At 51.5% G+C, this 54,005-nt stretch carries 71 protein-coding genes, 2 tRNA genes and 3 rRNA genes (2 of these 76 running past the window's edge); 56 read left to right on the top strand and 20 right to left on the bottom strand.

The genetic code is table 11. The annotated features are described in order from the left end of the window. The 3 genes from kefB to slyD form a co-directional block, all read left to right on the top strand. Positions 1–1,739 carry the 3' portion of a glutathione-regulated potassium-efflux system protein KefB gene (gene kefB, locus AC1UKS_RS02030; RefSeq protein WP_013204150.1) on the top strand. 67 nt of this gene lie to the left of the window's left edge, so the window shows 1,739 of its 1,806 coding nt (coding positions 68–1,806); its start codon lies beyond the left edge, outside the window; the stop codon is at positions 1,737–1,739. Between the two features lie 8 nt (positions 1,740–1,747). Next, a complete protein-coding gene (locus tag AC1UKS_RS02035) occupies positions 1,748–1,942 on the top strand; it encodes a YheV family putative zinc ribbon protein (RefSeq protein WP_013204149.1) in 195 nt (64 codons plus the stop codon). Positions 1,943–2,081: 139 nt separating this feature from the next. Then, entirely contained in the window at positions 2,082–2,633 is a 552-nt protein-coding gene (gene slyD, locus AC1UKS_RS02040) for a peptidylprolyl isomerase (protein WP_013204148.1), read from the top strand. 58 nt (positions 2,634–2,691) lie between these two features. On the opposite strand, the gene AC1UKS_RS02045 is transcribed toward slyD, so the two are convergent. Next, complete coding sequence (locus tag AC1UKS_RS02045) at positions 2,692–2,910, bottom strand: SlyX family protein (RefSeq protein WP_013204147.1); 219 nt, start codon at positions 2,908–2,910, stop codon at positions 2,692–2,694. 285 nt (positions 2,911–3,195) lie between these two features. Between AC1UKS_RS02045 and fkpA the strand changes: the two genes are divergently transcribed. The 42 genes from fkpA (at position 3,196) to AC1UKS_RS02255 (ending at position 26,650) form a co-directional block, all read left to right on the top strand. Beyond that, entirely contained in the window at positions 3,196–4,032 is an 837-nt protein-coding gene (fkpA, locus tag AC1UKS_RS02050) for an FKBP-type peptidyl-prolyl cis-trans isomerase (RefSeq protein WP_013204146.1), read from the top strand. A 198-nt stretch (positions 4,033–4,230) separates the two neighbouring features. Further along, complete coding sequence (locus AC1UKS_RS02055; RefSeq protein WP_013204145.1) at positions 4,231–4,953, top strand: helix-turn-helix transcriptional regulator; 723 nt, start codon at positions 4,231–4,233, stop codon at positions 4,951–4,953. Beyond that, on the top strand, positions 4,953–5,339 hold the full coding sequence (gene tusD / locus AC1UKS_RS02060; RefSeq protein ID WP_482435556.1) for a sulfurtransferase complex subunit TusD: 387 nt from the start codon (positions 4,953–4,955) through the stop codon (positions 5,337–5,339). Before AC1UKS_RS02055 ends, tusD begins: the two co-directional genes overlap by 1 nt. Further along, positions 5,339–5,698 (top strand): sulfurtransferase complex subunit TusC, encoded by a 360-nt coding sequence (gene tusC / locus AC1UKS_RS02065; protein WP_482435558.1) that lies wholly within the window; start codon positions 5,339–5,341, stop codon positions 5,696–5,698. Before tusD ends, tusC begins: the two co-directional genes overlap by 1 nt. Before the next feature lie 7 nt (positions 5,699–5,705). Next, on the top strand, positions 5,706–5,993 hold the full coding sequence (gene tusB / locus AC1UKS_RS02070; protein ID WP_482435560.1) for a sulfurtransferase complex subunit TusB: 288 nt from the start codon (positions 5,706–5,708) through the stop codon (positions 5,991–5,993). 125 nt (positions 5,994–6,118) lie between these two features. After that, complete coding sequence (gene rpsL, locus AC1UKS_RS02075; RefSeq protein WP_013204141.1) at positions 6,119–6,493, top strand: 30S ribosomal protein S12; 375 nt, start codon at positions 6,119–6,121, stop codon at positions 6,491–6,493. 96 nt (positions 6,494–6,589) lie between these two features. Continuing rightward, positions 6,590–7,060, top strand: coding sequence for a 30S ribosomal protein S7 (gene rpsG / locus AC1UKS_RS02080; RefSeq protein WP_008457106.1), 471 nt, complete (start codon positions 6,590–6,592; stop codon positions 7,058–7,060). 93 nt (positions 7,061–7,153) lie between these two features. Further along, positions 7,154–9,268 carry an elongation factor G gene (gene fusA / locus AC1UKS_RS02085; RefSeq protein ID WP_482435562.1) on the top strand — a complete coding sequence of 705 codons (2,115 nt, stop codon included), beginning with the start codon at positions 7,154–7,156 and terminating at the stop codon, positions 9,266–9,268. Between the two features lie 70 nt (positions 9,269–9,338). Further along, positions 9,339–10,523, top strand: a complete 1,185-nt coding sequence (gene tuf / locus AC1UKS_RS02090; RefSeq protein WP_013204139.1) for an elongation factor Tu — start codon at positions 9,339–9,341, stop codon at positions 10,521–10,523. A gap of 166 nt (positions 10,524–10,689) precedes the next feature. Beyond that, positions 10,690–10,884: a bacterioferritin-associated ferredoxin gene (gene bfd / locus AC1UKS_RS02095; RefSeq protein WP_346568034.1), complete on the top strand. Its 195-nt coding sequence runs from the start codon at positions 10,690–10,692 to the stop codon at positions 10,882–10,884. An 84-nt stretch (positions 10,885–10,968) separates the two neighbouring features. Continuing rightward, positions 10,969–11,442, top strand: coding sequence for a bacterioferritin (gene bfr / locus AC1UKS_RS02100; RefSeq protein WP_265908928.1), 474 nt, complete (start codon positions 10,969–10,971; stop codon positions 11,440–11,442). Between the two features lie 339 nt (positions 11,443–11,781). Continuing rightward, positions 11,782–12,093, top strand: a complete 312-nt coding sequence (gene rpsJ, locus AC1UKS_RS02105; protein ID WP_001181005.1) for a 30S ribosomal protein S10 — start codon at positions 11,782–11,784, stop codon at positions 12,091–12,093. A gap of 33 nt (positions 12,094–12,126) precedes the next feature. Beyond that, entirely contained in the window at positions 12,127–12,756 is a 630-nt protein-coding gene (gene rplC / locus AC1UKS_RS02110) for a 50S ribosomal protein L3 (RefSeq protein WP_013204136.1), read from the top strand. Positions 12,757–12,766: 10 nt separating this feature from the next. After that, positions 12,767–13,372 carry a 50S ribosomal protein L4 gene (gene rplD, locus AC1UKS_RS02115; protein ID WP_013204135.1) on the top strand — a complete coding sequence of 202 codons (606 nt, stop codon included), beginning with the start codon at positions 12,767–12,769 and terminating at the stop codon, positions 13,370–13,372. Next, positions 13,369–13,671, top strand: coding sequence for a 50S ribosomal protein L23 (gene rplW / locus AC1UKS_RS02120; RefSeq protein ID WP_013204134.1), 303 nt, complete (start codon positions 13,369–13,371; stop codon positions 13,669–13,671). The genes rplD and rplW overlap by 4 nt, the downstream gene beginning before the upstream one ends. Before the next feature lie 17 nt (positions 13,672–13,688). Then, positions 13,689–14,510 carry a 50S ribosomal protein L2 gene (gene rplB, locus AC1UKS_RS02125; RefSeq protein WP_013204133.1) on the top strand — a complete coding sequence of 274 codons (822 nt, stop codon included), beginning with the start codon at positions 13,689–13,691 and terminating at the stop codon, positions 14,508–14,510. A 16-nt stretch (positions 14,511–14,526) separates the two neighbouring features. Next, positions 14,527–14,805, top strand: a complete 279-nt coding sequence (rpsS, locus tag AC1UKS_RS02130) for a 30S ribosomal protein S19 (RefSeq protein ID WP_013204132.1) — start codon at positions 14,527–14,529, stop codon at positions 14,803–14,805. Between the two features lie 13 nt (positions 14,806–14,818). Beyond that, a complete protein-coding gene (rplV, locus tag AC1UKS_RS02135; protein ID WP_013204131.1) occupies positions 14,819–15,151 on the top strand; it encodes a 50S ribosomal protein L22 in 333 nt (110 codons plus the stop codon). Positions 15,152–15,168: 17 nt separating this feature from the next. Beyond that, positions 15,169–15,867, top strand: a complete 699-nt coding sequence (gene rpsC / locus AC1UKS_RS02140) for a 30S ribosomal protein S3 (RefSeq protein WP_013204130.1) — start codon at positions 15,169–15,171, stop codon at positions 15,865–15,867. A 12-nt stretch (positions 15,868–15,879) separates the two neighbouring features. Then, complete coding sequence (gene rplP, locus AC1UKS_RS02145; protein WP_002438716.1) at positions 15,880–16,290, top strand: 50S ribosomal protein L16; 411 nt, start codon at positions 15,880–15,882, stop codon at positions 16,288–16,290. Next, entirely contained in the window at positions 16,290–16,481 is a 192-nt protein-coding gene (gene rpmC / locus AC1UKS_RS02150) for a 50S ribosomal protein L29 (RefSeq protein ID WP_013204129.1), read from the top strand. The genes rplP and rpmC overlap by 1 nt, the downstream gene beginning before the upstream one ends. Further along, a complete protein-coding gene (gene rpsQ / locus AC1UKS_RS02155; RefSeq protein ID WP_013204128.1) occupies positions 16,481–16,735 on the top strand; it encodes a 30S ribosomal protein S17 in 255 nt (84 codons plus the stop codon). The genes rpmC and rpsQ overlap by 1 nt, the downstream gene beginning before the upstream one ends. Positions 16,736–16,901: 166 nt before the next feature. Beyond that, positions 16,902–17,273 (top strand): 50S ribosomal protein L14, encoded by a 372-nt coding sequence (gene rplN, locus AC1UKS_RS02160; protein WP_004160583.1) that lies wholly within the window; start codon positions 16,902–16,904, stop codon positions 17,271–17,273. A 10-nt stretch (positions 17,274–17,283) separates the two neighbouring features. Next, a complete protein-coding gene (gene rplX / locus AC1UKS_RS02165; protein WP_013204127.1) occupies positions 17,284–17,598 on the top strand; it encodes a 50S ribosomal protein L24 in 315 nt (104 codons plus the stop codon). A gap of 14 nt (positions 17,599–17,612) precedes the next feature. Then, positions 17,613–18,152, top strand: coding sequence for a 50S ribosomal protein L5 (gene rplE / locus AC1UKS_RS02170; RefSeq protein WP_013204126.1), 540 nt, complete (start codon positions 17,613–17,615; stop codon positions 18,150–18,152). 13 nt (positions 18,153–18,165) lie between these two features. After that, positions 18,166–18,471, top strand: a complete 306-nt coding sequence (gene rpsN / locus AC1UKS_RS02175; RefSeq protein ID WP_013204125.1) for a 30S ribosomal protein S14 — start codon at positions 18,166–18,168, stop codon at positions 18,469–18,471. Positions 18,472–18,501: 30 nt separating this feature from the next. Then, a complete protein-coding gene (gene rpsH, locus AC1UKS_RS02180; RefSeq protein WP_013204124.1) occupies positions 18,502–18,894 on the top strand; it encodes a 30S ribosomal protein S8 in 393 nt (130 codons plus the stop codon). A gap of 10 nt (positions 18,895–18,904) precedes the next feature. Beyond that, positions 18,905–19,438, top strand: coding sequence for a 50S ribosomal protein L6 (gene rplF, locus AC1UKS_RS02185; protein WP_265908930.1), 534 nt, complete (start codon positions 18,905–18,907; stop codon positions 19,436–19,438). Positions 19,439–19,447: 9 nt separating this feature from the next. Continuing rightward, the gene (gene rplR / locus AC1UKS_RS02190) at positions 19,448–19,801 is read left to right on the top strand and encodes a 50S ribosomal protein L18 (protein WP_013204122.1); all 354 of its coding nucleotides are present in this window, start codon (positions 19,448–19,450) and stop codon (positions 19,799–19,801) included. Between the two features lie 14 nt (positions 19,802–19,815). Next, positions 19,816–20,316 (top strand): 30S ribosomal protein S5, encoded by a 501-nt coding sequence (gene rpsE / locus AC1UKS_RS02195; protein ID WP_013204121.1) that lies wholly within the window; start codon positions 19,816–19,818, stop codon positions 20,314–20,316. Between the two features lie 5 nt (positions 20,317–20,321). Continuing rightward, entirely contained in the window at positions 20,322–20,501 is a 180-nt protein-coding gene (gene rpmD / locus AC1UKS_RS02200; protein ID WP_004160569.1) for a 50S ribosomal protein L30, read from the top strand. 3 nt (positions 20,502–20,504) lie between these two features. Further along, a complete protein-coding gene (gene rplO, locus AC1UKS_RS02205) occupies positions 20,505–20,939 on the top strand; it encodes a 50S ribosomal protein L15 (protein WP_013204120.1) in 435 nt (144 codons plus the stop codon). 7 nt (positions 20,940–20,946) lie between these two features. Then, positions 20,947–22,278, top strand: coding sequence for a preprotein translocase subunit SecY (gene secY / locus AC1UKS_RS02210; protein ID WP_013204119.1), 1,332 nt, complete (start codon positions 20,947–20,949; stop codon positions 22,276–22,278). Positions 22,279–22,310: 32 nt separating this feature from the next. After that, positions 22,311–22,427 carry a 50S ribosomal protein L36 gene (rpmJ, locus tag AC1UKS_RS02215; RefSeq protein WP_013204118.1) on the top strand — a complete coding sequence of 39 codons (117 nt, stop codon included), beginning with the start codon at positions 22,311–22,313 and terminating at the stop codon, positions 22,425–22,427. Between the two features lie 136 nt (positions 22,428–22,563). Beyond that, a complete protein-coding gene (rpsM, locus tag AC1UKS_RS02220) occupies positions 22,564–22,920 on the top strand; it encodes a 30S ribosomal protein S13 (RefSeq protein WP_013204117.1) in 357 nt (118 codons plus the stop codon). Between the two features lie 16 nt (positions 22,921–22,936). Next, positions 22,937–23,326: a 30S ribosomal protein S11 gene (gene rpsK / locus AC1UKS_RS02225; protein WP_004160563.1), complete on the top strand. Its 390-nt coding sequence runs from the start codon at positions 22,937–22,939 to the stop codon at positions 23,324–23,326. Between the two features lie 32 nt (positions 23,327–23,358). Next, positions 23,359–23,979 (top strand): 30S ribosomal protein S4, encoded by a 621-nt coding sequence (gene rpsD / locus AC1UKS_RS02230; protein ID WP_012442832.1) that lies wholly within the window; start codon positions 23,359–23,361, stop codon positions 23,977–23,979. Positions 23,980–24,004: 25 nt separating this feature from the next. Then, positions 24,005–24,994: a DNA-directed RNA polymerase subunit alpha gene (locus AC1UKS_RS02235; protein WP_013204116.1), complete on the top strand. Its 990-nt coding sequence runs from the start codon at positions 24,005–24,007 to the stop codon at positions 24,992–24,994. 40 nt (positions 24,995–25,034) lie between these two features. After that, positions 25,035–25,421, top strand: coding sequence for a 50S ribosomal protein L17 (gene rplQ, locus AC1UKS_RS02240; protein WP_004160560.1), 387 nt, complete (start codon positions 25,035–25,037; stop codon positions 25,419–25,421). Positions 25,422–25,533: 112 nt separating this feature from the next. Continuing rightward, entirely contained in the window at positions 25,534–25,911 is a 378-nt protein-coding gene (locus AC1UKS_RS02245; RefSeq protein ID WP_482435574.1) for a DnaJ family domain-containing protein, read from the top strand. Further along, positions 25,904–26,323 carry a Zn(2+)-responsive transcriptional regulator gene (gene zntR, locus AC1UKS_RS02250; RefSeq protein ID WP_013204114.1) on the top strand — a complete coding sequence of 140 codons (420 nt, stop codon included), beginning with the start codon at positions 25,904–25,906 and terminating at the stop codon, positions 26,321–26,323. Before AC1UKS_RS02245 ends, zntR begins: the two co-directional genes overlap by 8 nt. Before the next feature lie 54 nt (positions 26,324–26,377). Then, positions 26,378–26,650 (top strand): alternative ribosome-rescue factor A, encoded by a 273-nt coding sequence (locus tag AC1UKS_RS02255; RefSeq protein ID WP_482435576.1) that lies wholly within the window; start codon positions 26,378–26,380, stop codon positions 26,648–26,650. Here AC1UKS_RS02255 and mscL read toward each other — a convergent pair. The 5 genes from mscL to def form a co-directional block, all read right to left on the bottom strand. Beyond that, the gene (gene mscL / locus AC1UKS_RS02260) at positions 26,625–27,035 is read right to left on the bottom strand and encodes a large-conductance mechanosensitive channel protein MscL (protein ID WP_013204113.1); all 411 of its coding nucleotides are present in this window, start codon (positions 27,033–27,035) and stop codon (positions 26,625–26,627) included. The two genes, AC1UKS_RS02255 and mscL, sit on opposite strands and share 26 nt — an antisense overlap. 126 nt (positions 27,036–27,161) lie before the next feature. Next, positions 27,162–28,538 carry a Trk system potassium transporter TrkA gene (trkA, locus tag AC1UKS_RS02265; protein ID WP_105760321.1) on the bottom strand — a complete coding sequence of 459 codons (1,377 nt, stop codon included), beginning with the start codon at positions 28,536–28,538 and terminating at the stop codon, positions 27,162–27,164. A gap of 62 nt (positions 28,539–28,600) precedes the next feature. Further along, positions 28,601–29,890 (bottom strand): 16S rRNA (cytosine(967)-C(5))-methyltransferase RsmB, encoded by a 1,290-nt coding sequence (rsmB, locus tag AC1UKS_RS02270; RefSeq protein ID WP_482435578.1) that lies wholly within the window; start codon positions 29,888–29,890, stop codon positions 28,601–28,603. Between the two features lie 46 nt (positions 29,891–29,936). After that, complete coding sequence (gene fmt / locus AC1UKS_RS02275; protein ID WP_482435580.1) at positions 29,937–30,881, bottom strand: methionyl-tRNA formyltransferase; 945 nt, start codon at positions 30,879–30,881, stop codon at positions 29,937–29,939. Between the two features lie 9 nt (positions 30,882–30,890). Beyond that, positions 30,891–31,415, bottom strand: a complete 525-nt coding sequence (gene def / locus AC1UKS_RS02280; protein WP_013204109.1) for a peptide deformylase — start codon at positions 31,413–31,415, stop codon at positions 30,891–30,893. A 127-nt stretch (positions 31,416–31,542) separates the two neighbouring features. On the opposite strand from def, the gene dprA reads away from it, so the two are divergent. The 6 genes from dprA to AC1UKS_RS02310 are packed head-to-tail and all read left to right on the top strand — an operon-like array spanning position 31,543 to position 35,335. Continuing rightward, positions 31,543–32,667, top strand: coding sequence for a DNA-protecting protein DprA (dprA, locus tag AC1UKS_RS02285; RefSeq protein WP_265908937.1), 1,125 nt, complete (start codon positions 31,543–31,545; stop codon positions 32,665–32,667). After that, the gene (gene smg, locus AC1UKS_RS02290; protein ID WP_265908938.1) at positions 32,639–33,112 is read left to right on the top strand and encodes a DUF494 family protein Smg; all 474 of its coding nucleotides are present in this window, start codon (positions 32,639–32,641) and stop codon (positions 33,110–33,112) included. Before dprA ends, smg begins: the two co-directional genes overlap by 29 nt. A gap of 25 nt (positions 33,113–33,137) precedes the next feature. Then, positions 33,138–33,695 carry a DNA topoisomerase family protein gene (locus tag AC1UKS_RS02295; RefSeq protein WP_482435583.1) on the top strand — a complete coding sequence of 186 codons (558 nt, stop codon included), beginning with the start codon at positions 33,138–33,140 and terminating at the stop codon, positions 33,693–33,695. After that, entirely contained in the window at positions 33,685–34,257 is a 573-nt protein-coding gene (tsaC, locus tag AC1UKS_RS02300) for an L-threonylcarbamoyladenylate synthase type 1 TsaC (RefSeq protein WP_482435585.1), read from the top strand. Before AC1UKS_RS02295 ends, tsaC begins: the two co-directional genes overlap by 11 nt. A gap of 11 nt (positions 34,258–34,268) precedes the next feature. After that, positions 34,269–35,087, top strand: coding sequence for a shikimate dehydrogenase (gene aroE, locus AC1UKS_RS02305; RefSeq protein ID WP_265908941.1), 819 nt, complete (start codon positions 34,269–34,271; stop codon positions 35,085–35,087). Further along, positions 35,084–35,335: a DUF1488 family protein gene (locus tag AC1UKS_RS02310; protein WP_482435587.1), complete on the top strand. Its 252-nt coding sequence runs from the start codon at positions 35,084–35,086 to the stop codon at positions 35,333–35,335. The genes aroE and AC1UKS_RS02310 overlap by 4 nt, the downstream gene beginning before the upstream one ends. Here AC1UKS_RS02310 and AC1UKS_RS02315 read toward each other — a convergent pair. Then, positions 35,311–35,865: a gamma carbonic anhydrase family protein gene (locus AC1UKS_RS02315; protein WP_482435589.1), complete on the bottom strand. Its 555-nt coding sequence runs from the start codon at positions 35,863–35,865 to the stop codon at positions 35,311–35,313. The two genes, AC1UKS_RS02310 and AC1UKS_RS02315, sit on opposite strands and share 25 nt — an antisense overlap. Before the next feature lie 509 nt (positions 35,866–36,374). On the opposite strand from AC1UKS_RS02315, the gene AC1UKS_RS02320 reads away from it, so the two are divergent. The 5 genes from AC1UKS_RS02320 (at position 36,375) to rrf (ending at position 41,765) form a co-directional block, all read left to right on the top strand. Further along, positions 36,375–37,915: ribosomal RNA gene (locus AC1UKS_RS02320) — 16S ribosomal RNA — on the top strand. Between the two features lie 75 nt (positions 37,916–37,990). Beyond that, positions 37,991–38,067, top strand: a tRNA-Ile gene (locus tag AC1UKS_RS02325). A 171-nt stretch (positions 38,068–38,238) separates the two neighbouring features. Continuing rightward, positions 38,239–38,314, top strand: a tRNA-Ala gene (locus AC1UKS_RS02330). A 200-nt stretch (positions 38,315–38,514) separates the two neighbouring features. Further along, positions 38,515–41,422: ribosomal RNA gene (locus tag AC1UKS_RS02335) — 23S ribosomal RNA — on the top strand. 227 nt (positions 41,423–41,649) lie between these two features. Continuing rightward, positions 41,650–41,765: ribosomal RNA gene (gene rrf / locus AC1UKS_RS02340) — 5S ribosomal RNA — on the top strand. Together the 16S, 23S and 5S rRNA genes with 2 tRNA genes alongside form the textbook arrangement of a ribosomal RNA operon. A 323-nt stretch (positions 41,766–42,088) precedes the next feature. On the opposite strand, the gene AC1UKS_RS02345 is transcribed toward rrf, so the two are convergent. The 13 genes from AC1UKS_RS02345 to aroQ all read right to left on the bottom strand — a co-directional run. Next, a complete protein-coding gene (locus AC1UKS_RS02345) occupies positions 42,089–42,850 on the bottom strand; it encodes an amino acid ABC transporter ATP-binding protein (protein ID WP_041692138.1) in 762 nt (253 codons plus the stop codon). A gap of 8 nt (positions 42,851–42,858) precedes the next feature. Continuing rightward, positions 42,859–43,959, bottom strand: coding sequence for an amino acid ABC transporter permease (locus AC1UKS_RS02350; protein ID WP_265909782.1), 1,101 nt, complete (start codon positions 43,957–43,959; stop codon positions 42,859–42,861). A gap of 15 nt (positions 43,960–43,974) precedes the next feature. Beyond that, positions 43,975–45,153: an amino acid ABC transporter permease gene (locus tag AC1UKS_RS02355; RefSeq protein WP_482435591.1), complete on the bottom strand. Its 1,179-nt coding sequence runs from the start codon at positions 45,151–45,153 to the stop codon at positions 43,975–43,977. Between the two features lie 68 nt (positions 45,154–45,221). Beyond that, positions 45,222–46,247, bottom strand: coding sequence for an amino acid ABC transporter substrate-binding protein (locus tag AC1UKS_RS02360; protein WP_482435593.1), 1,026 nt, complete (start codon positions 46,245–46,247; stop codon positions 45,222–45,224). 348 nt (positions 46,248–46,595) lie between these two features. Then, positions 46,596–47,516 (bottom strand): kdo(2)-lipid IV(A) palmitoleoyltransferase, encoded by a 921-nt coding sequence (lpxP, locus tag AC1UKS_RS02365; protein ID WP_482435595.1) that lies wholly within the window; start codon positions 47,514–47,516, stop codon positions 46,596–46,598. Positions 47,517–47,717: 201 nt separating this feature from the next. Further along, positions 47,718–48,014, bottom strand: coding sequence for a DNA-binding transcriptional regulator Fis (gene fis, locus AC1UKS_RS02370; protein WP_000462905.1), 297 nt, complete (start codon positions 48,012–48,014; stop codon positions 47,718–47,720). A gap of 24 nt (positions 48,015–48,038) precedes the next feature. Further along, positions 48,039–49,004 (bottom strand): tRNA dihydrouridine synthase DusB, encoded by a 966-nt coding sequence (dusB, locus tag AC1UKS_RS02375; protein ID WP_013204096.1) that lies wholly within the window; start codon positions 49,002–49,004, stop codon positions 48,039–48,041. Positions 49,005–49,307: 303 nt separating this feature from the next. Next, on the bottom strand, positions 49,308–50,189 hold the full coding sequence (gene prmA / locus AC1UKS_RS02380; RefSeq protein ID WP_265909779.1) for a 50S ribosomal protein L11 methyltransferase: 882 nt from the start codon (positions 50,187–50,189) through the stop codon (positions 49,308–49,310). Between the two features lie 15 nt (positions 50,190–50,204). Next, the gene (gene panF / locus AC1UKS_RS02385; RefSeq protein WP_482435597.1) at positions 50,205–51,656 is read right to left on the bottom strand and encodes a sodium/pantothenate symporter; all 1,452 of its coding nucleotides are present in this window, start codon (positions 51,654–51,656) and stop codon (positions 50,205–50,207) included. Continuing rightward, on the bottom strand, positions 51,653–51,889 hold the full coding sequence (locus AC1UKS_RS02390) for a YhdT family protein (protein WP_013204093.1): 237 nt from the start codon (positions 51,887–51,889) through the stop codon (positions 51,653–51,655). The genes panF and AC1UKS_RS02390 overlap by 4 nt, the downstream gene beginning before the upstream one ends. 72 nt (positions 51,890–51,961) lie before the next feature. After that, complete coding sequence (gene accC, locus AC1UKS_RS02395) at positions 51,962–53,311, bottom strand: acetyl-CoA carboxylase biotin carboxylase subunit (RefSeq protein WP_482435599.1); 1,350 nt, start codon at positions 53,309–53,311, stop codon at positions 51,962–51,964. A gap of 11 nt (positions 53,312–53,322) precedes the next feature. Then, positions 53,323–53,793 (bottom strand): acetyl-CoA carboxylase biotin carboxyl carrier protein, encoded by a 471-nt coding sequence (gene accB / locus AC1UKS_RS02400; RefSeq protein WP_013204091.1) that lies wholly within the window; start codon positions 53,791–53,793, stop codon positions 53,323–53,325. Between the two features lie 21 nt (positions 53,794–53,814). Next, positions 53,815–54,005 carry the final stretch of a type II 3-dehydroquinate dehydratase gene (gene aroQ, locus AC1UKS_RS02405; protein ID WP_013204090.1) on the bottom strand. 262 nt of this gene lie beyond the right edge of the window, so only the last 191 of its 453 coding nucleotides appear in the window; its start codon lies off the right edge, out of view — the gene reads right to left on this strand; it ends in the stop codon at positions 53,815–53,817.

Here is a 54,005-nt window from a genome sequence, read left to right on the forward strand (position 1 = left end):
TTGCGGCCCGTTTAGGCATTGGCGCGGTTCTGGGCTATCTGCTGGCGGGGATTGCCATCGGCCCGTGGGGACTTGGTTTTATCAGCGATGTGGACGAGATCCTTCACTTCTCCGAGCTGGGCGTGGTGTTCCTGATGTTTATCATCGGCCTGGAACTGAAGCCCTCAAAACTGTGGGAGCTGCGTCGGTCTATCTTCGGCGTCGGCGCGGCGCAGGTTATCTTCAGTGCGGCCATATTGGGCGGGCTGCTGCTGCTGACGGATTTCTCCTGGCAGGCCGCGACCATCGGCGGCATTGGCCTGGCGATGTCCTCGACGGCGATGGCGCTGCAGTTAATGCGCGATAAGGGCATGAACCGCAACGAGTCCGGTCAGCTGGGCTTTTCGGTGCTGCTGTTCCAGGATTTGGCGGTGATCCCGGCGTTGGCGCTGGTGCCGTTACTGGCCGGCGGTGACAGTGGCCACACCGACTGGATGAAGGTTGGCATGAAGGTGCTGGCCTTTGCCGGCATGCTGATTGGTGGTCGCTATTTGCTGAAGCCGATCTTCCGCTTTATCGCCGCTTCCGGCGTGCGTGAAGTGTTTACCGCAGCGGCGTTGCTGCTGGTGCTCGGTTCGGCGCTGTTTATGGATGCGCTGGGGCTTTCGATGGCGCTCGGAACCTTTATTGCCGGGATCCTGCTGGCGGAAAGTGAATATCGCCATGAGCTCGAAATCGCTATCGATCCGTTTAAAGGGTTGTTGCTGGGCTTGTTCTTTATCTCTGTCGGCATGGCGCTGAATCTGGGCGTGCTTTATACCCATATCACCGAAATCCTGATTGGCGTGGTGGCACTGGTTTCCATCAAAGCCGGCGTTCTCTATCTGCTTTCCCGCATTTTTGGCCTGCGCAGTTCAGAACGCCTGCAATTTTCCGGCGTGCTGAGCCAGGGCGGTGAGTTTGCCTTCGTGCTGTTCTCCGCAGCCTCCTCGGCTAAGCTTTTCACCGGCGATCAGATGCCGCTGCTGCTGGTGACCGTCACCCTGTCGATGATGACCACACCGTTGTTAATGCAGGGCGTGGATAAGATTCTGGAAAGACGCTTTAACGAAGTGGATGAGACCGCTGAAAAACCGTTCGTTGAGGATGATAAGCCACAGGTGATCGTGGTGGGATTTGGGCGTTTTGGTCAGGTTGTCGCCCGCCTGCTGATGGCCAACGAGAAACGCATTACCGTGCTGGAGCGTGATATCAGTGCGGTTAGCCTGATGCGAAAATACGGTTACAAAGTATACTATGGGGATGCGACCGAGCTGGAGCTGCTGCGTGCCGCTGGCGCGGAAACCGCCCAGTCTATCGTGATTACCTGTAACGGCCCGGAAGATGCGATGGAGATTGTGCATCTCTGCCAGCATCACTTCCCGCACCTGCAGATCCTCGCAAGGGCGAGGGGACGTGTGGAGGCGCACGAGCTGATTCAGGCTGGCGTGACGCAATTCTCGCGTGAGACCTTCTCCAGTGCGCTGGAGTTAGGACGCAAGGCGCTGATGACGCTGGGCATGCATCCTCATCAGGCATTTCGCGCCCAGCAACATTTTCGTCGGCTAGATATGCGGATGCTGCGTGAACTGATGCCAAATCATGCGGACAGCCAGCAAATTTCCCGGGTAAAAGAGGCGCGTCGTGAGCTGGAAGATATTTTTCAGGCTGAGATGCAGCATGAAAAGCGCCAGTTTGATGGCTGGGACGAATTTGAATAGGATCGATTATGCGTAAAAGATTTATTGCAGGTGCCACCTGCCCAAAATGCAAGGCTCAGGACACGCTTGCGCTGTGGCAGGAGAATAATATCGATGTGGTTGAGTGTGTTAAGTGTGGCCACCAGATGCGTGAAGCCGACAAACAGGCGCAGGAACAGGTCAGAACCAATGAGCAAGTGATTGGAATTTTCCATCCTGAGTAGCGTTATGCCTCAGCTTTTTTTAAGCTGTAACACACAGCGGCATTGAAATTCGTTACAATCGGCGCAATTTAGAGTCTTTCGCGTTGGCAAACAGGTCAACAAACTAAGGACTCAACGTTCTCAACGGTTAGGAGTAATCATGAAAGTAGCTAAAGACCTGGTGGTCAGCCTGGCATACCAGGTACGTACAGAAGACGGCGTGTTGGTCGATGAGTCCCCGGTGAGCGCACCACTGGATTACCTGCACGGTCATGGTTCCCTGATCTCAGGTCTGGAAAAAGCCCTGGAAGAGCATCAGGCGGGTGATAAGTTCGAAGTGAACATCGCTGCCGACGACGCTTATGGTCAGTATGACGACAACCTGGTGCAGCGCGTACCGAAAGACGTGTTTATGGGCGTTGATGAACTGCAGGTTGGCATGCGCTTCCTGGCAGAAACCGATCAGGGTCCTGTTCCGGTTGAAATCACCGAAGTTGAAGACGAGCACGTCGTGGTTGACGGTAACCATATGCTGGCCGGTCAGAACCTGAACTTCAACGTTGAAGTGGTTGCGGTTCGTGAAGCGACGCCGGAAGAACTGGCCCATGGTCACGTTCACGGTGAGCACGGTCATGACCACGATCACGACCATGACCACGATCACGACCATGGTAAAGGCGGTTGTGGTACTGGCGGCTGTGGCTGCCACTAAGTGCCCGACACGAAAAAAGGAGCCCACGGGCTCCTTTTTTTATGCGCTGAACCGGCCGTTAATAGTGCGGCGGCGGGGCTTCTTCAGACTGTGACGCGATCATCGAAGGAGCCGCTGATTTTAGCTTATCGGTCAGCAGGCGCATCTGCTCACGCAAACGGGCCATCTCCAGTTCATGATGAATCACCGTTTGGTTAAGCTCTTCCAGGGTATGTTCCTGAAAGGCCAGTCGGCTCTCCAGCATCTCCATCCGCTCTTCAAACAATGATTGTTGCATACGTTTTCCTCTTGTTACTGCACTGGCCGGTATACTGGCCGAATGGCGTGATTCTAACGGGAAAGCCTGGCTTGAAATAGGGATTTTGCGGTTAATTTCGCTCCCGAGGTTGAAAAAGTTCTTTCGCGTCTGCATCTCTGTGGTGAAACTTTCGCAGGGGACTGCGGTCGGAAGTTAACTTAGTTTTCATTGCGAGATTGTGTAGCTTCCTCGCAGACAGTTATAGTGCAGGCCCTGGCCTGTAAACGATTTCCGAGGTGAGAGCCTTCGGTTTTGGAGAAATGGATGAAATCACTGTTTAAAGTCACACTGTTAGCCACCACCATGGCCGTTGCGCTGAATGCGCCACTGGCAATGGCTGCCGAAACGACTCCGGCAGCAGCACCGGCTGAACAGGCACCACAGCAGGCACCGAAGAATGCAGCCTTCAAGAATGACGACCAGCAGTCCGCTTATGCGCTGGGTGCGTCATTGGGTCGCTATATGGAGAACTCACTGAAAGAGCAAGAGAAACTGGGCATCAAACTGGATAAAGATCAGCTGATCTCCGGTGTTCAGGACGCTTTTGCGGGTAAGAGCAAACTCTCAGACCAGGAAATCGAGCAGACGCTGCAGTCGTTTGAAGGCCGCGTGAAAGGCGCCGCTCAGGCGAAGATGGAAAAAGACGCCAAAGAGAACACCGCGAAAGGTGAAGCTTATGCCACCAAGTTCGCGAAAGAAAAAGGCGTGAAGAAAACCGAGTCTGGCCTGCTTTACCAGGTTGAGAAAGAAGGTACCGGCGACGCACCGAAAGACAGCGACACTGTGGTAGTGAACTACAAAGGTACGCTGATTGACGGTACTGAATTCGATAATTCCTACACCCGCGGTGAGCCACTGTCATTCCGTCTGGATGGCGTTATCCCGGGCTGGACTGAAGGTCTGAAGCACGTGAAGAAAGGCGGTAAGATTAAGCTGGTGATCCCACCACAGCTGGCTTACGGCAAAAACGGCGTTCCGGGTATCCCGGCTAACTCCACGCTGGTGTTCGATGTTGAGCTGCTTGACATCAAACCTGCTGCCAAAGCGGATGCTAATGCTCCGAGCCCAGCAGAAGCCCCAGCCGCCACGCAGGCGAAGTAACACCTCTCACCGCCACACAGTGTGTGGCGGTGTGCTTTCCCCCGGTAAAATCCCTCTTGTTGTTGCGTTCCCCGGCATTTCATGACAAAGGTCAGGACAGGCGTTTCTGATATTTGATAGACTGTGCCTCACGCATTTTCTTCAGAATGAGTCTGCCCTTGCGCCGTGCGACAGGCTCTCTTAAAGGGTGGTGTCTAAATGTCTGGTTCAATTTTTACCGGTGATGTGGCCGATCTGGAATTACTGGAACAGCATCCCTTCGTGCAAACTGACTTTGATATCCTCAAATCCTATGAAGCGGTGGTGGATGGATTGGCAATGCTGATCGGCTCCCACTGCGAAATCGTGCTGCATTCACTGGAGGATTTGAAGTGCTCAGCGGTCAGAATCGCCAATGGCGAGCACACGGGGCGTAAAATTGGGTCGCCTATCACCGACCTGGCGCTGCGTATGCTGCATGACATGAATGGCGCAGACAGCAATGTCTCCAAAGCCTACTTCACGCGGGCAAAAAGCGGCGTACTGATGAAATCGGTGACCATTGCCATCCGCAACGGCGATCAACGCGTCATTGGCCTGCTGTGCATCAACATGAACCTGGATGTGCCTTTCTCTCAGATTATGGCGACGTTTATGCCACCGGAGACACAGGACGCGGCATCTTCCGTGAACTTCGCGTCGTCGGTTGACGATTTGGTGATGCAAACGCTGGAGTTCACCATCGAAGAGGTGAGCGGCGACCGCAATGTTTCCAACAACGCCAAAAACCGTCAGATCGTGCTGAACCTTTATGAGAAGGGGATCTTTGATATCAAGGATGCCATTAACCAGGTCGCCGACCGCCTGAATATTTCCAAGCACACGGTTTATCTCTACATCCGCCAGTTCAAGAACGGCGATTTGCAGGGGCACGATCGTTGATGCGTTATTCCCTGCTGGTCACCGGACCGGCTTACGGCACGCAGCAATCCAGCAGCGCCTATCTCTTCGCCAAGGCTTTACTGGCCGCCGGCCATCAGCTGGAGAGTGTGTTCTTCTATCGTGACGGCGTGCTGAATGCCAGCCAGTTGTCCTCACCGGCCAGCGACGAATTTCATCTCAGTCAGGCCTGGCAGCGCCTGCATCAGGAGCAGGGCGTGACGTTGAATATCTGCGTAGCCGCAGCGTTACGTCGGGGAATAACCGATCGGCAAGAAGCGACGAACCTGGGGCTGCCCGCCGCCAACCTGGCTGAGGGCTTCCAACTGTCGGGTTTAGGTGCGCTGGCGGAAGCCGCTTTGACCTGTGACCGTCTGGTGCAGTTCTGATGAATCGTGTGGCGTTCGTTTTCAGTCAGGCTCCTCATGGCACCAGTGCCGGGCGCGAAGGGCTGGATGCAGTGATGGCGATGTCTGCATTGAGTGAAGAGCTGGCGCTGTTTTTTGTCAGCGATGGCGTGTTCCAGCTTATCTCAGGCCAGCATCCCGAACAGATACTTTCGCGCAATTACATTGCGACCTTTGGCGTGCTGCCGCTTTATGACATTGAGCGTTTCTATGTCTGTGCGGACTCGTTGGCCGAACGTGGCCTGCGTGCCGAAATGACCGACGTGCTGCCGGTCGAAGTGATGACGCCTGCTGCATTGCGTGAAGCGCTTGGAAAGTACGATCGGATCATCGCGTTTTGAGGATTTTATGCTTCACACTCTGACCACTTCCCCTTTTAAGACCGATTTAGCCGCGATCGTGCGTTTATTTGCGGCAGGCGACGATGTTCTGCTCATTCAGGATGGCGTGCTGGCCGCAATTGAAGGGACGCGTAGCCTTGAAATCCTGCAGAAAGCCCCTATATCCCTGTATGTGCTGGAAGAAGACATTGTCGCGCGTGGGCTTTCTGCTCAAATTTCAACCAGCGTGGCGACAGTAAGCTATACTGATTTCGTCGCGCTGACGGTAAAAAACCCTCAACAAATGACCTGGTAACTGAAGATATCCTGGTTATTTCTTGACACCTTTTGAGCTCAGCCCTAAAATTCTGCGTCCTCGTTATACCACGAGGCGATTTATCACGTGTTTACGAAGCAAAAGCAAATCCCAGGAGCTATTTAATGGCAACAGTTAATCAGCTGGTTCGCAAACCACGCGCACGTAAAGTTGCAAAGAGCAACGTACCTGCGCTGGAAGCCTGCCCGCAGAAACGTGGTGTATGTACTCGCGTATATACTACTACCCCTAAAAAACCGAACTCCGCACTGCGTAAAGTATGTCGTGTTCGCTTGACCAACGGTTTTGAAGTTACCTCCTACATCGGCGGTGAAGGTCATAACCTGCAGGAACACTCCGTGATCCTGATCCGTGGCGGTCGTGTAAAAGACTTGCCAGGTGTGCGTTACCACACCGTTCGTGGCGCGCTGGACTGCTCAGGTGTTAAAGACCGTAAGCAGTCACGCTCCAAGTACGGCGTGAAGAAGCCAAAGGCTTAATGGTTCTCCGTTAAGTAAGGCCAAACGTTTTATATTAAATGTCATAATAAACTCGTAGAGTTTTGGACAATCCTGAATTAACAACGGAGTATTTCCATGCCACGTCGTCGCGTAATTGGCCAGCGTAAAATCCTGCCAGATCCTAAGTTCGGATCAGAGCTGCTGGCTAAATTTGTAAACATCCTGATGGTAGACGGTAAAAAATCTACAGCTGAATCAATCGTCTATACCGCGCTTGAGACCCTGGCTCAGCGTTCAGGTAAAAACGAACTGGAAGCATTTGAAGTAGCCCTGGACAACGTCCGCCCAACCGTGGAAGTTAAATCCCGTCGCGTTGGTGGTTCTACTTATCAGGTACCAGTTGAAGTCCGTCCGGTTCGTCGTAATGCTCTGGCAATGCGTTGGATCGTTGAAGCTGCTCGTAAACGCGGTGATAAATCGATGGCTCTGCGCCTGGCGAACGAACTTTCTGATGCTGCAGAGAACAAAGGTACTGCAGTTAAGAAACGTGAAGACGTTCACCGTATGGCCGAAGCCAACAAGGCGTTCGCTCACTACCGCTGGTAACAGCTTCGTAGTTGTTATTAACCCAGCGGGCGTCCCAGTGACTCACCCGCTGGGGTTTACTAACTTAGAACGTCCGAGAATCAGAGGAATCAAATGGCTCGTAAAACACCCATTGAGCGCTACCGTAACATCGGAATCAGCGCACACATCGACGCCGGTAAAACGACGACGACCGAACGTGTTCTGTTCTACACCGGTGTAAACCACAAAATCGGTGAAGTACATGACGGCGCGGCCACCATGGACTGGATGGAGCAGGAACAGGAACGTGGTATTACCATCACTTCCGCTGCAACCACCTGTTTCTGGTCTGGTATGGCTAAGCAGTTTGAGCCACACCATGTAAACATCATCGACACCCCGGGACACGTTGACTTCACCATCGAAGTAGAACGTTCCATGCGTGTGCTTGACGGCGCAGTAATGGTTTACTGTGCAGTTGGTGGTGTTCAGCCACAGTCTGAGACCGTATGGCGCCAGGCTAACAAATATAAAGTTCCACGCATCGCGTTCGTTAACAAAATGGACCGCATGGGTGCTAACTTCCTGAAAGTTGTTGATCAGATGCAAGTGCGCCTGGGTGCAAACCCAGTTCCATTGCAGCTGGCAATCGGCGCAGAAGAGAAATTCACCGGTGTTGTTGACCTGGTGAAAATGAAAGCCATCAACTGGAACGATGCCGATCAGGGCGTGACCTTCGTTTACGAAGAGATCCCAGCTGATATGCAGGAACTGGCTGATGAATGGCGCGCCAAGCTGGTCGAAGCCGCTGCTGAAGGTTCTGACGAGCTGATGGAGAAATTCTTTGGCGGCGAAGAGCTGACTGAAGAAGAGATCAAAACATCTCTGCGTAAGCGCGTTCTGAACAGCGAAATCATCCTGGTTACCTGTGGTTCTGCATTTAAGAACAAAGGTGTTCAGGCGATGCTGGATGCGGTTGTTGAATATCTGCCGGCTCCAACTGACGTTACTGCAATCAACGGTATGCTGGACGATGGTAAAGATACCCCAGCTGTTCGTCACTCTGATGATGAAGAACCGTTTGCTGCGCTGGCGTTCAAAATCGCTACCGACCCGTTTGTTGGTAACCTGACCTTCTTCCGCGTTTACTCTGGCATCGTTAACTCCGGTGACACAGTTTATAACCCGGTGAAGTCTGCTCGTGAGCGTCTGGGCCGTATCGTACAGATGCACGCCAACAAGCGTGAAGAGATCAAAGAAGTTCGTGCAGGCGACATCGCCGCGGCTATCGGTCTGAAAGACGTGACTACCGGTGACACTCTGTGTGATCCAAACAACGTGATCATTCTGGAGCGCATGGAATTCCCAGAGCCAGTAATCTCGATCGCTGTTGAACCAAAAACCAAAGCTGACCAGGAAAAAATGGGTCTGGCTCTGGGTCGTCTGGCTAAAGAAGATCCATCATTCCGCGTATGGACTGATGAAGAAACTAACCAGACCATCATCGCCGGTATGGGTGAATTGCACCTCGACATCATCGTTGACCGTATGAAGCGTGAATTCAACGTTGAAGCGAACGTCGGTAAACCTCAGGTTGCTTATCGTGAAGCGATTCGCGCCAAAGTTACCGATATCGAAGGCAAACACGCCAAGCAGTCTGGTGGTCGTGGCCAGTATGGTCATGTTGTTATCGACATGTACCCACTGGATCCAGGCTCGAACCCTAAAGGTTACGAGTTCGTCAACGACATCAAAGGCGGTACTATTCCAACGGAATATATCCCTGCGGTTGACAAAGGTATCCAGGAGCAGCTGAAATCAGGTCCTCTGGCTGGTTATCCAGTAGTCGATCTGGGTGTTCGTCTGCACTTTGGTTCTTACCATGACGTTGACTCCTCTGAGCTGGCGTTTAAACTGGCTGCTTCTATCGCGTTCAAAGACGGCTTTAGGAAAGCAACTCCAGTTCTGCTTGAGCCGATCATGAAGGTTGAAGTAGAGACTCCGGAAGAGAACACCGGTGACGTTATCGGTGACCTTAGCCGTCGTCGTGGTATGCTGAAGGGACAAGAATCTAACGCTACTGGCGTTCAGATTCACGCTGAAGTTCCGCTGTCTGAAATGTTCGGATATGCAACTCAGCTGCGTTCTCTGACTAAAGGCCGTGCTTCATACTCTATGGAGTTCCTGAAGTATGATGATGCGCCGAACAATGTCGCTCAGGCCGTTATTGAAGCTCGTAGCAAATAAGCTACAGTTTTAAAATATTGATCATATGCTCTCACCATGGAGTGAGAGCATTAAAGTAAGGAATATCGTCGTGGCTAAAGAGAAATTTGAACGTAACAAACCGCACGTCAACGTTGGTACTATCGGCCACGTTGACCACGGTAAAACTACCCTGACAGCAGCTATCACCACCGTTCTGGCTAAAACCTACGGCGGTTCTGCTCGTGCATTCGACCAGATCGATAACGCACCAGAAGAAAAAGCACGTGGTATCACCATCAACACTTCTCACGTTGAATATGACACCCCGACTCGCCACTATGCGCACGTTGACTGCCCAGGCCACGCCGACTATGTGAAAAACATGATCACCGGTGCTGCGCAGATGGACGGTGCAATTCTGGTTGTTGCTGCAACTGACGGCCCTATGCCTCAGACCCGTGAGCACATCCTGTTGGGTCGCCAGGTTGGCGTTCCTTTCATCATCGTATTCATGAACAAATGTGACATGGTTGATGATGAAGAGCTGCTGGAACTGGTTGAGATGGAAGTTCGTGAACTTCTTTCTGCCTACGACTTCCCTGGTGATGACCTGCCAATCGTTCGCGGTTCTGCACTGAAAGCACTGCAGGGCGAAGCTGAGTGGGAAGAGAAAATCATCGAGCTGGCTGGTTACCTGGATAGCTACATCCCAGAACCAGAGCGCGCAATTGACAAGCCATTCCTGCTGCCAATTGAAGACGTTTTCTCCATCTCCGGCCGTGGTACTGTTGTTACCGGTCGTGTAGAGCGCGGTATCGTTAAAGTTGGCGAAGAAGTTGAAATCGTCGGCATCAAAGACACCGTTAAATCTACCTGTACTGGTGTTGAGATGTTCCGTAAGCTGCTTGACGAAGGTCGTGCAGGCGAGAACTGTGGTGTTCTTCTGCGTGGTATCAAGCGTGAAGAAATCCAGCGTGGCCAGGTTCTGGCTAAGCCAGGTTCAATCAAGCCACACACCAAATTTGAGTCAGAAGTTTACATTCTGTCCAAAGACGAAGGCGGCCGTCATACTCCGTTCTTCAAAGGCTACCGTCCACAGTTCTACTTCCGTACAACTGACGTGACCGGTACCATCGAACTGCCAGAAGGCGTTGAGATGGTAATGCCTGGTGACAACATCCAGATGGTTGTTACCCTGATCCACCCAATCGCGATGGATGACGGTCTGCGTTTCGCAATCCGTGAAGGCGGCCGTACTGTTGGTGCGGGCGTTGTTGCTAAAGTTATCGCTTAATTGTCGATGATTTGAAACGGCAGGGTTCGCTCTGCCGGTGCAAGTAAAAAGAGCACTTCGGTGCTCTTTTTTTATGCCTGTAATTTGACGCCGGGAGGATGGTAGCGATTGAAATAAAAACGATTCGCATTTACACTATGATCAGAAACTGTACTGGAGTCGCAAAATGTACGTCTGCTTGTGTAATGCCGTTAGTGATAAAACCATCCGCGAAGTTGTCCGCCGTTATCAACCGAAATCGTTACAGCACCTTCGTCAACTGGTCCCGGTTGGCAAACAATGTGGCAAATGTATCCGTGCCGCGCGCGAAATCATGGATGAAGAACTGCAGCACGTTCCGCAGTACAAAGAGATCGCCTGATAATCTCCCTATAATTTGTCATGGTTTTTTGACTTCCCCCAATCCGCGTCTACGATTTGATTAACTGGAAGCGGAGGAAGCAAAATGAAGGGCGATGCCAAAATTATAAGTCATTTAAACAAATTGCTTGGAAATGAGCTGGTTGCTATCAATCAGTATTTCCTGCATGCGCGGATGTTCAAGAATTGGGGGCTGATGCGGCTTAACGATATTGAGTACCACGAATCCATCGATGAAATGAAGCATGCCGACAAATACATTGAACGCATTCTGTTTCTTGAAGGATTACCCAACCTGCAGGATCTGGGCAGACTTCGCATCGGAGAGGATGTTGAAGAGATGCTGAAGTCAGATTTAGCGTTGGAACTTGAAGGGGCGAGAGATTTACGGGAAGCGATAGCCTACGCTGACAAGGTGCATGACTACGTCAGTCGGGACATGATGATAGTGATTCTGGAGGATGAAGAGCATCACATCGATTTCCTGGAAACCGAACTCGATCTGATGGGCAAGGTCGGGGTACAAAATTATCTCCAGACACAAATAAAAGTCGAATAGCAGGGTAGGGCAGTTGCAATGTCGTTGTACATATTTTCGCCGCTGAAACAGTCACTTCAGCGGCGTTGTCATTTCTGAGTCCCATCAAGCGCTTTCCCCTTCCAGCTTCCCCCTACATTCCTTTGCGACAAACAGTTTGCTTTGTGTGCTCAGACACGTATAATGCGCGGGCTCGTCAGAAATGACGGCCCGGTTCAATCTGAACCGCAGGTTGGCAATTAGCTAACCTGACAATACTCCCAATAGGGGAGTTATGTGCAGACGATTACACTCTCCCATCAATCGTAATGGGTTTGAGTAGTAATCTTTTCGTTTATAAATAATTGGAGCTCTGGTCTCATGCAGAACCAAAGAATCCGTATCCGTCTTAAAGCGTTTGATCATCGTTTGATCGATCAATCAACTGCGGAAATCGTAGAGACTGCCAAGCGCACTGGTGCGCAGGTTCGTGGTCCTATTCCGCTGCCGACCCGCAAAGAGCGTTTTACTGTTCTGATCTCCCCGCACGTCAACAAAGACGCGCGCGATCAGTATGAAATTCGCACTCACAAGCGTCTGGTTGACATCGTTGAGCCAACTGAAAAAACGGTTGATGCTCTGATGCGTCTGGATCTGGCTGCAGGTGTAGACGTGCAGATCAGCCTGGGTTAATCAGGTCATTGAGCGATTGAGAGGTTGAACACAATGATTGGTTTAGTCGGTAAGAAAGTGGGCATGACTCGTATCTTCACTGAAGATGGCGTTTCTATCCCAGTAACCGTGATTGAAATTGAAGCAAACCGCGTGACTCAGGTTAAGAGCCTGGAAAACGACGGCTACACTGCTATCCAGGTAACTGCGGGCGCTAAAAAAGCAAACCGTGTTACTAAGCCTGAAGCAGGTCATTTTGCTAAAGCTGGCGTTGAAGCTGGCCGTGGCCTCTGGGAATTCCGCACCGTTGAAGGTGATGAGTTCGCTGTTGGTCAGAGCATTAACGTTGATATCTTCAGCGACGTTAAAAAAGTTGACGTGACTGGAACATCTAAAGGTAAAGGTTTTGCCGGTACTGTAAAGCGCTGGAACTTCCGTACTCAGGATGCTACTCACGGTAACTCCTTGTCCCACCGCGTACCGGGTTCTATCGGTCAGAACCAGACTCCGGGCAAAGTGTTTAAAGGCAAGAAAATGGCAGGCCAGATGGGTAACGAACGTGTCACTGTTCAGAGCCTGGACGTGGTACGCGTTGACGCTGAGCGCAACCTGCTGCTGGTTAAAGGTGCAGTACCCGGTGCTACCGGTTGCGACCTGATCGTTAAACCAGCTGTTAAGGCGTAAGGGGATAGCAATGGAATTAGTATTGAAAGACGCGCAAAGCGCGCTGACTGTTTCCGAAACTACCTTCGGTCGTGATTTCAACGAAGCGCTAGTACACCAGGTTGTTGTTGCTTATGCAGCAGGTGCCCGTCAAGGTACTCGTGCTCAGAAGACCCGCGCTGAAGTAACTGGTTCCGGTAAGAAACCGTGGCGTCAGAAAGGTACTGGCCGTGCTCGTGCTGGTACTGTGAAGAGCCCGATCTGGCGTTCAGGTGGTGTAACTTTCGCAGCGAAGCCACAGGATCACAGTCAAAAAGTTAACAAAAAGATGTACCGCGGCGCGCTGAAAAGCATTTTGTCCGAATTGGTACGTCAAGATCGTCTGATCGTTGTCGAGCAGTTCTCTCTGGAAGCGCCTAAAACTAAGCTGCTTGTTGAGAAACTGAAAGACATGGCTCTGGAAGACGTGCTGATCATCACAGGCGAACTGGAAGAGAACCTGTTCCTGGCCGCGCGCAACCTGTACAAGGTTGACGTACGTGATGCAGCTGGTATCGACCCAGTTAGCCTGATCGCCTTCGACAAAGTCGTTATGACTGCTGACGCAGTTAAGCAAGTTGAGGAGATGCTGGCATGATCCGTGAAGAACGTCTGCTGAAAGTCGTGCGCGCGCCGCACGTATCTGAAAAAGCATCTGCCGCGATGGAAAAAACAAACACCATCGTTCTCAAAGTTGCTAAAGACGCGACCAAGGCAGAAATCAAAGCCGCTGTACAGAAGCTTTTCGAAGTGGAAGTAAAAGACGTTAACACCCTGGTAGTTAAAGGGAAAGTTAAACGTTCTGGTCAGCGTATTGGTCGTCGTAACGACTGGAAAAAAGCTTACGTCACCCTGAAAGAAGGCCAGAATCTGGACTTCGTCGGCGGCGCTGAGTAAGTCGGAGGAGAAGAACAATGGCAGTTGTTAAATGTAAACCGACATCTCCGGGTCGTCGCCATGTAGTTAAAGTGGTAAACACGGAGCTGCACAAGGGCAAACCATTCGCCCCGCTGGTAGAGAAAAACAGCAAATCCGGCGGCCGTAACAACAATGGTCGCATCACTACCCGTCATATCGGTGGTGGTCACAAGCAGGCTTACCGTATTGTTGACTTCAAACGCAACAAAGATGGTATCCCAGCAACCGTTGAACGTCTTGAGTACGATCCGAACCGCTCTGCGAACATCGCACTGGTTCTGTACAAAGACGGCGAGCGCCGTTACATCCTGGCCCCTAAAGGCCTGAAAGCTGGCGACCAGATTCAGTCTGGCGTTGATGCTGCGATTAAAGCAGGTAACACCCTGCCGATGCGTAACATCCCAGTGGGTTCTACCGTGCATAACGTAGAAATGAAACCAGGCAAAGGCGGACAGATTGCTCGCTCAGCTGGTACTTACGTGCAGATCGTTGCGCGTGAAGGTTCCTACGTAACCCTGCGTCTGCGTTCAGGTGAAATGCGTAAAGTCGAAATCGACTGCCGCGCTACCCTGGGTGAAGTCGGTAATGCTGAGCATATGCTTCGCGTTCTGGGTAAAGCCGGTGCTGCTCGTTGGCGTGGTGTTCGTCCTACCGTTCGCGGTACTGCGATGAACCCAGTCGACCACCCACACGGTGGTGGTGAAGGTCGTAACTTTGGTAAGCACCCGGTAACTCCGTGGGGCGTTCAGACCAAAGGTAAGAAGACCCGCAGCAACAAGCGTACTGATAAATTTATCGTACGTCGCCGTAGCAAATAATTTTAGAGGATAAGCCATGCCACGTTCTCTCAAGAAAGGTCCTTTTATTGACCTGCACTTGCTGAAGAAGGTAGAGAAAGCGGTGGAAAGCGGAGACAAGAAGCCTTTGCGCACCTGGTCCCGTCGTTCAACGATCTTCCCTAACATGATCGGTTTGACCATCGCTGTCCATAATGGTCGTCAGCACGTTCCTGTCTTTGTTTCCGACGAAATGGTCGGTCACAAACTGGGTGAATTTGCACCGACCCGTACTTATCGCGGCCACACGGCTGATAAGAAAGCCAAGAAACGCTAAGCAGGAGGAAGAGATGGAAACTATCGCTAAACATCGCCACGCTCGTTCTTCTGCACAGAAGGTTCGCCTTGTTGCGGATCTTGTACGCGGTAAGAATGTGTCGCAGGCTCTGGACATTTTGACCTACACCAACAAGAAAGCGGCTGTACTGGTTAAGAAGGTCTTAGAATCTGCCATTGCTAACGCCGAACACAACGATGGCGCTGACATTGATGATCTGAAAGTCACGAAGATCTTCGTAGACGAAGGCCCTAGCATGAAGCGCATTATGCCTCGTGCAAAAGGTCGTGCAGATCGCATCCTGAAGCGCACCAGCCACATTACTGTGGTTGTGTCCGATCGCTGAGACTCTGGAGACTAGCAATGGGTCAGAAAGTACATCCTAATGGTATTCGCCTGGGTATAGTTAAAGCTTGGAACTCTACCTGGTTCGCCAATACCAAAGAATTCGCTGACAACCTGGACAGCGACTTTAAAGTGCGTCAGTTCTTGACTAAAGAACTGGCCAAAGCGTCTGTATCTCGTATCGTTATCGAGCGTCCAGCTAAGAGCATCCGTGTGACTATTCACACTGCTCGCCCTGGCATCGTGATCGGTAAGAAAGGCGAAGACGTAGAAAAACTGCGCAAGGTCGTAGCGGATATCGCTGGCGTTCCTGCACAGATCAATATCGCTGAAGTCCGTAAGCCGGAACTGGACGCTAAATTGGTTGCTGACAGCATCACTTCACAGCTGGAGCGTCGTGTGATGTTCCGTCGTGCTATGAAGCGTGCTGTACAGAACGCAATGCGTCTGGGCGCTAAAGGGATCAAAGTTGAAGTTAGTGGCCGTCTGGGCGGTGCTGAAATCGCGCGTACCGAATGGTACCGTGAAGGCCGCGTGCCGTTGCACACCCTGCGTGCTGACATTGACTACAACACCTCTGAAGCGCACACCACTTATGGTGTAATCGGCGTTAAGGTATGGATCTTCAAAGGTGAGATCCTGGGTGGTATGGCTGCTGTTGAACAACCGGAACCGGCTGCTCAACCTAAAAAGCAGCAGCGTAAAAGCCGTAAGTAAGGAGAGTCGCTGATGTTACAACCAAAGCGTACAAAATTCCGTAAAGTGCATAAAGGCCGCAACCGTGGTCTGGCGCAGGGCACGGATGTTAGCTTCGGTACTTTCGGTTTGAAAGCTGTTGGCCGTGGTCGTCTGACCGCCCGTCAGATCGAAGCCGCACGTCGTGCAATGACACGTGCAGTTAAGCGTCAAGGTAAAATTTGGATCCGTGTATTCCCGGACAAACCAATTACCGAGAAGCCGCTGGAAGTGCGTATGGGTAAAGGTAAAGGTAACGTGGAGTATTGGGTTGCCTTGATCCAACCGGGCAAAGTCCTGTATGAAATGGACGGCGTTCCGGAAGAGCTTGCCCGTGAAGCATTCAAGCTGGCAGCAGCAAAACTGCCTATCAAAACCACCTTTGTAACTAAGACGGTGATGTAATGAAAGCAACAGAGCTGCGTGAAAAAAGCGTTGAAGAGCTGAACACTGAGCTTCTTAACCTACTGCGTGAGCAGTTTAACCTGCGCATGCAGGCAGCATCCGGCCAGCTGCAACAGTCTCATCTGTTGAAGCAAGTGCGTCGTGATGTTGCACGCGTAAAGACTTTACTGACTGAGAAGGCGGGTGCGTAATGACCGATAAAATCCGTACTCTGCAAGGTCGTGTGACTAGTGACAAAATGGAGAAATCCATGACCGTTGCTATCGAACGTTTTGTGAAACACCCTATCTACGGTAAATTCATCAAGCGTACGACTAAACTGCACGTACATGACGAGAACAATGAATGCGGTATCGGCGACGTGGTTATCATCCGCGAATGCCGCCCGCTGTCCAAGACTAAGTCCTGGACGCTGGTTCGCGTTGTAGAGAAAGCGATTCTGTAATAGAATCAGCCCTCGTTAAAAATAAGATAAACGGCTCGTTTTGAGCCGTTTATTTTTTCTACCCATATGCGAAAAGCAGTGTTATAATGCTGCGCCCTCAATTATGGGCTATCAATCGACCTGAATCAGGTCCCGAAGTAGTAGTTGACATTAGCGGAGCACTAAAATGATCCAAGAACAGACTATGCTGAACGTCGCCGACAACTCCGGTGCACGTCGCGTAATGTGTATCAAGGTTCTGGGTGGCTCGCACCGTCGCTACGCAGGCGTAGGCGATATCATCAAAATTACCATCAAGGAAGCAATTCCTCGCGGTAAGGTTAAGAAAGGTGATGTGCTGAAAGCGGTAGTGGTGCGCACCAGGAAGGGTGTTCGTCGCCCGGACGGTTCTGTCATTCGCTTCGATGGTAATGCATGCGTTATTTTAAATAATAACAGCGAGCAGCCTATCGGAACGCGTATTTTTGGGCCGGTAACTCGTGAACTTCGTACTGAAAAGTTCATGAAAATTATCTCTCTGGCACCAGAAGTACTCTAAGGAGCGAAAAATGGCAGCTAAAATCCGTCGCGATGACGAAGTTGTCGTGCTGACCGGCAAAGATAAAGGTAAGCGCGGTAAAGTTAAGAATGTCCTGTCTTCTGGCAAGGTAATTGTTGAAGGTATCAACCTGGTTAAGAAACATCAGAAGCCGGTTCCGGCCCTGAACCAACCAGGTGGCATCGTTGAAAAGGAAGCTGCTCTGCAGGTTTCTAACGTTGCACTTTACAACACTGCCACCGGCAAGGCGGACCGTGTAGGCTTTAGATTCGAAGACGGCAAAAAAGTCCGTTTCTTCAAGTCTAACAGCGTAACTATCAAGTAATTTGGAGTAGTACGATGGCGAAACTGCATGATTACTACAAAGACGAAGTAGTTAAACAACTCATGACTGAGTTTAGCTACAATTCTGTCATGCAAGTCCCTCGGGTCGAGAAGATCACCCTGAATATGGGTGTGGGTGAAGCGATCGCTGACAAGAAACTGCTGGATAACGCAGCAGCCGACTTGGCAGCAATCTCCGGTCAAAAGCCGTTTATCACCAAAGCACGCAAATCAGTTGCAGGCTTCAAAATCCGTCAGGGCTATCCGATCGGCTGTAAAGTAACTCTGCGTGGCGAACGCATGTGGGAGTTCTTTGAGCGTCTGATTTCTATTGCTGTTCCACGTATCCGTGACTTCCGTGGCTTGTCCGCTAAGTCATTCGATGGCCGTGGAAACTACAGCATGGGCGTTCGTGAGCAGATCATCTTCCCAGAGATCGACTATGACAAAGTCGACCGCGTTCGTGGTTTGGATATCACCATTACCACTACTGCGAAATCTGATGATGAAGGCCGCGCACTTTTGGCTGCTTTTAACTTCCCATTCCGCAAGTAAGGCAGGGTTACTGATGGCTAAGCAATCGATGAAAGCACGCGAAGTCGTTCGCGTGAAACTGGCTGATAAGTACCGCGCTAAACGCGAGGAACTGAAAGCTATCATTTCAGGTGTGAACTCATCCGACGAAGATCGTTGGAATGCTGTTCTCAAGCTGCAAACTCTGCCGCGTGATTCCAGCCCGTCTCGTCAGCGTAAACGCTGCCGCCAAACTGGCCGTCCACATGGTTATGTGGGCAAGTTCGGGTTGAGCCGTATCAAGCTTCGTGAAGCCGCTATGCGCGGTGAAGTACCTGGCTTGAAAAAGGCTAGCTGGTAATTACCAATTGAATCACGGGAGTAAAGACAGATGAGCATGCAAGATCCGATCGCGGATATGCTGACCCGTATCCGTAACGGTCAATCTGCGAATAAAGTAGCGGTTACCATGCCTTCCTCCAAGCTGAAATTGGCTATTGCCAAGCTGCTGAAGGAAGAAGGATATATTGAAGAATTTAAAATCGAAGGCGACACCAAGCCAGAACTGGAACTTACTCTTAAGTATTTCCAGGGCAAGGCAGTGGTAGAGAGCATTCAGCGTGTTAGTCGTCCAGGTCTGCGCATCTACAAACGCAAAGACGAGCTGCCAAAAGTTATGGCAGGACTGGGTATCGCTGTTATTTCTACCTCTAAAGGTGTTATGACCGATCGTGCAGCGCGCCAGGCTGGTCTTGGTGGCGAAATTATCTGCTACGTAGCTTAAGGAGGAATTTATGTCTCGTGTTGCTAAAGCACCTGTCGTGATTCCTGCAGGCGTAGAGGTAAAACTCGACGGTCAGGTAATTTCGATTAAAGGTAAAAACGGCGAGCTGACTCGTACTTTGAACTCTGCTGTAGAAGTTAAGCATGTTGACAACTCCCTGACTTTCGCCCCGCGCGAAGGCTTCACGGATGGTTGGGCACAGGCTGGTACTTCTCGTGCATTGTTGAACGGTATGGTTATCGGTGTTACCGAAGGCTTCTCTAAGAAGTTACAGCTGGTTGGTGTAGGTTATCGTGCAGCCGTTAAAGGCAACTCTGTGAGCTTGGCCCTGGGCTTCTCTCACCCTGTTGACCACGCGCTGCCAGCCGGAATTACTGCTGAATGTCCAACTCAGACTGAGATCGTGCTGAAAGGCGCTGATAAACAGCTGATTGGCCAGGTAGCAGCAGATCTCCGCGCCTACCGTCGTCCTGAGCCTTATAAAGGCAAGGGTGTTCGTTACGCCGACGAAGTCGTGCGTACCAAAGAGGCTAAGAAGAAGTAAGGTAACACTATGGATAAGAAATCTGCTCGTATCCGTCGTGCGACCCGCGCACGCCGTAAGCTCAAAGAGCTTGGTGCAACCCGCCTGGTGGTACATCGTACCCCGCGTCATATTTACGCACAGGTAATTGCTCCAAACGGCTCTGAAATCCTGGTTGCTGCTTCTACTGTAGAAAAAGCAATCGGTGAGCAATTGAAGTACACAGGAAACAAAGACGCCGCAGCAGCTGTTGGTAAAGCAGTAGCTGAGCGCGCAATCGAAAAAGGCATCAAAAATGTTTCTTTCGACCGCTCTGGTTTCCAATATCATGGTCGTGTCCAGGCACTGGCAGATGCTGCCCGTGAAGCTGGCCTACAGTTCTAAGGTAGAGGTGTAAGATGGCACACATCGAAAAACAAGCTGGCGAACTGCAGGAAAAGCTGATCGCGGTAAATCGCGTATCTAAAACCGTTAAAGGCGGTCGTATCTTCTCCTTCACTGCATTGACAGTGGTTGGCGACGGTAACGGTCGTATCGGTTTTGGTTACGGAAAAGCGCGTGAAGTTCCAGCAGCGATCCAGAAAGCTATGGAAAAAGCTCGTCGCAACATGATCAATGTTGCGTTGAACAACGGTACTCTGCAGCACCCTGTTAAAGGTGTGCACACAGGTTCTCGTGTGTTCATGATGCCGGCTTCTGAAGGTACCGGTATTATTGCCGGTGGTGCAATGCGCGCCGTCCTGGAAGTCGCTGGGGTTCATAACGTTTTGGCTAAAGCCTACGGTTCCACTAACCCGATTAACGTGGTTCGTGCAACGCTGGATGGCCTGGGCAACATGAATTCCCCAGAAATGGTCGCTGCTAAGCGTGGCAAATCCGTTGAAGACATTCTGGGGTAATGACCATGGCTAAGACTATTAAGATTACTCAAACCCGCAGTTCGATCGGTCGTTTGCCAAAACACAAGGCAACGCTGCTTGGCCTGGGTCTGCGTCGTATTAACCACACCGTAGAGCGTGAAGACACGCCAGCTGTACGCGGTATGGTCAACGCGATTTCGTACATGGTTAAAGTGGAGGAGTAACAGATGCGTTTAAATACTCTGTCTCCGGCCGAAGGGTCTAAACACGCTGCGAAGCGTGTTGGTCGTGGTATTGGTTCTGGCCTCGGCAAGACCGCTGGTCGTGGTCACAAAGGTCAGAACTCACGTTCTGGCGGTGGCGTACGTCGCGGTTTCGAAGGCGGCCAGATGCCTCTGTACCGTCGTCTGCCGAAATTCGGTTTCACCTCACGCAAAGCAATGGTTACGGCAGAAGTTCGTCTGTCTGACCTGCTGAAAGTGGAAGGCGGAATCGTCGACCTGAACACGCTGAAAGCAGCCAACATTATCGGAATTCAGATTGAATTCGCTAAAGTTATTCTGTCTGGCGAAGTCTCTGCACCGGTAACGGTTCGCGGTCTGCGTGTCACTAAAGGCGCTCGTGCTGCAATCGAAGCTGCTGGCGGTAAAATTGAGGAATAAGTAGCAGATGGCTAAGCAACCAGGATTAGATTTTCAAAGTGCCAAGGGTGGTTTTGGCGAACTAAAACGCAGACTTCTGTTTGTTATTGGTGCGCTGATTGTTTTCCGAATTGGTTCTTTTATTCCGATCCCTGGTATCGATGCCACTGTACTTGCCAAACTGCTTGAGCAACAGCGTGGCACCATCATTGAAATGTTTAACATGTTCTCTGGTGGTGCCCTCAGCCGTGCTTCTATCTTTGCCCTGGGTATTATGCCGTACATTTCGGCCTCTATTATTATCCAGCTGCTGACGGTGGTTCATCCAGCGTTAGCTGAAATAAAGAAAGAAGGGGAGGCTGGCCGTCGTAAGATCAGCCAGTACACCCGTTACGGTACGTTGGTATTAGGGATATTTCAGTCTGTCGGTATTGCTACCGGTTTACCGAATATGCCTGGAATGCAGGGCCTGGTGTTAAACCCAGGCTTTGCTTTCTACTTTACCGCTGTTGTTAGCCTGGTTACCGGAACAATGTTCCTGATGTGGCTGGGTGAACAGATTACTGAGCGAGGTATCGGCAACGGTATCTCAATCATAATCTTCGCTGGTATTGTTGCGGGATTGCCGCCGGCCGTTGGCCATACTATCGAGCAAGCAAGGCAAGGCGACCTGCACTTCCTCCTGTTGCTGTTGGTTGCAGTTCTCGTATTTGCAGTGACCTTCTTCGTTGTTTACGTTGAGCGTGGTCAACGCCGCATTGTGGTGAACTATGCGAAACGTCAGCAAGGCCGTCGTGTCTATGCTGCACAGAGCACACATTTACCGTTGAAAGTGAATATGGCCGGGGTTATCCCAGCAATCTTTGCTTCCAGCATTATTCTGTTCCCAGCGACTATAGCTTCTTGGTTCGGGGGCGGTACCGGTTGGAACTGGCTGACGACTATTTCGATGAATTTGCAGCCCGGACAACCGCTTTATGTGCTACTCTATGCGACTGCAATCATCTTCTTCTGTTTCTTCTACACAGCGCTGGTGTTCAACCCGCGTGAAACAGCAGATAACCTGAAGAAGTCCGGTGCATTTGTACCAGGAATTCGTCCGGGAGAACAGACGGCGAAGTACATCGATAAAGTAATGACTCGCCTGACTTTGGTCGGCGCGCTCTACATTACTTTCATCTGCCTGATCCCGGAGTTCATGCGTGATGCGATGAAAGTCCCATTCTACTTCGGCGGTACATCACTGCTGATCGTAGTGGTTGTCATCATGGACTTTATGGCTCAAGTGCAAACTCTGATGATGTCCAGTCAGTATGAGTCTGCATTGAAGAAAGCAAACCTGAAAGGCTACGGCCGTTAATCAGGCGCTTACTGAAGTTACGGAGAGTAAAAATGAAAGTTCGTGCTTCCGTCAAGAAATTATGTCGTAACTGCAAAATCGTTCGCCGCGAAGGTGTCGTTCGTGTTATTTGCAGCGCCGAGCCTAAGCATAAACAGCGTCAAGGCTAATATTTTTCTTGCAAAGTCGGGTTGAGCTGGCTAGATTAGCCAGCCAATCTTTTGTATGTCTATGCGTTTCCATTTGAGTATCCTGAAAACGGGCTTTTCGGCATGGGACGCATAAGTAATTAAATAGGAGTGCATAGTGGCCCGTATAGCAGGCATTAACATTCCTGATCATAAACATACCGTGATTGCATTAACTGCAATCTTCGGCATCGGTAAGACCCGTTCACAGTCTATCTGTGCAACTACGGGAATCGCTGAAAATGTTAAGATCAGTGAGCTGTCTGAAGAACAAATCGATATTCTGCGTGATGCAGTAGCTAAGTTTGTTGTTGAAGGCGATCTGCGTCGTGAAGTCACCCTGAGCATCAAGCGTCTTATGGACCTTGGCTGCTATCGTGGTTTACGTCATCGTCGTGGTCTTCCAGTTCGCGGTCAGCGTACTAAGACCAACGCACGTACCCGCAAGGGTCCGCGTAAACCGATCAAGAAATAATCGGGGTGATTGAATAATGGCAAAGGCACCAGTTCGTGCACGCAAGCGTGTAAGAAAGCAAGTCTCTGATGGCGTGGCTCATGTCCATGCGTCTTTTAACAACACCATCGTAACTATTACCGATCGTCAGGGTAATGCGCTGGGTTGGGCAACAGCCGGTGGTTCCGGTTTCCGTGGTTCTCGTAAGTCTACGCCATTCGCTGCGCAGGTTGCTGCAGAGCGTTGCGCAGAGGCCGTGAAAGATTACGGTATTAAGAACTTGGAAGTTATGGTTAAGGGTCCAGGTCCAGGCCGCGAATCAACGATTCGTGCTCTGAACGCTGCTGGTTTCCGCATCACGAATATTACTGATGTGACTCCGATCCCTCACAACGGTTGTCGTCCGCCGAAAAAACGTCGCGTATAACGCCCGTTTTTTAGGAATGTTGGAGAAAGAAAATGGCAAGATATTTGGGTCCTAAGCTCAAGCTGAGCCGTCGCGAAGGTACCGACCTCTTTTTGAAGTCAGGCGTTCGCGCGATTGATACCAAGTGTAAGATTGAACAAGCTCCTGGTCAGCACGGTGCGCGTAAACCGCGTCTGTCTGATTATGGTGTGCAGTTACGTGAAAAGCAGAAAGTTCGTCGTACCTACGGCGTGCTGGAGCGTCAGTTCCGTAACTATTATAAAGAAGCAGCTCGTCTGAAAGGCAACACAGGTGAAAACCTGTTAGCACTGCTTGAAGGTCGTCTGGATAACGTTGTTTACCGTATGGGCTTTGGCGCTACTCGTGCAGAATCACGTCAGTTAGTTAGCCACAAATCTATCATGGTAAACGGTCGCGTTGTCAGCATCGCTTCTTATCAGGTAACTCCGAATGACGTTGTTAGCATCCGTGAGAAAGCCAAAAAGCAGTCTCGCGTGAAAGCCGCTCTGGAGCTGGCTGAACAGCGTGAAAAGCCAACCTGGCTGGAAGTTGATGCGACTAAGATGGAAGGTGTGTTCAAACGTATTCCTGAACGTACCGATCTGTCTGCGGACATTAACGAACACCTGATCGTCGAGCTTTACTCCAAGTAAAGCTTAGTACCAAAGAGAGGACACAATGCAGGGTTCTGTGACAGAGTTTCTAAAACCGCGCCTGGTAGATATCGAGCAAGTGAGTTCGACGCACGCCAAGGTGACCCTTGAGCCTTTAGAGCGTGGCTTTGGCCATACTCTTGGTAACGCACTGCGCCGTATTCTGCTTTCATCCATGCCGGGTTGCGCGGTGACCGAGGTTGAAATTGATGGTGTACTACATGAGTACAGCACCAAAGAGGGCGTACAGGAAGATATCCTGGAAATCCTGCTCAACCTGAAAGGGCTGGCGGTAAGAGTTCAGGGGAAAGATGAAGTTATTCTCACCTTGAATAAATCTGGCATTGGCCCTGTAACTGCAGCCGATATCACCCATGATGGTGATGTCGAAGTCGTCAAGCCGCAGCACGTGATTTGCCACCTGACCGATGAGAACGCTGCGATTAGCATGCGTATCAAAATTCAGCGTGGTCGCGGTTATGTGCCGGCTTCTGCCCGAATTCATTCGGAAGAAGATGAGCGCCCGATCGGTCGTCTGTTGGTAGACGCCTGTTACAGCCCTGTAGAGCGTATAGCCTACAATGTTGAAGCAGCGCGTGTTGAACAGCGTACTGACCTGGACAAGCTGGTTATCGAAATGGAAACCAACGGCACTATAGATCCTGAAGAAGCGATCCGCCGTGCGGCTACCATCCTGGCAGAACAACTTGAAGCATTCGTTGACTTACGTGATGTACGTCAGCCGGAAGTTAAAGAAGAGAAGCCAGAATTCGATCCAATCTTGCTGCGCCCTGTTGACGATCTGGAATTGACTGTCCGCTCTGCTAACTGCCTTAAGGCAGAAGCTATCCACTACATCGGTGATCTGGTACAGCGTACCGAGGTTGAGCTGCTTAAAACGCCTAACCTTGGTAAAAAATCTCTTACCGAGATTAAAGATGTGCTGGCTTCGCGTGGACTGTCTCTGGGCATGCGCCTGGAAAACTGGCCACCCGCTAGCATTGCTGATGAATAAACCGATCACAGGTTAAGGTTTCACTGAGAAGGATAAGGTCATGCGCCATCGTAAGAGTGGTCGTCAACTGAACCGCAACAGCAGCCATCGTCAGGCTATGTTCCGCAACATGGCTGGCTCTTTGGTTCGTCACGAGATTATCAAGACGACCCTGCCAAAAGCGAAAGAGCTGCGTCGCGTAGTTGAGCCGCTGATTACTCTTGCCAAGACCGATAGCGTAGCTAATCGTCGTCTGGCATTCGCCCGTACTCGTGATAACGAGATCGTGGCAAAACTGTTTAATGAGCTCGGCCCGCGTTTTGCGAGTCGTGCAGGTGGTTACACTCGCATTCTGAAGTGTGGCTTCCGCGCTGGTGACAACGCTCCGATGGCTTACATCGAGCTCGTTGATCGTCCAGAAGCTCAAGCAGAAGCTGTAGCAGAGTAATCTGTTGCACTACGGAAAAACCGGGCTTGCCCGGTTTTTTTATGTCTAAAATTCCCCTCAGCCCTTTCAAGCGTTATCCTCATCCCTTCCTTCTCCATTTAGCGAGTCCAATATGTGGCTTATTGATCGACTGGTAGAGCAACATATCTCTGAAGCACAAAAGAACGGTGAGCTGGACGATCTGCCCGGCAGCGGTAAAAAGCTTGAGCTGGATGATGACAGTCATGTTCCAGTTGAATTACGCGCGGCCTATCGTCTGATGAAAAATTCTGGCTATCTGCCACCTGAACTGGAAATGCGTCGTGAAGCGGTCGAACTTGACCAACTCCTTGCAGGGCTTGAGCCCGATGATCATCGCTATGATCAGCATGCTAAGCGTCTGGTCTTACTTGAACTAAAACTCAGACAAGCGGGTATGAGCACTACGTTCCTGCGCGGTGACTACAGTAATCACGTTCAAAAGCGGTTCAAAGGAGAGAGTGATGTTTAAAATTGGGCAACTGGCTAAGCTGGCCGATGTTACGCCAGATACCATCCGCTACTACGAAAAGCAGCAGATGATGGACCATGAAATCCGAACTGAAGGCGGATTCCGTCTTTATAGCGATAAGGATCTGCAGCGTTTGAAGTTTATTCGTTATGGCAGACAGTTGGGTTTTAGTCTTGAAGCGATCCGGGAACTACTGTCGATCCGCGTTGATCCGGAGCATCATACCTGCCAGGAATCGAAAACCATCGTCCAGTCACGCTTGCAGGAAGTCGAAGGAATGATTGCCGAATTGCAGAATATGCAGCGTTCACTACGGCGATTAAATGATGCCTGCTGCGGGACTTCACACAGCAGCGTTTACTGTTCAATCCTTGAGGCACTGGAAAAGGGGGAAATTGCTGCAGCAGATTGATTTTTTATTCAACGGGTTCTATATTCATGCCGTCATTCATGAAAGGAAAATCACATGTCAGGTTATCAACATAAGAAAGGTGTCATACGCGACAATGCGATTGAAGCGTTACTGCACGATCCATTATTCAAAGTTCGGATAGAAGTGAATCAAAAAGGCAAAGGCAGCTTCCGGCGTAAAGACAAACACAAGAAGAAGGGTAACTGGGAGGCCAGTGGTAAAGACAGCTTTACCACTGGCCTTCTGCTTTCAGAGCAAAAAAAAACCGCCAGGAGCGGTTTTTTTACAGCCAATGCCAGAATTATGGCTGGCCGTTCTGCTGCTTGAGCAGATCGCGAATTTCCGTTAACAGCGTCTCTTCTGCACTTGGTTTCGCCGCTGGTTTTTCCACTTCTTTTTTCTGATACAACTTGTTCATTACCTTGATCGCCATAAAGATTGCGAAGGCAACGATCACAAAATCAAATACCGTCTGAAGGAAAATTCCGTATTGCATCACAACCGCTGGGGTTTCGCCTTCTGCAGGCTTCAATATCCAGCTGAATGATTTGAAATCTACACCACCAATCAGTAACCCTAGCGGTGGCATAATGATATTCGCCACCAGAGAAGAAACGATCTTACCAAATGCTGCACCGATGATGACACCGACCGCCAGGTCGACAACATTGCCGCGCATAGCAAAATCGCGAAACTCTTTGAATAAACTCATTGTTATCTCCTTTCCTGTGCCAATTGTTAAGTCTAACAAACGATTGGTTTTTTTCCATGGTGATGGGTGAATAAATGAATTATCACCGGAATAAAGCAGCCGGCAGTAAAATCCACCGGCGCGAAACTACAGGAAGAACGGACTCGGCTGGAAGAGGCGTTCAACATCGGGCACAAACTTCTTGTCAGTAAGGAACATGATGACGTGATCGCCTTGCTCAATACGCAAATTATCATTGGCGATCATGACATCATTACCTCGCACAACGGCCCCGATGATGGTGCCTGGAGGCAGTTTGATATCATTAATCAGTCTGCCCACCACGCGCGACGTCGTTTCATCACCATGAGCGATGGCTTCAATGGCTTCTGCAACACCGCGGCGTAATGACGAAACCCCGACAATATCAGCTTTACGGACATGCCCCAGCAATGCGGAAATAGTTGCCTGCTGTGGTGAGATGGCAATATCTATCACGCTGCCCTGCACCAGATCGACATAGGCTTTACGTTGGATGAGCACCATTACTTTTTTCGCGCCCATCCGTTTGGCGAGCATAGCCGACATAATGTTGGCTTCGTCATCATTGGTGATGGCAATGAACAGATCTATTTGATCGATGTGTTCTTCTTCAAGCAGTTCTTGATCGGAAGCATCACCATAAAACACGATGGTGTTTTGCAGCTGCTCTGCCAACTCTGCTGCACGTTGCTGATCGCGTTCGATCAGTTTAACGCTGTAATCTTTTTCCAGCCGCTGGGCGAGTCCAAAGCCAATATTACCGCCGCCGACGATCATAATGCGCTTGTACGGTTTTTCCAGACGCTGGTATTCGCTCATTACCGCCCGGATATTTTGGCTGGCAGCGATAAAGAAAACTTCATCACCGGCTTCTACAATCGTCGATCCTTGCGGACGGATGGGACGATCCTGACGGAAGATAGCCGCTACGCGCGTATCAATATGCGGCATATGTTCACGCATGACGGCCAGCGCATTGCCGACCAACGGGCCGCCATAATACGCCTTCACAACCGCGAGACTCACTTTGCCCTCTGCAAAATTCACTACCTGCAATGCCCCTGGGTACTCGATCAACCGGTAGATGTTATCGATCACTAACTGCTCTGGCGAAATCAAATGATCGATTGGGATCGCTTCCGGGACAAACAGTTTTTCCGCATCCCTGATGTAGTCCGGAGCACGAATACGGGCAATACGGTTGGGGGTGTTAAACAGCGAGTAGGCAATCTGACAGGCGATCATATTCGTTTCATCCGAATTGGTCACCGCAACCAACATATCGGCATCTTCGGCGCCCGCTTCACGTAATACGCGAGGATGTGACCCGTGCCCCTGTACGACACGCAGGTCGAATTTATCCTGCAACTGACGCAGACGATTCGAATCAGTATCTACGACAGTAATGTCGTTGTTTTCACCAACCAGGTTTTCGGCGAGTGTGCCACCTACCTGACCGGCGCCAAGAATGATTATTTTCATTTTGTTTTAGTCTGATTCGTTGGGAGTCAACCTGGCCGGGAATCTGTCCCCGGCCGGCGCAGTTATCGTTTTAGTAATTTTGCATAGAAGAAGCCGTCGCCATCCTGTGGAGCAGGGAAGACCTGCAGACCCGGATGGTTGGCATCGCCTGTATCAGACAGCATGGCATCTTCATGGCGTTCAAGGAAAGCGGCAACCTGCAGATGATTCTCTTCCGGCAGGATGGAGCAGGTTGCATACAGCAATGTACCGCCAGGCTTCAGATGCGGCCAGATAGCATCCAGGATCTGCTGCTGCAAAGCTGCAAGCTCAGGGATGTCACGATCGCGGCGTAGCCATTTAATATCAGGATGACGGCGGATAACACCGGTTGCCGAGCAAGGGGCATCTAACAGAATGCGGTCAAACTGTTTGTCGCCACACCATGTTTCTGGGAGACAACCGTCGCCAACCTTTACCTCTGCCGTCATATTGAGACGCAGTAGATTTTCGTTAATCCTGGCCAGACGTTGCTCATCAATATCCACCGCCAGTACAGTTGCCTGTGGCGCTGCTTCAAGAATATGAGTGGTTTTGCCGCCCGGAGCGGCGCAGAGGTCGAGAATAGATTCGCCATTTTGCGGATCCAACAGCGCCACGCATCCTTGTGCAGAAGCATCCTGAACCGTCACCCAGCCCAGATCAAATCCCGGCAGCTGTGACACCGGGCAAGGCGTCTCTAGTCGTAAAGCATCTGCATGTAGTGGGTGCGGCTCGGCTTCTTTGCCTGCTTCCTGTAACAGCTTCAGCCAGGCATCCCGGCTATGGTGTTGGCGATTAACACGCAGCCACATTGGCGGCCGCAGATTATTGGCCTCAACAATGGCTTCCCAGTTATTCGGCCACGCACGCTTCAGTCTTTCCAGCAGCCATTTCGGATGCAGGTATTTCTGGTCGCCAATGTTCATCTGCTGCACCAACTCGTCCTGCTTACGCTGGAATTGACGCAATACACCGTTAATCAATCCCTTAAACTGCTGTCGTTTCAGGGAGATTGCACCTTCAACCGTTTCTGCCAGCGCGGCATGAGCGGGAATGCGGGTGAAGATCAGCTGATAAAGGCCAACCATTACCAGGAAGTGAATGGTACGTTGTTTGCCCGTCATCGGGCGTTCCATCAGCTGGCCAATAATCCATTCCAGTTGAGGAAGGGTACGCAACACGCCATAGCAAAGCTCTTGCAGCAGCGCAGCATCTTTCTCAGCCACGGATTTCTGCGCAGCAGGCAGCACGTTACTGAGCGACTGGCCTTGCTCGACCACTTTTTCGATAGTCTGGGCAGCAATGCTGCGCAAATTGGTATTTTTTTTCATAGGGATCGCAAGTCAAAATCAGCCCGGATGTGAACCGGGCGAGGCATCAGGCAAGAATGTTGCCCGGCGTGAACCACTCTCGGCGGGAGTTCAGCAGATCCTGCACTTTCATCGGCTTTTTGCCGGCAGGTTGCAGTTCTTCAATGTTCAGGACACCGTCAGCGGTGGCAACCTGAATGCCGTTTTTATCGGCCTGAACGATCTTGCCGGGATGTTGATCTGAGTGAGGCAATACGGTCGCTTTCCAGACTTTTACTGGCTGGTCATCGACAGTGAAATAGCTAACAGGCCACGGGTTGAAGGCACGTATGCAGCGTTCCAGCTGGGCAGCCGAAAGGCTCCAGTCCAGCTTAGCTTCTTCCTTGCTTAGCTTCTCGGCATAGCTGACCTGCGCTTCATCCTGAACTTCAGGCTTCGCAGTGCCGTCAGCCAGCTGCGATAAGGTGACCAACATACCTTCAGGGCCCAGCTCAGCCAGCTTGCTGTAAAGCGTGGCGCTGGTATCTTCAGGCCCGATTGGGCAAGCAAGCTTATACAACATATCGCCCGTATCCAGCCCGACGTCCATTTGCATAATCGTCACGCCGGTTTCGCTGTCTCCTGCCCACAGTGAGCGTTGGATTGGCGCAGCGCCACGCCATTTTGGCAGCAGCGACCCGTGCACGTTGATACAACCCAGACGTGGCATCGCCAACACCGGCGCTGGCAGGATCAAACCATAGGCGACCACCACCATCACATCAGCGCGTAAATCGGCAACCAGCTGCTGGTTTTCTTCCGGCCGGAGGGATTTTGGCTGAAACACCGGGAGATTGTGTTGCTCGGCCAGCAGCTTAACCGGGCTGGCGGTGAGTTTATTTCCACGGCCTGCCGGACGGTCTGGCTGCGTAAAAACGCCAACAACGTTATGCCCAGAAGACAACAGCGCGTCTAAATGACGCGCTGCAAAGTCTGGAGTGCCGGCAAAGATAATATTCAGGGCTTCAGACACGCTTTTCCCTTATTCAGGCTCGTTTTGATCGCGAGCAGTCTGGCGATAAAGTTTTTCCAGCTTCTGGCGGATACGCTGGCGCTTCATCGGCGACAGGTAGTCAATAAACAGTTTACCGACCAGATGATCCATTTCGTGTTGAATACAGATAGCCAGTAAACCATCTGCTTCCAGCTCATAGCTGTTTCCTTCACGATCCAGCGCGCGTATTTTGACTTTTTCAGCGCGGGGAACCAGCGCACGCTGTTCAGGAATGGAGAGGCAACCCTCTTCAATTCCCGTTTCGCCGCTTTTTTCCAACATTTCGGGGTTGATAAGCACAAGACGTTCTTCGCGATTTTCAGAAACGTCAATCACGATAATGCGCTGATGGATATCGACCTGAGTGGCCGCCAACCCGATACCTTCTTCGGCATACATCGTTTCAAACATATCATCGACGATGCGCTGAATATCGGCATTCACTTCTTTAACGGGTTTCGCAACGATGCGCAGGCGCTCGTCAGGAAAATGTAATACCTGCAAAACTGACATAACTTTCCAGATCTGTGTTCAAGGGATTAGATATTTATCTTTCTTATTGTAGACATTTCGGTCGGTGATTGACAGCATTCCCGCTACGTTAGCCTTAGGGACTTTTCAGTATTTACAGGGATGCATCATGACACCAACGGAGATTTGGTTACGTCTTTCCGGCGTTGCAGGTATACGCAACCAGCAACGAATGAGGGTTGTGGATTGCTTGATTCAAACGGCCAGTGTGGCAGAGAGAGATCTCATCCGCGCCGGCTTAAATGAGGAACAACGGCAGGCCTTTCTCAACTACGCTCCAACGATTGTGGAGGAAACCCTTCTTTGGCTGGAGCAACCTCAGCACCATCTTTTGACATGCGACAATTCTAACTATCCGGAACGATTGAAAAATATTGCCAGCTATCCGCCGCTGCTTTTCATTGCGGGTGACCCTGACCTTTTACTGACGCCGCAAATTGCTATCGTGGGGAGCCGTAGATGTTCGCCTTATGGCAGAAATTGGGGTAGCTATTTCGCTCAAACATTGGCGTTAAGTGGTATTACCATCTCCTCTGGACTGGCATTGGGAATAGATGGGATTGCTCATCGTGCGGCACTTGAGGTCGGGGGGAAAACCCTCGCGGTATTGGGCAGCGGCCTGAACCACCTTTATCCCCGACAGCATATCTCTCTGGCACAGGAGATTATCGCAAGTGGTGGTGCGGTGATCTCTGAATTCCCATTATCCACTTCGCCGGTTGCGCACAATTTTCCCCGGCGTAATCGTATCATCAGCGGTTTGAGCCTGGGCGTATTAGTGGTGGAAGCGACTTTAAAAAGCGGCTCATTGGTGACCGCGAAGCTGGCTTTAGAGCAAAATCGCGATGTGTATGCTTTGCCTGGCGCTATTGGCAATCCGGGTAGTGAAGGCACTCATTGGTTGATTCAGCAGGGCGCGTTATTAACGGCACATCCCCATTCCATCCTTGAACAGCTGCAAAGTGACCTCAAATGGTTGTCCGATACGTCAAATTCAACAATATATTCACATCAGCAGGGCAATAGTCCATTGCCATTTGCTGATGTGTTGGCTAACGTAGGAGATGAGGTTACACCTGTTGACGTCGTCGCTGAACGTGCCGGCCAACCTGTGCCAACCATCGTAGCTAAGCTGCTTGAGTTGGAGTTAGCAGGATGGATCGCAGCTGTACCCGGCGGCTATGTCCGATTGAGGAGGGCAAGCCATGTTCGACGTACTAATGTACTTATTTGAAACGTATATCCACAACGAGGCAGAAATGCGCGTTGATCAGGATAAATTGACTGATGATTTAACCGATGCCGGTTTTCATCGTGAAGATATTTATAATGCGTTGAACTGGTTGGAAAAGCTCGCAGATTATCAGGAGGGACTTGTCGCTCCGATCCTGCTGGCTACCGATCCGCTGTCTATGCGTATCTACACCGAGGAAGAGAGTCAGCGTTTAGATGCTAACTGTCGGGGCTTTATTTTGTTCCTGGAGCAAATTCAGGTACTGAATCTTGAAACCCGGGAAATGGTCATCGAACGTATTATGGCCCTCGATACTATCGAGTTTGATCTTGAAGATCTCAAATGGGTGGTGCTGATGGTGCTGTTTAATATCCCAGGATGTGAAAACGCTTATCAACAGATGGAAGAACTTCTTTTCGACGTCAACGAAGGAATAGTGCACTGAAGATCGTCTTCGTGTAAGAAATGTTATGAATAAAACAGCGCTTTTCGCTGTGCGAAAAAATGAACCCTGCCCCCAATGTGGGGCAGAACTGGTTATTCGCTCCGGCAAACACGGCGCTTTTCTCGGCTGTTCACAGTATCCCGAGTGTGATTACATTCGCCCCCTGAGAAGTCTGGCAGATAGCAACATAGTCAAAGTTCTGGAAGGACAGTTCTGTCCTGAATGTCAGTCGGAACTGGTTTTACGCCAGGGACGTTTCGGCATGTTTGTCGGTTGTAGCCGCTACCCGGAATGTGAACATACTGAAGTTATCGATAAGCCCGATACCACGACCCTTGCCTGCCCTCAGTGCAATCAAGGGAAGCTGGTTCAGCGGCGGTCACGGTATGGCAAAATCTTCCACGCATGCGAACGCTATCCAGATTGCCAGTTTGCGGTCAACTTCACGCCAGTCGAGGGTGAATGTGAGTTTTGTCATTTCCCTCTTTTAATAGAGAAAAAAACGGCTCGCGGTCTTCGGCGTTATTGCGCCAGCAAAGCCTGTGGTAAGCCGGTAACATCAGGAATCAGCAGTGAAGAATGAGTCCGTCCCAGGTTCTGTAGAAGCCTGTATTCACCAACTTCGGCAAAATGCCGTCATTGCCTATCCTACTGAGGCTGTTTTTGGCCTGGGGTGCAATCCTGACAGTGAGTCAGCGGTAATGGCTTTGTTGGCATTAAAGCAGCGGCCTGTGGAGAAAGGGCTGATCCTTATCGCTGCAAATTATGCTCAGCTTCAGCCCTACATCGATGATTTCAGCCTTACTGATGCGCAGAAAGAGAAGATGCTCGCCTCGTGGCCGGGTCCGGTTACCTGGGTGATGCCTTCACGCACCTTAACTCCTCGCTGGCTGACTGGCCGTTTTGATTCTCTGGCAGTCAGAGTCACTGACCATCCTGATGTGCAGCGTCTTTGTTTGGGCTTTGGTAAACCGCTGGTGTCTACCAGTGCGAATTTAACCGGGCTTGAACCTTGCCGTACTGCCGCTGAAGTTCATCAGCAGTTTGGAGCTGACTTCCCGGTCTTTCTGGGAAATACCGGCGGTCGACTGAACCCCTCAGAGATTCGGGATGTTTTAACCGGCGAACTCATTCGTCAGGGCTAACAGGAAATAAGATGCACACCTTTGCCGTTTTCGGAAATCCGATCAATCACAGCAAATCACCGCGTATTCACCAGCTTTTTGCTGAGCAGACCGGCATCCCTCATGCTTATGGTCGCATCTGTGCGCCTGTTGATGAGTTCATTGCTTCCTTATCAGAGTTTATGGCGCAGGGTGGCAAAGGAGCCAACGTTACCTTGCCATTCAAGGAGCAGGCATACGAGCGAGCCGATGAGTTGACCGAACGTGCTTCTCTGGCCGGTGCCGTCAACACGGTGAAAAAACTGGAGGATGGCCGTCTGTTAGGTGACAACACCGACGGCATTGGTTTGCTGACGGATCTGGAACGACTGAATCTGATCAAACCGGGCGATCGTATTCTCCTGGTCGGGGCTGGAGGTGCCGCTCGTGGCGTGATCCTTCCTTTATTGTCGTTTGGCTGTTCACTGACCATCACCAACCGCACGGTATCTAAAGCGCAGATCCTCGCCGAAGTATTCCAACACGCTGGTGGTATTCAGGCGAAAGCGATGGATCAACTTGATGGCGAACACTTTGATTTGATCATCAATGCCACATCCAGCGGGATTGGTGGGGATATTCCGGCATTGCCATCATCACTGATCACTGAAAAAACCCGTTGTTACGACATGTTCTACCTGGCTACGGCGACACCTTTTCTGAACTGGTGCCAGCAGCATGGAGCTGTGGCTATGGCAGATGGTCTGGGAATGCTGGTGGGGCAAGCGGCTCACTCATTCTTTTTATGGCACGGCAAGCTACCCGATATTGCTCCGGTCATTGCGGTATTAAAGGCAGAACTCAGCGCGTGAATCAGGCTATCCAGTTTCCCGACAGGGAATGGTGGGATGAGACAGAAAAGGCGGTTTGTTTTCCAGCCCTGGTGAATGGCTTCCTGCTTACCTGTGCGATCAGCGGCGAAACGATGGTTCGCCGCTACGGTAATGAGCTGGCAATAGTGCCATGTTTCCTTGCCCATCGTTGGGATCTGGAAGATGAAGCGGAAGCCTCTATTAAAGACGCCCAAGCAAACGATCAGGGTTGGGTCTGGCTTTCCTGAGCAAGGTAGTCATCTTTCCAGCCGACATAATTATTCGATGAATAGAGAAGGCCCGCCACCTCAGCTTCTGTCAGTTTGCGAGCTTGCTTTACCGGACTTCCTAAATAAAGGTAGCCACTCACCAGACGTTTACCCGGAGGGACCAGGCTTCCGGCCCCAATCATCACATCGTCTTCTACTATTACCCCATCCAGCAGAATAGATCCCATTCCTACCAATACCCGATTGCCAATGGTGCAGCCATGCAACATGGCTTTATGGCCAACAGTGACATCTTCCCCGACGATCAGCGGATTGCCTTCAGGGTTATAAGAAGACTTATGGGTAACGTGCAAAATACTGCCGTCCTGAATATTGCTGCGTTTGCCGATCACGACACGGTTCACATCCCCGCGGATGGCTACCAGTGGCCAGATACTGACATCGTCCTGCAAGTCCACTTCGCCTACCACCACGCTTGAAGCATCGACCATTACGCGCTGGCCGAGCTGCGGGCGGGTGCTTTTAAACGATCTTAGGTTCCCTGACATAACTACCTCTCTGCAATAGGATCCCTGAAGGGTAGTGCGGCAGGGGTTTACCGATCAATAACTGCCGATGATTTTGCGGTAATTTTGTGCGGATCGTCTGAGATCTCAGCGGAAAGCGTGAAAATCCAGCAACCAAATAGAAAGATCGAAAAAAGCCTTGTGCTCTGAAATGGGATCCCTATAATGCGCATCCACTGACACGGAACAACGACTTCACGGTCACCGGGTCAGAGGTTCAGGAAGCTGAATCGCCAGAGAAAAACTTCCCAAAAAGAAGTTGACTCTGAAGGAGGAAAGCGTAATATACGCCACCTCGCAGTAAGGCGCCAAGGCCCTTACCGCAACGCTCTTTAACAATTTATCAGACAATCTGTGTGGGCACTCGCAGGATTGATATCAGCGTCGCAAGGCGCAAAAAATATCAAGCCTTAAGAGTGAACACATAATGAAATTCATTATGACGTTTTACACTTGAGCATCGCTGAACTTGTTTCAGCAAATCGAACTTTTAATTGAAGAGTTTGATCATGGCTCAGATTGAACGCTGGCGGCAGGCCTAACACATGCAAGTCGAACGGTAGCACAGAGAGCTTGCTCTCGGGTGACGAGTGGCGGACGGGTGAGTAATGTCTGGGAAACTGCCTGATGGAGGGGGATAACTACTGGAAACGGTAGCTAATACCGCATAACGTCTTCGGACCAAAGTGGGGGACCTTCGGGCCTCACACCATCGGATGTGCCCAGATGGGATTAGCTAGTAGGTGGGGTAATGGCTCACCTAGGCGACGATCCCTAGCTGGTCTGAGAGGATGACCAGCCACACTGGAACTGAGACACGGTCCAGACTCCTACGGGAGGCAGCAGTGGGGAATATTGCACAATGGGCGCAAGCCTGATGCAGCCATGCCGCGTGTATGAAGAAGGCCTTCGGGTTGTAAAGTACTTTCAGCGGGGAGGAAGGCGACAGGGTTAATAACCCTGTCGATTGACGTTACCCGCAGAAGAAGCACCGGCTAACTCCGTGCCAGCAGCCGCGGTAATACGGAGGGTGCAAGCGTTAATCGGAATTACTGGGCGTAAAGCGCACGCAGGCGGTCTGTCAAGTCAGATGTGAAATCCCCGGGCTTAACCTGGGAACTGCATTTGAAACTGGCAGGCTAGAGTCTTGTAGAGGGGGGTAGAATTCCAGGTGTAGCGGTGAAATGCGTAGAGATCTGGAGGAATACCGGTGGCGAAGGCGGCCCCCTGGACAAAGACTGACGCTCAGGTGCGAAAGCGTGGGGAGCAAACAGGATTAGATACCCTGGTAGTCCACGCCGTAAACGATGTCGACTTGGAGGTTGTGCCCTTGAGGCGTGGCTTCCGGAGCTAACGCGTTAAGTCGACCGCCTGGGGAGTACGGCCGCAAGGTTAAAACTCAAATGAATTGACGGGGGCCCGCACAAGCGGTGGAGCATGTGGTTTAATTCGATGCAACGCGAAGAACCTTACCTGGCCTTGACATCCACGGAATTCGGCAGAGATGCCTTAGTGCCTTCGGGAACCGTGAGACAGGTGCTGCATGGCTGTCGTCAGCTCGTGTTGTGAAATGTTGGGTTAAGTCCCGCAACGAGCGCAACCCTTATCCTTTGTTGCCAGCGAGTAATGTCGGGAACTCAAAGGAGACTGCCGGTGACAAACCGGAGGAAGGTGGGGATGACGTCAAGTCATCATGGCCCTTACGGCCAGGGCTACACACGTGCTACAATGGCGCATACAAAGAGAAGCGAACTCGCGAGAGCAAGCGGACCTCACAAAGTGCGTCGTAGTCCGGATCGGAGTCTGCAACTCGACTCCGTGAAGTCGGAATCGCTAGTAATCGTAGATCAGAATGCTACGGTGAATACGTTCCCGGGCCTTGTACACACCGCCCGTCACACCATGGGAGTGGGTTGCAAAAGAAGTAGGTAGCTTAACCTTCGGGAGGGCGCTTACCACTTTGTGATTCATGACTGGGGTGAAGTCGTAACAAGGTAACCGTAGGGGAACCTGCGGTTGGATCACCTCCTTACCTGAAGATACCTTCCCGCGTAGTGTCCACAACAGATTGTCTGATAGAAAAGTAACGAGCAGAAAAAACCTCTACAGGCTTGTAGCTCAGGTGGTTAGAGCGCACCCCTGATAAGGGTGAGGTCGGTGGTTCAAGTCCACTCAGGCCTACCAAATTTTCACTCATGCTGCGTTATGCGCGCGGTCGTTTACCTTAAGTAAACTTCCCTTCCGCATGCCTTGCCTGAGTAAAAATTACATTTCTCCCAAAGAGTAGTGTCCTCAACGTCCTCTTCGAAAGAAAAGAACGTAAGTGGTAGTAGATGGTCTCTGCAGTAACTGTATGGGGCTATAGCTCAGCTGGGAGAGCGCCTGCCTTGCACGCAGGAGGTCAGCGGTTCGATCCCGCTTAGCTCCACCATGCAGTTTTCTGACAATACTTCAGAGCGTACCGGCAACGGTGTGCTGCGAAGTATTATGCTCTTTAACAATCCGGAACAAGCTGAAAATTGAAACGACATGTCGTTTTCATTCTCCGTAATAAGAATGAAATCAACGATATGTTCGAGTCTCTCAAATGCTTACAACAGCAGTGTCTTTCGGGACGCTTGTGGGTTGTGAGGTTAAGTGACTAAGCGTACACGGTGGATGCCTAGGCAGTCAGAGGCGATGAAGGGCGTGCTAATCTGCGATAAGCGTCGGTAAGGTGATATGAACCGCAATAACCGACGATACCCGAATGGGGAAACCCGGTGCACTTTGGTGCATCATTGCAACATGAATACATAGTGTTGCAAGGCGAACCTGGGGAACTGAAACATCTAAGTACCCAGAGGAAAAGAAATCAACCGAGATTCCCCCAGTAGCGGCGAGCGAACGGGGAACAGCCCAGAACCTGAATCAGCTTGTGCATTAGTGGAAGCGTCTGGAAAGTCGCAGGGTACAGGGTGATACTCCCGTACACAAAAATGCACTTGCTGTGAGTTCGATGAGTAGGGCGGGACACGTGACATCCTGTCTGAATATGGGGGGACCATCCTCCAAGGCTAAATACTCCTGACTGACCGATAGTGAACCAGTACCGTGAGGGAAAGGCGAAAAGAACCCCGGCGAGGGGAGTGAAACAGAACCTGAAACCGTGTACGTACAAGCAGTGGGAGCACCTTCGTGGTGTGACTGCGTACCTTTTGTATAATGGGTCAGCGACTTATATTCTGTAGCAAGGTTAACCGTATAGGGGAGCCGAAGGGAAACCGAGTCTTAACTGGGCGTTAAGTTGCAGGGTATAGACCCGAAACCCGGTGATCTAGCCATGGGCAGGTTGAAGGTTGGGTAACACTAACTGGAGGACCGAACCGACTAATGTTGAAAAATTAGCGGATGACTTGTGGCTGGGGGTGAAAGGCCAATCAAACCGGGAGATAGCTGGTTCTCCCCGAAAGCTATTTAGGTAGCGCCTCGTGAACTCATCTTCGGGGGTAGAGCACTGTTTCGGCTAGGGGGCCATCCCGGCTTACCAACCCGATGCAAACTGCGAATACCGAAGAATGTTATCACGGGAGACACACGGCGGGTGCTAACGTCCGTCGTGAAGAGGGAAACAACCCAGACCGCCAGCTAAGGTCCCAAAGTCATGGTTAAGTGGGAAACGATGTGGGAAGGCACAGACAGCCAGGATGTTGGCTTAGAAGCAGCCATCATTTAAAGAAAGCGTAATAGCTCACTGGTCGAGTCGGCCTGCGCGGAAGATGTAACGGGGCTAAACCATGCACCGAAGCTGCGGCAGCGACGCTTAGGCGTTGTTGGGTAGGGGAGCGTTCTGTAAGCCGTCGAAGGTGGCCTGTGAGGGCTGCTGGAGGTATCAGAAGTGCGAATGCTGACATAAGTAACGATAAAGCGGGTGAAAAGCCCGCTCGCCGGAAGACCAAGGGTTCCTGTCCAACGTTAATCGGGGCAGGGTGAGTCGACCCCTAAGGCGAGGCCGAAAGGCGTAGTCGATGGGAAACAGGTTAATATTCCTGTACTCGGTGTTACTGCGAAGGGGGGACGGAGAAGGCTATGTTAGCCGGGCGACGGTTGTCCCGGTTTAAGCATGTAGGCGGAGAGTTTAGGTAAATCCGGACTCTTATTAACGCTGAGGTGTGATGACGAGGCACTACGGTGCTGAAGTAACAAATGCCCTGCTTCCAGGAAAAGCCTCTAAGCATCAGGTAACACGGAATCGTACCCCAAACCGACACAGGTGGTCAGGTAGAGAATACCAAGGCGCTTGAGAGAACTCGGGTGAAGGAACTAGGCAAAATGGTGCCGTAACTTCGGGAGAAGGCACGCTGGCGCGTAGGTGAAGGGACTTGCTCCCGGAGCTGAAGCCAGTCGAAGATACCAGCTGGCTGCAACTGTTTATTAAAAACACAGCACTGTGCAAACACGAAAGTGGACGTATACGGTGTGACGCCTGCCCGGTGCCGGAAGGTTAATTGATGGGGTTATCCGCAAGGAGAAGCTCTTGATCGAAGCCCCGGTAAACGGCGGCCGTAACTATAACGGTCCTAAGGTAGCGAAATTCCTTGTCGGGTAAGTTCCGACCTGCACGAATGGCGTAATGATGGCCAGGCTGTCTCCACCCGAGACTCAGTGAAATTGAACTCGCTGTGAAGATGCAGTGTACCCGCGGCAAGACGGAAAGACCCCGTGAACCTTTACTATAGCTTGACACTGAATATTGAACCTTGATGTGTAGGATAGGTGGGAGGCTTTGAAGCGTGGACGCCAGTCTGCGTGGAGCCAACCTTGAAATACCACCCTTTAACGTTTGATGTTCTAACCTGGCGCCGTGATCCGGCGTGGGGACAGTGTCTGGTGGGTAGTTTGACTGGGGCGGTCTCCTCCTAAAGAGTAACGGAGGAGCACGAAGGTTAGCTAATCACGGTCGGACATCGTGAGGTTAGTGCAATGGCATAAGCTAGCTTGACTGCGAGAGTGACGGCTCGAGCAGGTGCGAAAGCAGGTCATAGTGATCCGGTGGTTCTGAATGGAAGGGCCATCGCTCAACGGATAAAAGGTACTCCGGGGATAACAGGCTGATACCGCCCAAGAGTTCATATCGACGGCGGTGTTTGGCACCTCGATGTCGGCTCATCACATCCTGGGGCTGAAGTAGGTCCCAAGGGTACGGCTGTTCGCCGTTTAAAGTGGTACGCGAGCTGGGTTTAGAACGTCGTGAGACAGTTCGGTCCCTATCTGCCGTGGGCGCTGGAAGATTGAGAGGGGTTGCTCCTAGTACGAGAGGACCGGAGTGAACGCACCACTGGTGTTCGGGTTGTCATGCCAATGGCATTGCCCGGTAGCTAAGTGCGGAAAAGATAAGCGCTGAAAGCATCTAAGCGCGAAACTTGCCTCGAGATGAATCTTCCCTGGGCCTTTAAGGCCCCTGAAGGGACGTTGAAGACTACGACGTTGATAGGCCGGGTGTGTAAGCGCAGCGATGCGTTGAGCTAACCGGTACTAATGACCCGTGAGGCTTAACCTTACAACACCAGAAGCGTTCTGGTGGTGTCTGAGAGACACAAACAGATATTTTCAGCTTGAACCGGATAAAGAATTATCTGTTCTGCGGACCCCGGTCCGTGGGATTTTGCTTTGTGGCAAGGCGGCAAGCGCCGTGAAGGAAGGAGCATACTGAGGTATGTGACTGAGTTTACAAGCGCGGCCAACGCGGCCACGGAGCGAAATACACAGGACAGAGCACAGAATTTGCCTGGCGGCTTTAGCGCGGTGGTCCCACCTGACCCCATGCCGAACTCAGAAGTGAAACGCCGTAGCGCCGATGGTAGTGTGGGGTCTCCCCATGCGAGAGTAGGGAACTGCCAGGCATCAAACAAGCAAACAAGCCTCATGCGAAAGCATGGGGCTTTTTTGTATGCGTAATAAGGCAAAACCCGCCTGATAACGGCCGAAACCCGCCACTAAAATCCCAAACCACCCCAAACCATCCCAAACCACCCCAAAACCAGACAAAAAAGACGTCGTGCTGGCGCACGACGCCATATTTAATCCAGTTATCACTGATCCGGAATCTTCCCGCACCCTTAATGCTAATCACCTACCAGATACGCCGGACCCTCCCTGCGGCCATAAAAAAGCCCTGCCTGTCGGCAGGGCGTATATTACGGTAGGCAACTTAACAGTGCTTAACTCAATGAATAACCTGAGAAAGAAACGCGCGGGTACGTTCTGACTTCGGATTGGAGAAGAATTCCTGCGGTGGCGCTTGCTCAACGATCTCACCACGATCCATAAAGATCACTCTGTCAGCCACAGTTCGGGCAAAGCCCATCTCGTGCGTGACACACAACATTGTCATACCATCTTCAGCCAGTCCAATCATGGTATCCAGGACCTCTTTCACCATCTCTGGATCCAGTGCCGATGTCGGTTCATCAAACAGCATGATTTTGGGTTTCATACACAGCGAACGTGCAATCGCTACACGCTGCTGCTGTCCACCAGATAGCTGTCCAGGAAACTTATGAGCGTGCTCGGAAATGCGAACACGTTCCAGATAGTGCATGGCCAGTGCTTCAGCTTCTTTCTTCGGCGTTTTACGCACCCAAATTGGCGCCAGCGTGCAGTTCTGCAACACGGTCAGATGCGGGAACAGATTAAAGTGTTGGAACACCATCCCGACTTCTGTCCGCACACGTTCAATATTACGAAGATCGTCATTGAGATGAATACCATCAACCACAATGCGGCCCTGCTGATGCTCTTCCAGATGATTAATACAACGAATGGTCGTCGATTTACCGGAACCAGAAGGACCACAAAGCACAATGCGCTCGCGTGGCTTAACGTGGAGGTTGATATCTTTCAATACGTGAAACTGGCCGTACCATTTGTTCACGTTTTCGAGCGTAATCATCATCGCGTCGTCGGATTGTTTCATAGGTTGGGTCATTTTAAGCCTCAATGCGGTGTACGCCCGGTGTGAAAACGCTTCTCCAGATACTGGCTATAGCGCGACATGCTAAAACAGAAAATCCAGTAGACCAGTGCAGCAAAGACATAGCCTTCAGTCGACATCCCCAACCACGCGGGGTCGACAGTCGCTTGCTGTACGCTACTGAACAGGTCAAACAGACCGATGATAATCACCAGGCTGGTATCTTTGAACAGGGCAATGATGGTGTTCACCAGACCCGGGATCACCAGTTTTAACGCCTGCGGCAGGATCACCAGGCCCTGTGTCTTCCAGTAGCCCAGCGCCAGTGACTCTGCGGCTTCAGTCTGGCCTTTTGGTAGCGCCTGTAATCCACCACGAACCACTTCTGCAACATACGCTGACTGGAACAGGATCACGCCAACCAGCGCGCGGATCAGCTTATCAATGCTGTTGCCCTCTGACATAAACAGCGGCAGCATCACCGAAGACATAAACAGCACGGTGATCAGCGGCACGCCGCGCCAGAATTCGATAAAAATGACTGAAAGGGCACGCACCACCGGCATCGAGGAACGTCTTGCCAGAGCCAGTAAAATCCCCAACGGCAGGGCACCGGCGATGCCGATGGAGGCAATAATCAGCGTCAGCGTTAATCCGCCCCACTGACGCGTCTCTACCCGCTCAAGTCCCAAGAAACCGCCATACAGCAGCACCCAGACAGCAATCGGATAAACCACCGCCCAAACGGCGATGTACAGGCCACGGCGCGGCATGCTTTTGAGGAACATCGGCAGAATTGAAAGCAGGCCAATCACCAGCGCCAGGTTGATACGCCAGCGCAGTTCATGCGGATATAACCCATACATAAACTGGCCAAAGCGGGCATGGATAAACACCCAGCAAGCGCCATCCTTTGTACAATCTGCGCGGGTGGTACCAATCCAGTTGGCCTGGAAGACCAGCCAGTTAAGCGCCGGCGGGATCACCGTCCAGATAACCCAAATGCAAAACAGGGTCAGCAGAGAGTTCCCCCAGCTGGAGAACAGATTTTTTCTTGCCCAGCTGACGGTGCGGGAAAAAGCATTCGTCGGGACGGGCGGAGTTTCGTGAGTAGCTAAAGTCATATTGATCCCGTTCTCTTAACGCTCAATCAGGCGGATTTTGCGGTTATAGATGTTCATTAACAGCGAAATCAGCAGGCTAATGACCAGGTAGACACCCATGGTGATGGCTATCGTCTCGATAGCCTGGCCAGTCTGATTCAACACCGTTCCTGCAAACAACGAAACCATATCGGGATAGCCAATCGCTGCAGCGAGCGAGGAGTTTTTCACGATATTCAGATACTGGCTGGTCAATGGCGGGATTATCACGCGCATGGCCTGAGGAATGATGACCTGGCGCAGCGTTACCGGATTCGGTATCCCCAGCGAACGTGCCGCTTCGTGCTGACCATGCGGTACGGACTGGATGCCGGAGCGGATAACTTCAGCGATAAAGGTTGAGGTATAGATCGACAGGGCAAGCGTTAAGGCTGCCAGCTCAGGGATCAGGGCAAACCCACCACGGAAGTTAAAGCCGCGAAGTTGAGGAATGTCCCAGTGCATAGCGGCACCAAATGTCAGATGCGCAATAACCGGGAAGATAATCACCATCGCCACGCTGGGAGGCCAGGTACGGCGGAGCTGCCCGGTTTTCAACTGATAGGTGCGGTTGTACCGGAACAGAGCAACAGTGCCTGCTACCGCCAGTAACAGCGCAATAACAAACGGCCAGGTACCCACCGCGTACTGTGGCCATGGAATATAGAGACCCCGATTACTGACAAAGGCTAAATCAAACGCACTGGCTGCCTGACGCGGTCCCGGAAGGTTGCGCAAGACGGCAAAGTACCAAAAGAAGATCTGCAACAATGGCGGGATATTACGGAAGGTCTCGATGTAGATCGTCGAGATTTTTCGCAGCAGCCAGTTGTCGGATAAGCGTGAAAGGCCAATAAAGAAGCCGAGGAGCGAGGCAAACACAATACAAAGAGCGGAGACCAGCAAGGTGTTGGTTAAGCCAACGAGAAACACACGGGCATAGGTATCACCTTCGCTGTAATCGATCAGGTGTTGAACGATACCAAAGCCAGCGCTACGTTCCAGGAAACCAAAACCGGAGGTAATGCCGCGGCTTGCGAGGTTAATGACGGTATTGTGAACCAGATACCCCGCCACACCCAGAACAACGACAATCGCAATGATCTGGTACAACCAGGCGCGCACCGCAGGATTACTGAATGAAAAATCCCTTTTTACGGTTGGGCGTTGAGACATGTTGAAACCTCAGTGACGAAAATTCTGACTAAGGCACCGGCAAGCCGGTGCCCTGTAAACGGTGGGAATTAACGTACTGGTGGTGCGTACTGGATGCCGCCTTTGTTCCAGAGGGCGTTCTGGCCACGGGCAATTTTCAACTGGCTGTCTTTACCGACGTTACGGTCAAAGACTTCCTGATAGTTACCAACCTGCTTAACGATGTTGTAAGCCCATTTGTTATCAAGCTTCAGATCTTTACCGAAATCACCTTCTGAGCCCAGCAGGTGAGCCATATCTGGATTAGAAGGTTTAGCAGCCAGCTGATCAACGTTTGCAGAGGTTATGCCCATCTCTTCGGCATTCAGCATGGCGTACAGAGACCATTTCACGATGGTGAACCAGTCATCATCGCCACGACGAACAACCGGTCCCAGCGGTTCTTTAGAGATCACTTCTGGCAGCACGATAAATTCGTTTGGTTTGCCGAGCTTGATACGCAGTGCATACAGCTGAGACTGGTCGGATGCCAGCGTATCGCAACGACCGGTATCCAGCGCTTTCGCTGATTCGTCAGAACGGTCGAAGGTCACCGGAGTGTACTGCATGTTGTTGGCTTTAAAGTAGTCAGCCACGTTCAGTTCGGTATCTGTACCGGCCTGAATACAAACGGTTGCGCCATCAAGCTCTTTCGCGCTCTTCAGCCCGGCTTTCTGGTGGGTCAGGAAGCCGATGCCGTCATAATAGTTTACGCCAGCGAAAATGAAGCCCATGCCGCCATCGCGCGCAGAGGTCCAGGTTGTGTTACGAGACAGGATGTCTACTTCACCTGACTGCAGAGCAGTGAAACGTTCTTTTGCGGTGAGTGGGGTGTATTTCACTTTGGTTGCATCGCCAAATACGGCGGCGGCAGCTGCACGGCATACGTCCACATCGATACCGCTAAATTTGCCGCTGGCGTCTGCAAACGAGAAGCCTGGCAGACCATCACTGATACCGCATTGAATGAAACCTTTCTTCTTAATGGCATCCAGGGTGGTGCCAGCGTGAGCCTGATTCGCAACTGCAAACAGCGCTGCAGCGGCAACCAAAGTGGAGAGCATCATTTTTTTCATAAAGCATCCTGTGTGGCGAAATCATTATTATGTTTAACGCACGCTGTGGTGCACTTTTCCTGTCTGTGGCCGAAGCCATCCACGACACTGCAAAGGTAATGCCAAAATTGCAGAGCCCTGAATTTGTTGGAAAGGTTTGCTAATAATTAGAAGCATCCAGAAAGTTTGCTTAATATCGCGCACTACAGGTGGGCAAAAACAGGTGGATTGGTCACAAATGGTGCATCGCGTTTCACTATATGGAAGCAATGTGAGCAAAAGCGTATTTTATGTTGCAGGATTGTAATGAATTCGGCGAGGCCAGCTCACATTCTGTGAGCTGGCTCTGAAAAGAAGGAAGAAAGAGATTTAATAAAGGGAGCTGGCACCCTCAGGACGGGTTTTGAAGCGGCGATGGAGCCACAGATACTGATAGGGCGCACGCATGATTTCGTGTTCAATCACCTGATTCATATACGCCGCGGCCTGCTGCTCATCCGCGACGGGGTAATCTTTCAGCTCAGGCTGGATCACCAGATTATAGCCGCTGCCATCATCATTACGGATCAGGACAACGGTGAGCATAGCTGGTTTGGCCATGCGGGCAATCATCCAGGTACCGCTGGTCGTCGCGGCCTGAGGAACGGCGAACAGCGGCGCAAATACGCTGCCTTTAGGGCCATAATCCTGATCGGGAGCAAACCATACGGCTTCGCCCTGTTTCAAGGCATTCACCATGCCACGCAGGTCGCGACGGTTGATCATCGCTTTGTTAGAGCGCATGCGACCTTTAGTCTGAACCCATTCCATCAGTTTATTGTTGTGCGGGCGGTACATGGCCATCATTGGCTGACACAGGCCCATCGTACGGCCTCCCAGCTCAAGAGACATAAAGTGAACGCCAATGATCAGCGCACCTCGTCCGCCTTCCTGCGCAGCCTTCAAGTTATCCAGGCCCTCAACGGTAAACCAACGCTTCACCCGGCGATCCGACCAGAACCAGGCCATCCCGGTTTCCAGTAATCCCATACCCAGTGATTCAAAATTCTTTACGATATGCTGTTCAAGCTTATCGGCAGGCATCTCAGGGAAACACAGTTCCAGATTGCGGCGGGTAATGCGGATCCGGCGCTTAAGGAACCACATCGAGGTCCGGCCCATCCAGGTGCCCAGTTTTTCCAGCAGAGGAAAAGGGAGCTGAACCAGCAAAAACAGAATTCCCAGTCCGATCCAGGTTATCCAGTAACGTGGGTGCAGTAAGCGGCGGGTGAAACGGGGGGAAGACTTCATAATTCTCTCTTTAAGCGTGCATAGGGTATGTAGCGCATAGAGACGCAAATCATCAGCGATACAAAAACTTCGACAACATCACGGACAGGAAGTTGAGCCAGAAAGGTGTACTTTACACGATCCGGATAATTCTGGGCTTGAAAAAAGGCAATAAAAAAGGCGCTAACGAATGGTAGCGCCTCCAACACAATGAACCGAAACTTAGTTCATGCCGTATTTTTTCAGTTTCTTACGCAGCGTACCACGGTTGATGCCCATCATCAGGGCCGCACGGGTCTGGTTGCCACGGGTGTATTGCATCACCATGTCCAACAATGGCTGTTCTACTTCAGCCAAAACCAGCTCATACAGGTCATTCACATCCTGACCATTCAGTTGAGCAAAATAGTTCTTCAGTGCCTGTTTGACCGAATCACGCAGTGGCTTTTGAGTCACCTGATCCTGTGAGTTTACGGTAGATACGGTCAGTACGTCAGAATTTACGCGTTGTTCGAACATAGTTCTGTCAGCTCTTTATTTCTATTAGGCAAGATTTTCGAAGTATGCTTCCAACGCCTCCAGCTGTTCGCTGGCATCCTCTATGGCGTTGAATGTGCGCCGAAACTGGTCGTTTGGGGCATGCTCCTGGAGATACCAGGAGACGTGCTTCCGGGCAATACGGTATCCCTTGCGGTGACCATAAAAGTCGTGCAGTTCCCGTAGGTGCCCGATGAGCAAGCGCTTTACTTCAGCTAGTGGCATCGGTGCCAGCAGCTCCCCAGTGTCCAGATAATGCTGGATTTCCCGGAAGATCCAAGGTCTTCCCTGAGCCGCACGTCCTATCATCAGGGCATCAGCCCCCGTATAGTCGAGCACGGCTCTGGCTTTATGCGGGTCAGTGATGTCGCCATTCGCGATAACGGGAATGGAGACATTCTGCTTAACTGTCCGAATGCTGTCATATTCAGCTTCGCCGTTGAACAAACACGCGCGAGTGCGTCCGTGAATGGTCAGGGCCTGAATACCGCAGCGTTCAGCCAATTGGGCAATTTCAACACAATTACGGTTGTCTGGATCCCAGCCAGTGCGAATCTTCAGCGTAACGGGAACGTCCACTGCATCAACCACCGCCAGCAGGATAGACTTCACCAGCTCAGGGTGTTGCAGCAGGGCAGAGCCCGCCAGTTTGCGATTCACTTTTTTGGCTGGACATCCCATGTTGATGTCAATCACCTGCGCGCCAGATAAAGCGTTGATACGCGCTGCTTCAGCCATCTCATGAGGGTCACAACCTGCAATTTGCACGGTACGAATACCGGGCTCATCACTGTGAACCATGCGCAACCGGGATTTGTCCGTCGCCCAGACTTCAGGGTTAGAGGACATCATCTCGGAAACGGTCATACCAGCGCCCATTGCATAACAAAGGGTCCGGAATGGTCTGTCGGTTATCCCGGCCATTGGCGCGGCAATCAGACGATTACGAAGCTGGTGGTTTCCAATGCGCATGAAATAAAAGTGACCATAGTGTGTCCGCAAGGCGGCGTATATTACGCATTTTCTGTCGAAGATGAAAGGCCAAACTTTGAACAATCCACCGGCTTACGGGGTGCTGGTAGAGTTATCCATCAGGGGTAAATTATTTAAGTGATTAAATTCAATAACTTAATAAAAAGAGATTAAATTACGAACAAATATTTTTCTTTTTTTATAGGCTAAACAGCCAGATAAAAGGCATCACATGCCCCGGATAACGAGACATGTGACGGATGAAATCATCAAAACCAGACGATCTCACCTTTTGTTAACATCTCAGGCTTTGATGCCCGTAATCCGGCACCACTCTTCTTTTTCAGCGACCGGGTCAAGGGTGAACAACTCCTGATAGGCTTCACAAACACTTTCAGCCTGGCTTGCCAGTACGCCTGACAGACCCAGAGAGCCGCCCTTCACCGGCAGGACGCTAATCAGCGGTGCCAGCTCGCGTAATGGGCCTGCAAGGATGTTAGCCACCACCACATCGGCACTCAGATTATCTGGCTGCTCATGCGGCAGATACAGTGAGAGGCGATCAGAGACGCCATTACGTTCAGCGTTGTCACGGCTAGCCTGGATCGCCTGAGGATCGATATCGATCCCTATCGCGCTGGCGGCACCCAGCTTCAGTGCGGCGATCGCCAGAATGCCGGAACCGCAGCCAAAGTCGATCACCGTTTTGCCTTGCAGATCCAGACCATCAAGCCAGGTCAGGCACATTGAAGTGGTAGGATGCGTACCCGTACCGAAAGCCAGACCAGGATCCAGCATCACGTTTACCGCCCCCGGGTCCGGCACGTCGCGCCAGCTTGGGCAGATCCACAGACGCTGACCAAAACGCATCGGATGGAAGTTGACCATCCACTCACGTTCCCAGTCTTTATCTTCGATCTGTTCAATTTTGTGGGCGAAGCCGCTGCCCAGCAGAGGACAGGCTTCTAAGCCAATCACCACCAGATCCATATCGGTTTCAGCATCAAATAAGCCGATCGCATCGGTATCGCCCCACAGCAGCGTTTCGCCGGGTAAGGGCTCGAACACCGGGTTGTCATGCGTGTCCTGAAACGTGACCGAGACAGCCCCGTTCTCGATCAGCGCATCGCCCAGCTCTTCAGCCTGAGCGCCGGTGGTATTAATTTTCATCTGTATCCAGGGCATGGCAATTCTCTTTATTCAAACAGGGGTGGAAGCCTGCGCTGACGGGGCAGCGGCATGGCCAAAACGGTTTCCAACGACAAAGGCAATCAGGCTCAGGATAAGTGAGGGCACGATCGGGTGGAATCCCCATGGCTGCAGCGAAAAACTGGCCAGCAGCGTATAACAACCCGCACCGATAATCATGCTACTGAGCGCGCCAGTGGCATTGGCTTTTTCCCAGTATAACCCGAGGACCAGCGGCCAGAGGAAGACCGCTTCAAGCCCACCAAAGGCCAGCAGATTGAGCCAGATGATCATTTCAGGTGGATTCCACGCGGCCAGCAGCAGCAGCAGGCCAAGCAACAGCGTGATAACGCCTGACATCTTCTTCAGCAGCGGCTCATTGTCCATCTGCTGTGGGTAGAGGCGCAAATAGAGATCTTTGACGATCGTCGCCGATGATTGCAGCAGTTGCGCGTTGATGGTCGACATGATCGCCGCCATCGGTGCCGCCAGGAAGATCCCGGCAGCGACGGGCGGCAGAACGTGGATCATCAGCGTTGGGATCACCTGGTCCGGGATTGCCAGATCAGGCATCACCGCCCGTCCAAGCGCGCCCGCCAGATGCATGCCAAACATCAGAATCGTGACCACGATGGTACCAATAATGATCCCCCGGTGGACCGCCTTGCTGTCTTTATAGGAGATGCAGCGCACCGCGGTATGCGGCAGGCCGATCACGCCGAAACAGACCAGCACCGAAAATGACGCCAGGAAGGTCGGGCTGAGAATATGATCAACGCCACTGGCGGACACCAGCTGGGGATCAATATGCTGAAGCTTATCGACGGCACTGTGCATCCCGCCAGCGGCATGGATCACCGCAAACAGCAGCAGGAAGGTGCCTGCCAGCATCACCACACCTTGCATGGCATCATTCAGTACGCTGGCCCTGAAGCCGCCAAAAGCGGTGTACAGCGCGATGGTGCCACCAAAAATCAGCAACCCGGTATCGTAGGGAATGCCTGCGGCGGTTTCCAGCAACCGCGCACCACCGACAAATTGCACGGTCATGGCGCCAATAAAGGCGATCAGCAGGCTGAGGCTGGCGAACCACACCAGTAACGGACTGCGATAACGGGCATAAAGCATATCGTTGAGGGTAACCGCGTTGTAACGTCGGGCGAGGATAGCGAATTTTTTCCCTAATACGCCCAGCGAAAGCCAGACGGCGGGGACCTGTACCATCGACAGCAGTACCCAACCCAGCCCATATTTATAGGCCGCACCGGGTCCGCCAATAAACGAACTGGCGCTGATGTATGTCGTCGCCATAGTCATGGCCAGCACAAAGCCGCCCATCGATCGGCTACCGAGGAAATATTCAGTCAGAAAGCTGCCTTCACGGCGCTTACGCATGGCATACACAGAAAGGCCGGCGACCAGCAGCAGATAGGCAATAAGCGGCAGGATGATTTGAAGTTTCACTTTTCATCTTCCAGAGGAATGTCACGAAATACCAGCCTGACCATCAGCCAGCACAGCAGGATAAATAGCGCAGGAACCAGCAGACAGGCCATTTCAAACCAGTGTGGTAGCCCGGTAATGCCTTGTTTATCATCCGGTAGCCAGGCCATCAGCGACCAGGCAATAAGATAGGCGACAGCCAGCCAGAATGACCAGCGAGCCTCGCGATGAGCCTGAACGAAGCGCTTGTCCATCTCTCTCCTCACCTTAAAAATGCAAAGAAAAAGGCCGGTCAGACCGGCCTTTTTTTCAAAACATCAGGCTAATCAGGTTTCCTGAAGGCCGAGTTTTTTCTCCAGATAGTGGATATTGGTTCCACCGTGCTGGAAGTTTTCGTCAGACATGATCTTCATCTGTAGCTCAACGTTCACTTTGATGCCGTCGATGATCAGCTCAGCCAACGCATTTTTCATGCGGGCGATTGCCACATCACGGGTTTCACCGTAAGTGATCAGTTTACCGATCATGGAGTCATAGTACGGCGGCACAGTGTAGCCAGCGTAGATATGCGATTCCCAACGCACGCCAAAACCACCGGGTGCATGGAAGCGGGTGATCTTGCCTGGGCTTGGCAGGAAGGTGTTCGGATCTTCGGCGTTGATACGGCATTCTACCGCATGGCCACGGATCACCACGTCTTCCTGTTTGATCGACAAAGGCTGACCGGCAGCAATACGCAGCTGCTCTTTGATCAGGTCAACACCGGTAATCATCTCGGTAACCGGGTGTTCAACCTGGATACGGGTGTTCATCTCGATGAAGTAGAACTCGCCGTTTTCGTACAGGAACTCGAAAGTCCCTGCGCCACGGTAACCGATTTCGATACAGGCTTTGGAGCAACGATCGCCGATGAAGCGACGCATCTCATCAGTGATACCGGGTGCTGGAGCCTCTTCCACCACTTTCTGGTGGCGGCGCTGCATGGAGCAGTCACGTTCAGCCAGATAAACGGCGTGGCCCTGACCGTCCGCCAACACCTGAATTTCGATGTGACGTGGGTTTTCCAGGTATTTTTCCATATAGACCATATCATTGTTGAAAGCCGCTTTGGCTTCCGCACGGGTCATATTAATGGACTGTTCCAGATCTTTTTCATGACGCACAACGCGCATACCACGACCACCACCGCCGCCAGACGCTTTGATGATTACCGGGTAGCCGATTTGCTTACCGAAGGCACGGTTCTTATCCATATCTTCGGTCAGCGGGCCGTCAGAGCCAGGTACGCAAGGTACGCCAGCTTTCTTCATCGCATTGATTGCAGAAACTTTGTCACCCATCAGGCGAATGGTTTCAGCTTTCGGGCCGATAAAGATGAAGCCTGAACGCTCAACCTGCTCAGCAAAGTCCGCATTCTCGGACAGGAAGCCGTAGCCTGGATGGATCGCCACCGCACCGGTGATCTCTGCTGCAGAGATCAGGGCAGGGATGTTCAGGTAGCTTTTTACGGACTGTGCAGGACCAATACAGACGGTCTCATCTGCCAGCAGTACGTGTTTCAAATCGCGGTCCGCGGTTGAATGCACGGCAACAGTTTTGATGCCCAGCTCTTTACAGGCACGCAGAATGCGCAGCGCGATTTCACCACGGTTAGCTATTACAATTTTATCCAGCATGGTTCGCCTCGTTATTCGATGACTACCAGCGGCTCGTCAAATTCAACGGGTTGGCCGCTTTCGACCAGGATCGCTTTTACTACGCCGGATTTATCGGCTTCGATCTGGTTCATCATTTTCATCGCTTCAACGATGCACAGAGTGTCGCCAGCGTTAACTTTCTGACCCACTTCCACAAACGCTTTAGCGTCCGGGCTTGGGGTACGGTAGAAAGTGCCCACCATTGGTGAACGTACGATGTGGCCACTGATCTCGGCTGCAGCCGGAGCTTCCATCGCTGGTGCAGTTGCAGGTGCGACGGCGTTAGCCAGCGCAGGCTGCTGCTGCATCATCGGTGCAGCATAGTGCTGCATCATTGGGTAGCCCGTGTTGGCCGGTGCGCGACTGATGCGAACAGACTCTTCACCTTCAGAAATTTCCAGTTCAGAAATGCCTGATTCTTCAACCAGTTCGATCAGTTTTTTAATCTTACGAATATCCATGAGTGTGGTTCCGTACTCTGTTTAATTAGATTGTGACAGGCGTTTAACCGCCGTCTGCAAAGCCCAGGAATAACCGTCGACACCAAGTCCACAGATTACGCCGGCAGCAATATCAGAAAGATATGAATGATGACGGAAAGGCTCGCGAGCATGCACATTCGACAGGTGGACTTCAATGAATGGGATGCTGACTGCCAGCAGGGCATCCCGAA

Source organism: Erwinia sp. AK-PDG3-5, from assembly GCF_056821705.1.

Coding starts and splice junctions, on each gene's coding strand:
- AC1UKS_RS02035 (WP_013204149.1), top strand. CDS start 1,748: ATGCGTAAAAGATTTATTGCAGGTGCCACCTGCCCAAAATGCAAGGCT.
- slyD (WP_013204148.1), top strand. CDS start 2,082: ATGAAAGTAGCTAAAGACCTGGTGGTCAGCCTGGCATACCAGGTACGT.
- AC1UKS_RS02045 (WP_013204147.1), bottom strand. CDS start 2,910: ATGCAACAATCATTGTTTGAAGAGCGGATGGAGATGCTGGAGAGCCGA.
- fkpA (WP_013204146.1), top strand. CDS start 3,196: ATGAAATCACTGTTTAAAGTCACACTGTTAGCCACCACCATGGCCGTT.
- AC1UKS_RS02055 (WP_013204145.1), top strand. CDS start 4,231: ATGTCTGGTTCAATTTTTACCGGTGATGTGGCCGATCTGGAATTACTG.
- tusD (WP_482435556.1), top strand. CDS start 4,953: ATGCGTTATTCCCTGCTGGTCACCGGACCGGCTTACGGCACGCAGCAA.
- tusC (WP_482435558.1), top strand. CDS start 5,339: ATGAATCGTGTGGCGTTCGTTTTCAGTCAGGCTCCTCATGGCACCAGT.
- tusB (WP_482435560.1), top strand. CDS start 5,706: ATGCTTCACACTCTGACCACTTCCCCTTTTAAGACCGATTTAGCCGCG.
- rpsL (WP_013204141.1), top strand. CDS start 6,119: ATGGCAACAGTTAATCAGCTGGTTCGCAAACCACGCGCACGTAAAGTT.
- rpsG (WP_008457106.1), top strand. CDS start 6,590: ATGCCACGTCGTCGCGTAATTGGCCAGCGTAAAATCCTGCCAGATCCT.
- fusA (WP_482435562.1), top strand. CDS start 7,154: ATGGCTCGTAAAACACCCATTGAGCGCTACCGTAACATCGGAATCAGC.
- bfd (WP_346568034.1), top strand. CDS start 10,690: ATGTACGTCTGCTTGTGTAATGCCGTTAGTGATAAAACCATCCGCGAA.
- bfr (WP_265908928.1), top strand. CDS start 10,969: ATGAAGGGCGATGCCAAAATTATAAGTCATTTAAACAAATTGCTTGGA.
- rpsJ (WP_001181005.1), top strand. CDS start 11,782: ATGCAGAACCAAAGAATCCGTATCCGTCTTAAAGCGTTTGATCATCGT.
- rplC (WP_013204136.1), top strand. CDS start 12,127: ATGATTGGTTTAGTCGGTAAGAAAGTGGGCATGACTCGTATCTTCACT.
- rplD (WP_013204135.1), top strand. CDS start 12,767: ATGGAATTAGTATTGAAAGACGCGCAAAGCGCGCTGACTGTTTCCGAA.
- rplW (WP_013204134.1), top strand. CDS start 13,369: ATGATCCGTGAAGAACGTCTGCTGAAAGTCGTGCGCGCGCCGCACGTA.
- rplB (WP_013204133.1), top strand. CDS start 13,689: ATGGCAGTTGTTAAATGTAAACCGACATCTCCGGGTCGTCGCCATGTA.
- rpsS (WP_013204132.1), top strand. CDS start 14,527: ATGCCACGTTCTCTCAAGAAAGGTCCTTTTATTGACCTGCACTTGCTG.
- rplV (WP_013204131.1), top strand. CDS start 14,819: ATGGAAACTATCGCTAAACATCGCCACGCTCGTTCTTCTGCACAGAAG.
- rpsC (WP_013204130.1), top strand. CDS start 15,169: ATGGGTCAGAAAGTACATCCTAATGGTATTCGCCTGGGTATAGTTAAA.
- rplP (WP_002438716.1), top strand. CDS start 15,880: ATGTTACAACCAAAGCGTACAAAATTCCGTAAAGTGCATAAAGGCCGC.
- rpmC (WP_013204129.1), top strand. CDS start 16,290: ATGAAAGCAACAGAGCTGCGTGAAAAAAGCGTTGAAGAGCTGAACACT.
- rpsQ (WP_013204128.1), top strand. CDS start 16,481: ATGACCGATAAAATCCGTACTCTGCAAGGTCGTGTGACTAGTGACAAA.
- rplN (WP_004160583.1), top strand. CDS start 16,902: ATGATCCAAGAACAGACTATGCTGAACGTCGCCGACAACTCCGGTGCA.
- rplX (WP_013204127.1), top strand. CDS start 17,284: ATGGCAGCTAAAATCCGTCGCGATGACGAAGTTGTCGTGCTGACCGGC.
- rplE (WP_013204126.1), top strand. CDS start 17,613: ATGGCGAAACTGCATGATTACTACAAAGACGAAGTAGTTAAACAACTC.
- rpsN (WP_013204125.1), top strand. CDS start 18,166: ATGGCTAAGCAATCGATGAAAGCACGCGAAGTCGTTCGCGTGAAACTG.
- rpsH (WP_013204124.1), top strand. CDS start 18,502: ATGAGCATGCAAGATCCGATCGCGGATATGCTGACCCGTATCCGTAAC.
- rplF (WP_265908930.1), top strand. CDS start 18,905: ATGTCTCGTGTTGCTAAAGCACCTGTCGTGATTCCTGCAGGCGTAGAG.
- rplR (WP_013204122.1), top strand. CDS start 19,448: ATGGATAAGAAATCTGCTCGTATCCGTCGTGCGACCCGCGCACGCCGT.
- rpsE (WP_013204121.1), top strand. CDS start 19,816: ATGGCACACATCGAAAAACAAGCTGGCGAACTGCAGGAAAAGCTGATC.
- rpmD (WP_004160569.1), top strand. CDS start 20,322: ATGGCTAAGACTATTAAGATTACTCAAACCCGCAGTTCGATCGGTCGT.
- rplO (WP_013204120.1), top strand. CDS start 20,505: ATGCGTTTAAATACTCTGTCTCCGGCCGAAGGGTCTAAACACGCTGCG.
- secY (WP_013204119.1), top strand. CDS start 20,947: ATGGCTAAGCAACCAGGATTAGATTTTCAAAGTGCCAAGGGTGGTTTT.
- rpmJ (WP_013204118.1), top strand. CDS start 22,311: ATGAAAGTTCGTGCTTCCGTCAAGAAATTATGTCGTAACTGCAAAATC.
- rpsK (WP_004160563.1), top strand. CDS start 22,937: ATGGCAAAGGCACCAGTTCGTGCACGCAAGCGTGTAAGAAAGCAAGTC.
- rpsD (WP_012442832.1), top strand. CDS start 23,359: ATGGCAAGATATTTGGGTCCTAAGCTCAAGCTGAGCCGTCGCGAAGGT.
- AC1UKS_RS02235 (WP_013204116.1), top strand. CDS start 24,005: ATGCAGGGTTCTGTGACAGAGTTTCTAAAACCGCGCCTGGTAGATATC.
- rplQ (WP_004160560.1), top strand. CDS start 25,035: ATGCGCCATCGTAAGAGTGGTCGTCAACTGAACCGCAACAGCAGCCAT.
- AC1UKS_RS02245 (WP_482435574.1), top strand. CDS start 25,534: ATGTGGCTTATTGATCGACTGGTAGAGCAACATATCTCTGAAGCACAA.
- zntR (WP_013204114.1), top strand. CDS start 25,904: ATGTTTAAAATTGGGCAACTGGCTAAGCTGGCCGATGTTACGCCAGAT.
- AC1UKS_RS02255 (WP_482435576.1), top strand. CDS start 26,378: ATGTCAGGTTATCAACATAAGAAAGGTGTCATACGCGACAATGCGATT.
- mscL (WP_013204113.1), bottom strand. CDS start 27,035: ATGAGTTTATTCAAAGAGTTTCGCGATTTTGCTATGCGCGGCAATGTT.
- trkA (WP_105760321.1), bottom strand. CDS start 28,538: ATGAAAATAATCATTCTTGGCGCCGGTCAGGTAGGTGGCACACTCGCC.
- rsmB (WP_482435578.1), bottom strand. CDS start 29,890: ATGAAAAAAAATACCAATTTGCGCAGCATTGCTGCCCAGACTATCGAA.
- def (WP_013204109.1), bottom strand. CDS start 31,415: ATGTCAGTTTTGCAGGTATTACATTTTCCTGACGAGCGCCTGCGCATC.
- dprA (WP_265908937.1), top strand. CDS start 31,543: ATGACACCAACGGAGATTTGGTTACGTCTTTCCGGCGTTGCAGGTATA.
- smg (WP_265908938.1), top strand. CDS start 32,639: ATGTTCGACGTACTAATGTACTTATTTGAAACGTATATCCACAACGAG.
- AC1UKS_RS02295 (WP_482435583.1), top strand. CDS start 33,138: ATGAATAAAACAGCGCTTTTCGCTGTGCGAAAAAATGAACCCTGCCCC.
- aroE (WP_265908941.1), top strand. CDS start 34,269: ATGCACACCTTTGCCGTTTTCGGAAATCCGATCAATCACAGCAAATCA.
- AC1UKS_RS02315 (WP_482435589.1), bottom strand. CDS start 35,865: ATGTCAGGGAACCTAAGATCGTTTAAAAGCACCCGCCCGCAGCTCGGC.
- AC1UKS_RS02345 (WP_041692138.1), bottom strand. CDS start 42,850: ATGACCCAACCTATGAAACAATCCGACGACGCGATGATGATTACGCTC.
- AC1UKS_RS02350 (WP_265909782.1), bottom strand. CDS start 43,959: ATGACTTTAGCTACTCACGAAACTCCGCCCGTCCCGACGAATGCTTTT.
- AC1UKS_RS02355 (WP_482435591.1), bottom strand. CDS start 45,153: ATGTCTCAACGCCCAACCGTAAAAAGGGATTTTTCATTCAGTAATCCT.
- AC1UKS_RS02360 (WP_482435593.1), bottom strand. CDS start 46,247: ATGAAAAAAATGATGCTCTCCACTTTGGTTGCCGCTGCAGCGCTGTTT.
- lpxP (WP_482435595.1), bottom strand. CDS start 47,516: ATGAAGTCTTCCCCCCGTTTCACCCGCCGCTTACTGCACCCACGTTAC.
- fis (WP_000462905.1), bottom strand. CDS start 48,014: ATGTTCGAACAACGCGTAAATTCTGACGTACTGACCGTATCTACCGTA.
- dusB (WP_013204096.1), bottom strand. CDS start 49,004: ATGCGCATTGGAAACCACCAGCTTCGTAATCGTCTGATTGCCGCGCCA.
- prmA (WP_265909779.1), bottom strand. CDS start 50,189: ATGCCCTGGATACAGATGAAAATTAATACCACCGGCGCTCAGGCTGAA.
- AC1UKS_RS02390 (WP_013204093.1), bottom strand. CDS start 51,889: ATGGACAAGCGCTTCGTTCAGGCTCATCGCGAGGCTCGCTGGTCATTC.
- accC (WP_482435599.1), bottom strand. CDS start 53,311: ATGCTGGATAAAATTGTAATAGCTAACCGTGGTGAAATCGCGCTGCGC.
- accB (WP_013204091.1), bottom strand. CDS start 53,793: ATGGATATTCGTAAGATTAAAAAACTGATCGAACTGGTTGAAGAATCA.